Source organism: Streptomyces sp. NPDC031340 (genome assembly GCF_055569945.1).
Genome location: NZ_JBVIIE010000011.1, coordinates 55,283 through 110,758, shown reverse-complemented (window position 1 = coordinate 110,758; position 55,476 = coordinate 55,283). Strand labels below are relative to the sequence as shown.

The following is a 55,476-nucleotide window of genomic DNA, read 5'->3' as shown; positions in this document are numbered from 1 at the left end:
CCCCGGTCAGAGGGGCCCGCTGTGAACAAAACGTCCGCAATCCCGTCCCGCTAACGCCTACTCGGCAGTAGGTGCGACGATCGGACGGCATACAGCGTCACCCGGTGAAAGCAGAGGAAGTCGGTCATGGCAACGGCGCCCAGCGTCTCCTACTCGATGACGGTCCGGCTGGAGGTGCCCGCGAGCGGAACCGCCGTCTCGCAGCTCACCACCGCTGTGGAGTCCTCCGGAGGCTCGGTGACCGGCCTCGACGTGACCGCGTCCGGCCACGAGAAGCTGCGCATCGACGTCACCATCGCGGCCACCTCCACCGCGCACGCCGAGGAGATCGTCGAGGAGCTGCGCGGCATCGAGGGCGTCACGCTCGGCAAGGTCTCGGACCGTACCTTCCTGATGCACCTCGGCGGCAAGATCGAGATGGCGTCGAAGCACCCGATCCGCAACCGCGACGACCTCTCCATGATCTACACGCCCGGTGTGGCCCGCGTCTGCATGGCCATCGCCGAGAACCCCGAGGACGCCCGCCGCCTGACCATCAAGCGCAACTCCGTTGCGGTCGTGACCGACGGTTCGGCCGTGCTGGGCCTGGGCAACATCGGCCCGAAGGCCGCGCTGCCGGTCATGGAGGGCAAGGCCGCCCTCTTCAAGCGGTTCGCCGGCATCGACGCCTGGCCGATCTGCCTCGACACCCAGGACTCCGACGCGATCGTCGAGATAGTGAAGGCCATCGCCCCGGGCTTCGCCGGCATCAACCTCGAGGACATCTCCGCCCCGCGCTGCTTCGAGATCGAGGCCCGGCTGCGCGAGGCCCTCGACATCCCCGTCTTCCACGACGACCAGCACGGCACCGCGATCGTCGTCCTGGCCGCGCTGAAGAACGCGCTGCGCTGCACCGGCAAGGCGATCGAGGCCATCAGGGTCGTGATGTCCGGCGCCGGCGCGGCCGGCACGGCCATCCTGAAGCTGCTGCTGGCCGCGGGCGTGAAGAACGCCGTCGTCGCCGACATCCACGGTGTGGTGCACGCCGGCCGCGAGGACCTGGTCCGGGCCGCCGCCGACTCGCCGCTGCGCTGGATCGCCGACAACACCAACCCCGAGGGCCTGACCGGCACCCTGAAGGAAGCGGTGCGCGGCGCCGACGTGTTCATCGGCGTCTCCGCCCCGAACGTCCTGGACGGCGGCGACGTGGCCGCGATGGCCGACGGCGCGATCGTGTTCGCGCTCGCGAACCCGGACCCCGAGATCGACCCGGCGGTCGCCCGGCAGACCGCCGCCGTCGTGGCCACCGGCCGCTCCGACTTCCCCAACCAGATCAACAACGTGCTGGTCTTCCCCGGCGTCTTCCGCGGCCTGCTGGACGCCCAGTCCCGCACGGTCAACACGGAGATGATGCTGGCGGCGGCGACCGCGCTGGCGGAGGTGGTGACCGAGGACGAGCTGAACCCCAACTACATCATTCCGAGCGTCTTCAACGACAAGGTCGCGGGTGCCGTGGCCGGCGCGGTGCGGGAGGCGGCGAAGGCGGCGGCCGCCGTGTCGTAGGCGTGCCGCATCGGTGCCGTACGGTGCCGGGGCTGTGAGCATCGCCACCCCCGGCCCGCCCCGGCGCGTCGCGGAACCGAGCCCCGACGGCCGCACTCTAGGGTTGCGGGCACGCGCGAGCCTTTCCGTGTGACTCCCCAGGGTGGTTGCACGACTCCTACGGGTGCGCGGATTGGCTTTCCCGCCGCAGGTAGGGGCAGGATGCGTCCCTGGGCGCGAGCGCATCGGCTTTCACAGCGCCTGACATGCGGCTCCGCCGCGTGGCACGCCTCAACGGCAAGAAGAACACGGGAGTAAGAACATGAACCGCAGTGAGCTGGTGGCCGCGCTGGCCGACCGTGCCGAGGTGACCCGCAAGGACGCCGACGCCGTTCTGGCCGCGTTCGCCGAGACCGTCGGCGAGATCGTCGCCAAGGGCGACGAGAAGGTCACCATCCCCGGCTTCCTGACCTTCGAGCGCACCCACCGTGCCGCTCGCACCGCGCGCAACCCGCAGACCGGCGACCCGATCCAGATCCCGGCCGGTTACAGCGTGAAGGTGTCCGCGGGCTCCAAGCTCAAGGAAGCCGCCAAGGGCAAGTAGTCACCCCGCCGGCGTGTCCCGGGACGACGCGCCAGGCCCTGTAGACGCCAATGGGGCGGCCACCCGGTCGGGTGGCCGCCCCATCGTCCGTGTCGTCGCCCGCTTCCCTAGCCGAGCGCCTTGCCCGGCAGCTCCACCTTCGCGCCCAGCTCGACGAGCTTCTCCATGAAGTTCTCGTAGCCGCGGTTGATCAGGTCGATGCCGTGCACGCGGGAGGTGCCCTGGGCCGCGAGCGCGGCGATCAGGTACGAGAACCCGCCGCGCAGGTCGGGGATGACCAGGTCGGCGCCCTGGAGCTTGGTGGGCCCCGAGACGACCGCCGAGTGCAGGAAGTTGCGCTGCCCGAAGCGGCAGTCGGAGCCGCCCAGGCACTCGCGGTAGAGCTGGATGTGGGCGCCCATCTGGTTGAGCGCGGAGGTGAAGCCGAGCCGGGACTCGTAGACCGTCTCGTGGATGATGGACAGGCCGGTCGCCTGGGTGAGCGCCACCACCAGCGGCTGCTGCCAGTCCGTCTGGAAGCCGGGGTGCACGTCCGTCTCCAGGGCGATGGACTTCAGCTGCCCGCCCGGGTGCCAGAACCGGATGCCCTCGTCGTCGATCTCGAAGGCGCCGCCCACCTTGCGGTAGGTGTTGAGGAACGTCATCATCGAGCGCTGCTGGGCGCCGCGGACGTAGATGTCGCCCTCGGTCGCGAGCGCCGCGGACGCCCAGGAGGCGGCCTCCAGGCGGTCGGGCAGGGCGCCGTGGTTGTAGCCGCCGAGCCGGTCCACACCGGTGATGCGGATCGTGCGGTCGGTGTCCATCGCGATGATCGCGCCCATTTTCTGCAGGACGCAGATCAGGTCCTCGATCTCCGGCTCGACGGCCGCGTTCGACAGCTCCGTCACGCCCTCGGCGAGGACGGCCGTCAGCAGCACCTGCTCGGTCGTGCCGACGGACGGGTACGGCAGCCGGATCTTCGTGCCGCGCAGCCGCTGCGGCGCCTCCAGGTACTGCCCGTCGGCCCGCTTCTCGATCTTCGCGCCGAACTGGCGCAGCACGTCGAAGTGGAAGTCGATGGGCCGGCCGCCGATGTCGCAGCCGCCGAGGCCGGGGATGAACGCGTGCCCGAGCCGGTGCAGCAGCGGGCCGCAGAACAGGATCGGGATGCGGCTCGACCCCGCGTGGGCATCGATGTCGGCGACGTTCGCGCTCTCGACGTGGGTCGGATCGAGCACCAGCTCGCCCGGCTCCTCACCTGGACGGACCGTCACCCCGTGCAGCTGCAGCAGACCGCGTACGACACGCACGTCACGGATGTCCGGCACGTTGCGCAGTCGACTCGGCCCACTGCCCAGCAGGGCGGCGACCATGGCCTTCGGTACGAGGTTCTTCGCACCGCGGACACGGATCTCGCCCTCCAGCGGGGTTCCGCCGTGGACAAGCAGTACGTCGTCATTGCCGTTGACGGTCATGTATCTCGCGTTCCGATGAGTGGGGCAGGGCCAGAAGGGAAAGGGTAATCGCCGCCCACCCCCCTTCAGTAAGCCCGAGAACGACCCAGCCTTGTCATAGCTGTGTCACAACACGAACCGTTCCCCGCCGGGCACACGCGGTCACCACCCCGTTCGTGCGCCCGGCGTGCTCCGAACCGTCCTGAGGTGCACTCACCCCCTTACCCGCATTGCCTCCCCACTCCGGCGGAAGATGCGGGATCATGTCTGGCATGACCGAGGTGTCCTCGCTCACAGGGCGGCTGCTCGTGGCAACGCCCGCCCTGGCGGACCCGAACTTCGACCGTGCGGTGGTGCTCCTTCTCGACCACGACGAGGAGGGTTCCCTCGGTGTCGTCCTCAACCGTCCGACCCCGGTGGACGTGGGCGACATCCTGGAGGGCTGGGCGGACCTCGCCGGCGAACCCGGCGTCGTCTTCCAGGGCGGCCCGGTGTCGCTGGACTCGGCCCTCGGCGTGGCCGTCATCCCGGGCGGGGCGGCCGGGGAACGGGCCCCGCTGGGCTGGCGCCGGGTGCACGGCGCGATCGGCCTCGTCGACCTGGAGGCGCCGCCGGAGCTGCTCGCCTCGGCCCTCGGCTCCCTGCGGATCTTCGCCGGGTACGCCGGCTGGGGCCCGGGGCAACTGGAGGACGAGCTGGCGGAGGGCGCCTGGTACGTCGTCGAGTCCGAGCCCGGCGACGTCTCCTCGCCGTCCCCGGAGCGGCTCTGGCGCGAGGTGCTGCGCCGCCAGCGCAGCGAACTGGCGATGGTGGCCACGTACCCGGACGACCCTTCGCTCAACTGATGGGTGTGAGCTTCAGTACTCTTGGCGGCATGAGCACTCTCGAGCCCGAGCGCGGGACTGGTACGGGGACCCTCGTAGAGCCGACACCGCAGGTGTCGCACGGCGACGGCGACCACGAGCGCTTCGCCCACTACGTCCAGAAGGACAAGATCATGGCGAGCGCTCTCGACGGCACTCCCGTCGTGGCGCTGTGCGGCAAGGTGTGGGTGCCGGGCCGCGACCCGAAGAAGTACCCCGTGTGCCCCATGTGCAAGGAGATCTACGAGTCCATGGGCAGCGGCGGCGACGACAAGGGCGACGGCGGCAAGTAGCCCGTACCGCCAGACGTTCGCGAGCCCCCCGGAGCGCGGTTCCGCGCGCCCCGGGGGGTCTTCGTGTCTCCTGGCGGCGAAGTGGTCGAGACCTCTTGTGGGCGGGTTCCCGCACTCCGTAGCCTCCGTAGGGCCTCTGTGACGCGAAGCGAGTCTCGGTGGCGCGAAGCGAGCCTCCGTGGCGCGAAGCGGGCCTCGGTGGCGGTAGGCGGCACGGCGGCGACCGGTCTCCGGGCCGGTCGGAGCGGTGAAGGGCTGACGCGGTGGACCTGATTCCCGAACCCCGGCAGGCGACGGCCCACCCGGACCGCTTCCTCGAACTCGGCCCCGCCACCGCGCTGGCCGCCGGGGCCGGCACGGAGCGGACGGAACGCTGGCTGCGCGCGACGCTGGGCGCGGCCACCGGCCTGCCGCTGCCTCCCGGGGACCCGGACGCCCCCGGCACGATCCGCCTGTCCGTCCACCCGCGGGTCACCGAGGACCTCGGCGCCGAGGGCTACCGGCTCGCCGTCACGCCGGCCGGCGCGCACCTCGCGGGCGGCGGCCCCGCCGGGGTCTTCTGGGGCGCCCAGACGCTGCGGCAACTGCTGGACCCGGACGCCTTCCGGCGCGCCCCCCTGCCCGGCCGGCGGTGGCGCCTTCCCCTCACGCACATCGAGGACTCGCCCCGTTTCGGCTGGCGCGGCCTCCTGCTCGACGTCGCCCGGCACTTCATGCCCAAGGACGACGTGCTGCGCCACCTCGACCTGATGGCCGCGCACAAACTCAACGTCCTGCACTTCCACCTGACGGACGACCAGGGCTGGCGGCTCGAAATCTTGCGGTACCCGGAACTGACCCGGACCGGCTCCTGGCGGGCGCGCACGAGATTCGGCCACCGCGCCTCGCCGCTGTGGGAGCGGAAGCCGCACGGCGGTTTCTACCCGCAGGACGACATCCGGGAGATCGTCGCCTACGCGGCCGAGCGGCACATCACCGTCGTCCCCGAGATCGACGTGCCCGGCCACTCGCAGGCCGCCATCGCCGCGTACCCGGAACTCGGCAACACCGACGTCGTCGACACCGCCGCCCTCTCCGTCTGGGACGACTGGGGGATCTCCCCGAACGTACTCGCCCCCACCGACGCCACCGTCCGGTTCTACGAAGGCGTCTTCGAAGAGGTGCTCGACCTCTTCCCCTCGCGGTTCGTCCACGTCGGAGGCGACGAATGCGTCAAGGACCAGTGGCGGCGGTCCCCGGCCGCGCAGGCGCGCATCAGGGAACTCGGGCTCGCCGGCGAGGACGGGCTGCAGGCGTGGTTCATCGGGCACTTCGACGCGTGGCTGTCCGCGCGCGGGCGCCGGCTGATCGGCTGGGACGAGATCCTCCAGGGCGGCCTCGCCGAGGGCACGGCGGTGTCGTCGTGGCGCGGGTACGCGGGCGGGGTCGCCGCCGCGCGCGCCGGCCACGACGTCGTGATGTGCCCCGAGCAGTACGTGTACCTGGACTACCGTCAGGCGCCGGGCGAGGACGAGCCGGTGCCCATCGGGTACGTGCGCACCCTGGAGGACGTCTACCGCTTCGAGCCGGTCCCGCCGCAGCTCACCGAGGCGGAGGCCCGCCACGTGCTGGGCACCCAGGCCAACGTGTGGACCGAGGTGATGGAGGACCGCGCCCGCGTGGACTACCAGACGTTCCCGCGGCTCGCGGCCTTCGCCGAGGTGGCCTGGAGCCGCCTGCCGGCCCCCGGGCAGCGCGACTTCGCCGGCTTCGAGCGGCGAATGGCCGTACATTATCGGCGACTTGACGCCCTGGGGGTCGCCTATCGGCCGCCCGCCGGACCGCGGCCGTGGCAGCGGCGTCCCGGCGTTCCCGGGCGGCCGGTCGAGGGTCCGCCGCCGAACAGGTAGCCGACCTCTCGAACGGGGACGGGAAAACCGTCGCAAGCATCACCGAAGGGTGCCAACCGGATTGCTCGGGTGATGCGGTGTGAAAACGGACCATCTCCCAGGCGAGGCGGGCGAATGCCTCCTAGCGGACCCCCGTCTTCGGGCCCTGCGAAGATGTGCCAGAGTTGCCACGTCCGCCCTGTCGGCACGTACCGTACGGCGCAACAGGCGGGACCAGCTGGGACCAGGTGGGGCAGCGGGAAGGGGCAGCCGGGTTGACCATGCACGCACCGCAGGCGGCGCAGGCCGTGACGCTGCCCGCGACGCTGGACGAGGCCGTGGCGGCGCTCACCGCCATGCCGGCCGCCGTGCCCGTCGCGGGTGGTACCGATCTCATGGCCGCCGTCAACTCCGGGCAGCTCAGACCCGCCGCGCTGGTCGGCCTCGGCCGGATCAGCGAGATCCGCGGCTGGCAGTACCAGGACGGCCACGCCCTGCTCGGCGCGGGCCTCACCCACGCGCGCATGGGCCGGCCCGACTTCGCCGCGCTCATCCCGGCGCTCGCCGCCTCCGCGCGCGCGGCGGGCCCGCCGCAGATCCGCAACGCCGGCACCCTCGGGGGCAACATCGCCTCCGCCGCGCCCACCGGGGACGCGCTGCCGGTGCTGGCCGCCCTGGAGGCGACGCTGATCATCGCGGGCCCGGGCGGAGCCCGCCGGGAACTCCCGGTCTCGCACCTGCTGGCCGGCGTCGACATGCTGCGCGGCGGCGAACTCATCGGCTACGTGCGGGTGCCGCTGCTGCACGCCCCGCAGGTCTTCCTCAAGGCCACCGGGCGCACCGGCCCCGGGCGCGCCGTCGCGTCCGTCGCGCTGGTCCTCGACCCGGCCCGGCGCGGCGTCCGGTGTGCCGTCGGCGCCATAGCGCCGATGCCGCTGCGGCCGCTCGAGGCCGAGCACTGGGTCGCCCGGCTGATCGACTGGGACAACAACCGCGCGATCGTCCCGGAGGCGCTGGGCGCCTTCGGCGAGTACGTCGCCGCGGCCTGCATCCCCGACCCGGTCCCGGAGGCGGACGGCTCCGTGCCGCAGCTTCCGCCCGCCGTACTGCACCTGCGGCGCACCGTCGCCGCGCTGGCCCGACGAGCACTGGGGAGGGCGCTGTCGTGACCGACGACCAGCACGGACAGGACGCGCCCCAGGGCAGCGCGGGCCGCTGGGACCCGCTGCCCCAGGGCGACTACGACGACGGCGCCACCGCCTTCGTGAAGCTCCCCGAGGGCGGCATCGACGAGCTGCTCGCCGCCTACGACACCCCCCTCGCCGCGCCGGGCCACGGCTACGTGCCCCCGCAGATAGCGGTCGACCCCGCCCCTGGCGCCGGGTCCGACCCCGCTGCGCCCGGCGCGTGGGCGGCGCCGGCCGACGGCGCCCCGTGGCCCGACCCGAACGCCGCCGCCCAGGGCGCGCCGGACGACCGGTTCACGTACCACCCGGGTGCCACGCAGCAGTGGAACTTCGGCGACAACGCCGGCCACGAGGCCCCGCCCGCCCCGCAGCCCGTGCCCGGCCAGGACGTGACCGGGGAGTGGTCGATCCCCGTCGCCGGGGGCGACCTCCCGGACGAATCGGGCGAGTTCACCACGTCGTCGCTGGTCCAGCAGTGGGGCGGCACGCCCCCGGCCACCCTGCCCGGCGGCGCGCCCGCGCCCTGGGCGACCGAGGGCGCGGGCCAGGCGTGGGGCGCCGCAGTCGAGGGCGCCACGGACGAGCGGACGGCCCCGCACACCGATCCCCGGCAGCCGCACGACCCGTACGACCCGCACCGGCAGCCCGGTCACGCACCACCGCCGGGTGCCGGGTACGCGCAGCCGCAGGCGGACACCGGATACGCCTACGGGACGCCCGACCCGAGCCCCGACGCCGCCCAGCCGGTAGCGGACGCCCCGGCCGGGCACGCCGCCCCCACCGGGCACGCCCCCGCGGTACCGGAGCACCCCGCGCACGAGCACCCGACCGCACCCGGGGAGCAGGACCCCGGGGCGCACGCGGCGGCGGAGGCGGCGGCCCGGGCCGCCCAGGTCGCCGAGGCGGTCCAGAAAGCCGCACAGCGGGCCCAGGAGGTCGCTGGGGCCACTGAGGCGGCGGAGGCCGCACAAGGCGCTGCCGAGGCCGCTGAAGGGGCCGTGCAGCCCTTCACGGAGCCGCCCGCGGAACAGCCGGCCGAGGAACCGTCGGCCGTGGAGCAGTCGGCCGACGAGCCTTCGGCCGGGGAACCGCCGACAGGGGATCAGGCCGGGGCAGCGGACGAAACCGCCGCGACCGCGCAGGAGGCCCCGGAACCCGACGGCCCCCCGCAGGCCCCCACCGACCCCAGCCCGGCCGACTCCCCGGACCAAGCGGACGGCACGGATCACGCGGACGGCACGGATCACGCGGACGGCACGGATCACGCGGACCACGCGGACGGCACGGCCGGTCCGGCGGACGCGGCCGCCACCGACGGCGGACCGGCGCCCGTGCCCATGGGCGAGGAACACCCGCTCGCGTCCTACGTCCTTCGGGTGAACGGCGCCGAGCGCCCCGTCGCCGACGCCTGGATCGGCGAGTCGCTGCTCTACGTGCTGCGCGAACGGCTCGGTCTCGCGGGCGCCAAGGACGGCTGCTCGCAGGGCGAGTGCGGCGCGTGCAGCGTCCAGGTCGACGGACGGCTCGTCGCGTCCTGCCTGGTGCCCGCCGTGACGGCCGCCGGCAGCGAGGTCCGCACCGTCGAGGGGCTCGCCGTCGACGGGCAGCCCTCCGACGTGCAGCGGGCGCTGGCCCGGTGCGGCGCGGTGCAGTGCGGCTTCTGCGTGCCCGGCATGGCCATGACGGTGCACGACCTGCTGGAGGGCAACCCGTCACCGACCGAGCTGGAGACCCGCCAGGCGCTGTGCGGCAACCTGTGCCGCTGCTCCGGCTACCGGGGCGTCGTCGACGCGGTCCAGGAGGTCGTCGCCGAACGCGAGGCGCACGCCGCGGCCGACGACGTGCCGGACCCCCGGCCGAACACCGAGACGAACCCCGGCACGCACGCCGGGGCGCACGCCGACGAGGCGCGCATCCCGCACCAGGCGGGCCCCGGGGCCGGCGGCGTCAACCCGTCGGCGTTCGAGTCACCCGGATCACCCGGATCACCGGGATCACCCGGACCGCATGACCAGGCGTACGGACAGGACGGAGGCCAGGCGTGAGCAACGAAGCCGCCACCGCGACCACCGCCGCGGAGGCAGCACCCGCCCCGGAGCCGATCCCGCACGGCCTCGGCGCCTCCCTGCCGGCCGCCGACGCCCGGGCCAAGACCGAGGGCACGTTCCCGTACGCGGCCGACCTGTGGGCCGAGGGCCTGCTGTGGGCCGCCGTCCTGCGCTCGCCGCACGCGCACGCGCGCATCGTGTCCATCGACACCTCCCACGCGCGCGAGATGCCCGGCGTGCGGGCCGTCGTCACGCACGAGGACGTCCCCGGCGCCCCGCTGCACGGCCGCGGCAAGGCCGACCGCCCGGTCTTCGCCTCCGAGGTCGTACGCCACCACGGCGAGCCCATCGCCGCCGTCGCCGCCGACCACCCCGACACCGCGCGCATGGCCGCCGCCGCCGTCATCGTCGAGTACGAGGTGCTCGACCCGGTGACCGACCCCGAGCAGGCCTTCGAGGCGGAGCCGCTGCACCCCGACGGCAACCTGATCCGGCACATCCCGCTGCGCCACGGCGACCCGGAGGCGGTCGGCGAGGTCGTCGCCGAGGGCCTGTACCGCATCGGCCGCCAGGACCCCGCCCCGATCGGCGCCGAGGCCGGCCTCGCCGTGCCGCGCCCCGACGGCGGCGTCGAGCTGTACCTGGCCTCCACCGACCCGCACGCCGACCGCGACGCGCTCGCCGCCTGCTACGGGCTGGCACCCGAACAGGTGAAGATCGTCGTCACCGGCGTGCCCGGCGCGACGGCCGACCGCGAGGACCAGGGCTTCCAGCTCCCGCTGGGCCTGCTGGCGCTGAAGACCGGCTGCCCGGTGAAGCTGACGGCGACCCGCGAGGAGTCGTTCCTCGGCCACGTCCACCGGCACCCCACCCTGCTGCGCTACCGCCACCACGCCGACGCCGAGGGCCGGCTGGTGAAGGTCGAGGCGCAGATCCTGCTCGACGCGGGCGCGTACGCGGACACCTCGTCCGAGGCGCTGGCCGCCGCGGTCGCCTTCGCCTGCGGCCCGTACGTCGTGCCGAACGCCTTCATCGAGGGCTGGGCGGTACGCACCAACAACCCGCCCTCCGGGCATGTGCGCGGCGAGGGCGCGATGCAGGTGTGCGCCGCCTACGAGGCGCAGATGGACAAGCTGGCGAAGAAGCTCGGCGTCGACCCGGCGGAGCTGCGGCTGCGCAACGTGCTGGCCACCGGGGACGTGCTCCCCACCGGCCAGACGGTGACCTGCCCGGCCCCCGTCGCCGAACTCCTGGAGGCGGTACGGGACTTCCCGCTGCCGCCGCTGCCCAAGGACACGCCCGAGGACGAGTGGCTGCTGCCCGGCGGCCCAGAGGGCGCGGGCGAACCGGGCGCGGTGCGCCGGGGCGTGGGCTACGGCGTGGGCATGGTGCACATGCTCGGCGCGGAGGGCGCCGACGAGGTGTCCACGGCGACCGTCCGCGTCCAGGACGGCGTCGCGACCGTGCTGTGCGCGGCCGTCGAGACCGGCCAGGGCTTCACCACGCTGGCGCGGCAGATCGTGCAGGAGACCCTGGGCGTCGACGAGGTGCACGTGGCCCCGGTCGACACCGACCAGCCTCCCGCGGGCGCGGGCTGCCGCGGCCGCCACACGTGGGTGTCCGGCGGCGCGGTGGAACGCGCGGCGAAGATGGTCCGCACCCAGCTCCTGCAGCCCCTGGCGCACAAGTTCGGCATGTCCACCGAACTGCTGCAGATCACCGACGGCAAGATCACGTCGTACGACGGCGTCCTGTCGACCACCGTCACCGAGGCCCTGGACGGCAAGGAGCTGTGGGCGACCGCCCAGTGCCGCCCGCACCCCACGGAGCCGCTGGACGGCTCCGGCCAGGGCGACGCCTTCGTGGGCCTGGCGTTCTGCGCGGTCCGCGCGGTCGTCGACGTCGACGTCGAGCTGGGCTCGGTGCGGGTGGTGGAGCTGGCGCTGGCGCAGGACGTGGGCCGGGTGCTGAATCCGGCCCAGTTGCACGCGCGCATCGAGGCGGGCGTCACCCAGGGCGTGGGCATCGCGCTCACCGAGAACCTCCGCACCGGCCGGGGCCTGATCCGCCATCCCGACCTCACCGGCTACGCCCTCCCGACGGCCCTGGACGCGCCCGACATCCGCATCGTCAAACTCGTCGAGGAGCGGGACGTGGTCGCCCCGTTCGGCGCCAAGGCGGTCAGCGCGGTGCCGGTCGTCACGTCCCCGGCTGCCATCGCCTCCGCGGTCCGCGCCGCCACCGGCCGCCCGGTCAACCGCCTCCCCATCCGCCCCCAGGCGGCGGTGGTGACGGGGCAGTGAGCGGACGGAGCGGACCGGACTCGCGGCGGAGGCAACGCGCCGCGGCCGCCTGACGTCTTCCCCCGGGGGCCGGTCGGTCCGTGGGCCGTTGGCCCGTGGGGCGTAAGTCATCGGGCCGTAAGTCGGTGGGGCGTTGTCAGTGGGGCGGCGTAATGTTCTGACAGTGGGGACGGTCGCTTCCGGCGGGAGACCGGACGGCCGGCCGGGCCCCGCACGGGGACGAGCAAGCACATCCGGGGGAACCATGAGCATGACCGACACCGCCGTCGCGGAGACGGCTTCGATCGACGACCATCCGAACCCGCGGGCGTTCGATGGCCACCTGAACCCGCAGGCGTTCGACGGCTGCCTGGACCCGCTCGCGTTCGGCGGGCTGCTGCCGCCGGCGACGGGACCGCGCGGCCGACACGGCGACGCGGGCGCGTCCCGCCCGCTGACCGGGGCCGCCGGCACCCCCACCGTCTCCGGACTCGCCCTCGACCTGCCCGCCCGCCTGCTGGACCGGGAGTTCGGCCCCGGCCGACTGGTCCGCTTCGAGGACATCGACTTCCCGTCCGCGCTGACCCACCAGCCGACCCGCCACTTCCTGTGCGAGACCGGCCTGCCCGAGGACACCGCCCTCTTCCAGCTGGACACGGACATCCCGCTGCCGACGCTGGCCGAGTACTACGCGGACGACCACCGCCCCGACGCGGCCCCGTCGCCCGACCTGCTCCCGCCGCACGCGGCCCGCCTGATACGCCTCGGCGACCTGGACGAGCAGCACGCCGTGCTGCTGGACGGCGCCACGGGCACGATCCTGACCTGGCGCGGCCCCGGCACGTCCCCGCACCCGCTGTCCACGGACGTCTCCACCTTCGCCCTCACCCTCTGCCTGCTCCACCACGACGGCACCCACCCGGAGTGACGCGGACCGTCGGACGCGCTCCGGCTCCCTGCGAGACGTGCACGGGGCCCTGAGCAAGCACACGCCCGCCCAGGGCCCCTGCCCTTGTCAGAGTGCCGCGAACTCGACGAACGAGGTCCACGCCGTGGGCTCCACGGTCAGCGCGGCAAGGGCTGTGTCCTTCGAGTCGCGGACGTGGACCCTGCCGGGGGTGGCGGCGACCTCTATGCATTCGCCGCCGGCTCCACTGCTGTGACTGCTCTTGTGCCAGGCCGACTCAGGTACGGGCTGTTCGATGCTCATCTCTCTCCAAGCAACTTCTCGACGAGGGCCAGCGACTCGCGTGGAGTGAACGCTTGGGCCCGAAGGATGCCGTACTGTTCCTCGATCTCCCGGACTGACTTCCGCTCCGTGTAGAGGCGGCTGTCCTGTTGAGCCTCCACGTACGCGATCCTCCGCCCTTCCTTCGTCTCGATCAAGGTGAACGGACCAGCCAGACCAGCATGTTCGCGGCGCTCGATCGGCATCACCTGGATCTCCACGTTACGTCGCTGACCGTGGAGCAGGATTTGCTCCAACTGTCCTCGCATCACGCCCCACCCGCCCAGTGGCCTGCGCAGAACCGACTCCTCGATGACGAAGCTGATGGTGGGCAACTGCGTGCGGCAGAAGATCTCCTGTCGCGCCAGGCGCGCTGACACCCTCTGATCGACCACGTCCTCGTGCAGCAGAGGCCGCCAGTTGGTGAACACCGCCCGCGCGTACTCTTCGGTCTGCAACAGTCCGGGTACCGCCTGGTTGGCGTACACATGAAGTTCGACCGCCTCGGCCTCCAACTTGGCCGCGTCCCGGAAGAACGTCGGATACTGAGCCCGAGCCACCTCCTCCTTGCTCGCGCTCAACACCCCGCCCGCACCCAGCACTTCATCCGCCTGGTCGATGAATCTCGGCGGCGGGATGCGTCTCCCCTGCTCGAAAGACGCGATCGTCGAGGCCGAGTACCCGGTCAGCGACCCGAACGTCGCGCGGTCCATCCCCGCCCGCTCCCGGAACAGCTTCAAGTGCCGCCCGAACAGGCAGACGAGGCCCGTCCCGACCTCGTACTCCGGCTGCTGAACCTCGTCGTCCACGCCGTGGCTCCTCCCGTACGCCCCTCGCAGTCACCGGACTCCGCCCGCCCAACGCGCCGCCCGGGAACCGGTCACGCCCCGCGTCACGGACAAGCGCCTCACCTGCGCGTACAGCCCGCACCCGTCAGCGCGTCGCTCCTGGTGAACGCTACGCAGAGTCTCGGGCCGTTGACCTTATGAAGTCGGCAACTCACCCGAACGGGCATCCGCCACAGGACCCCGCACGACCGGAGGGCGGCACCCCGTATGGGTGCCGCCCTTTCGTTCTTCCTGGTCAGGCAGTGGAGGCCGTGGCGGGAATTGAACCCGCGTAACTCGCTTTGCAGGCGAGTCCCTGAACCACTCGGGCACACGGCCGTGTTGATGAGACGACCGTAGGGCGGGGCGGGGGAGGGGCTCAAGGGAATCGCGGGGGCCGCAACGGGACTGCCATACGCCGTTCATGAAAGTGCCGGAAGCGCCGGGGGGCCTACGACCAAGGTCCCGGGACCAGGGCGACCTTGGACAGGGGTCAAAGCGGGCTGTGGGCCTTACCCTGGCGACCATGGCCGTCCATGAGCCGCGTGACACCGCGCCCGCAACCGAACCCGCAGAGAGAGCAGATGGAGCAGACGGAGCAGACGGAGCAGACGGAGCAGACAGCGCCGACAGTGCCGACAGTGCCGACGAGGGCGTGCTGGGGCGGTCGCACCGGGCGCTGAGCATCGGGATCGTGTCCGTCGTCCTGTTGATCGCCTTCGAGGCCACCGCGGTGGCCACGGCGATGCCGGTCGCGGCGCGGGAACTGCACGGGGTGCCGCTGTACGCGTTCGCGTTCTCCGGGTACTTCACCACCAGCCTGTTCGGGATGGTGCTCGCCGGGCAGTGGTCCGACCGGCGGGGGCCGCTCGGGCCGCTGACGGCCGGCATCGCCGCCTTCGCCGCGGGGCTGCTGCTCGCCGGGACGGCCGGAGCGATGTGGGTGTTCGTCCTCGGGCGGGCCGTGCAGGGGTTCGGCGGCGGGCTGGTGATCGTCGCGCTGTACGTCGTCGTCGGCCGCGCCTACCCCGAGCGGCTGCGACCGGCGATCATGGCGGCGTTCGCGGCGAGTTGGGTCGTGCCGTCGGTGGTCGGCCCGCTCGCCGCCGGTGCGGTGACCGAACACCTCGGCTGGCGCTGGGTGTTCGTCGGCATCCCGGTGCTGGTGGTCTTCCCGCTGGCGCTCGCGCTGCCGCAGATACGGCGCCGGGCGTCCGGCCCGGTGGAACGGGCGGCCGAAGCCTCCCCCGACCGCCGCCGCATCCGGCTCGCCCTCGGCATCTCCCTGGGCGCGGGACTGCTCCAGTACGCCGCCCAGGACCTGCGCTGGATCTCGCTGCTGCCCGGCGCCGTCGGCGCCGCGCTGCTCGTACCGGCCGTGCTCGGGCTGCTGCCGCGCGGCACGTACCGGGCGGCGCGCGGGCTGCCGTCCGTGGTGCTGCTGCGCGGCATCGCCGCAGGGTCGTTCATCGCCGCGGAGTCGTTCGTGCCGCTGATGCTCGTCACCCAGCGGGGGCTGTCCCCGACGCTCGCCGGGCTCTCGCTCGCGGCGGGCGGCGTCACGTGGGCGCTGGGGTCATGGGTCCAGTCGCGGGCGCGCGTGGAACCGTACCGGGAGCGGCTGATGACCGTGGGGATGCTGCTGGTCGCGGCCGCCGTCGCGGCCGCGCCGAGCGTGCTGATCGACGCGGTGCCCGCCTGGACCGTGGCCGTCGCCTGGACGTTCGGCTGCTTCGGGATGGGCCTGGTGATCGCCTCCACCAGCGTGCTCCTGCTCCAGCTCTCCGCCCCCGAGGAGGCCGGTACCAACTCCGCCGCCCTGCAGATCTCCGACGGCCTGGCCAACGTGATCCTGCTCGCCGCCGGCGGAGCCGCCTTCGCGGCCCTCGGCGGCGGCTCGGTGACCCACGCGGCGACCCAGGCCACGGCGTCCCGTCCGGCCGCCTTCGCGGCGGTGTTCCTGCCGATGGCGGCGGTGGCGCTGGTGGGGGCGTGGGTGACGACGCGGTTGCGGACGCCCGCTCGTTGAGTGGTACCACTTCGACCCCACGCGGTCATACCGTTTCGGTATGGCCATGAACCTGCGTCTCCGTGACGACCAGACCGAAGCACTGAAGCTGCGAGCCGAGGAGGAGGGCACCAGCATGCACTCGATAGTGCTGAGGGCCGTGGACGACTATCTGGCCAGGACGGCGCACGAGGCCCTGGTCCGCAAGGCGGCCAAGGAGCAGACCGCCAAATGGGCCGAACTGCTGGAGCGGCTCAAGTGACGCATGTCTATCTGTCGGCCGAGGACGGACTGATCATCGCCGGGTACGCCGTCGACGACCAGAGCGTCGTCGTGCGGGACGCGGGTCTGCTCGAGTCGGCCGTGCACCGGCCGTCCGCCTCGATGTTCGGGCAGGAGGCGTACACCGACGTGTTCGACAAGGCGGCGGCGCTCCTGCAGTCACTCGCCATCAACCACCCCTTCGTCGACGGGAACAAGCGCACCGCCTGGGTGTCCTGTGTCGTCTTCCTGGCCATGAACGACGTGCAGTTGCGCCCGGACATTGATGCGGCCGAGCGCCTGGTCATCGCCGTGGCGACGGGGGACCTCGACGAGGTGAAGGGGATCTCCGAGGCATTGCGGGACCTGGCCGAGCAGCCGGTGTGACGTGAATCCCACCCGGCCGCGACCCCGGGTCGTCACCGCATGGGCACCGCCGGGCCGCCGGTAGGGTGGCCCGGTTGTCATACGTAGCCGAGCCGCCCGACCCGCAGATCCCCCGGAGACCGTGACTACCACCGCCGCTTCCTCCACGCACTCGCACCACCTGTCGCCCGCCTTCCCCGGACGCGCTCCCTGGGGCACCGCCGGCAAGCTTCGCGCCTGGCAGCAGGCGGCGATGGACAAGTACATCCAGGAGCAGCCGCGCGACTTCCTCGCCGTCGCCACACCCGGCGCCGGAAAGACGACCTTCGCGCTGACGCTGGCCTCCTGGCTGCTGCACCACCACGTCGTGCAGCAGGTGACCGTGGTCGCGCCGACCGAGCACCTGAAGAAGCAGTGGGCGGAGGCCGCCGCGCGGATAGGGATCAAGCTCGACCCCGAGTACAGCGCGGGCCCGCTCGGCAAGGAGTACGACGGCGTCGCCGTGACGTACGCGGGCGTCGGCGTGCGGCCCATGCTGCACCGCAACCGCGTCGAGCAGCGCAAGACCCTCGTCATCCTCGACGAGATCCACCACGCCGGCGACTCCAAGTCCTGGGGCGAGGCGTGTCTGGAGGCCTTCGAGCCGGCCACCCGGCGCCTCGCGCTGACCGGCACGCCGTTCCGGTCCGACACCAACCCGATCCCCTTCGTGGCGTACGAGGAGGGCCAGGACGGGATCCGCCGGTCCGCCGCCGACTACACCTACGGGTACGGCAACGCGCTCGCCGACCACGTCGTGCGGCCCGTCATCTTCCTCTCCTACAGCGGCAACATGCGCTGGCGCACCAAGGCCGGCGACGAGGTGGCCGCCCGGCTCGGCGAGCCGATGACCAAGGACGCGATCAGCCAGGCCTGGCGTACCGCGCTGGATCCGCGCGGCGACTGGATGCCCAGCGTGCTGCGCGCCGCCGACCAGCGGCTGACCGAGGTCAGGAAGGCCATCCCGGACGCGGGCGCCCTCGTCATCGCCTCCGACCAGGACTCCGCACGCGCCTACGCCAAGCTCATCCGGGAGATCACCGGCAGCAAGGCCACCCTCGTGCTGTCCGACGACACCGGCGCCTCCGGCCGGATCGACGAGTTCAGCGGCAACCAGGACCGGTGGATGGTCGCCGTCCGCATGGTGTCCGAGGGCGTCGACGTGCCCCGGCTCGCCGTCGGGGTCTACGCCACCACCATCTCCACCCCCCTCTTCTTCGCGCAGGCCGTCGGCCGCTTCGTGCGCTCCCGGCGTCGCGGCGAGACCGCCTCGGTCTTCCTGCCGACCATCCCGGACCTGCTCACCTTCGCCAACGAGATGGAGGTCGAGCGCGACCACGCCCTCGACAAGCCGAAGAAGGAGGGCGAGGAGGACCCCTACGCCGAGTCCGAGAAGGAGATGGACGAGGCGAACAAGGAGCAGGACGAGGACACCGGCGAACAGGACATGCTGCCCTTCGAGGCGCTGGAGTCCGACGCCGTCTTCGACCGGGTCCTCTACGACGGCGCCGAGTTCGGCATGCAGGCCCACCCGGGCAGCGAGGAGGAGCAGGACTACCTCGGCATCCCCGGGCTCCTGGAACCCGAGCAGGTGCAGCTGCTGCTGCAGAAGCGGCAGGCCCGGCAGATCGCGCACAGCCGCAAGAAGCCGGACGCCGAGGCCGACCTGCTGGAGCTGCCCGCCGAGCGGCGCCCCGTCGTCTCCCACAAGGAGATGATGGAGCTGCGCAAGAAGCTCAACACGATGGTCAGCGCCTACGTCCACCAGAGCGGCAAGCCGCACGGCGTGATCCACACCGAGCTGCGGCGCGTGTGCGGCGGCCCGCCGAGCGCCGAGGCCACGGCCGGGCAGCTGCGCCAGCGCATCGCCAAGGTGCAGGAGTGGGCCACCCGGATGCGGTGACGCCGGGCGCGCCCGCAGGGCCGTAGGGGCGGGCGGGCGTGCGTTTCGGCCGCCGTCCGGACGGGCGCCGCGGGCGCGTTTTTCGGGCGAGTGCGCAGCGCAGGGGTGGTGCGTGCCGGTTGCTGGCCCCCGTACGAATCCGGACATACGGAGGTGTTCCCTCTATATCGGTGCCCGGATTCTGGACGGAGCCTTCCGCTGAGCGAACCTGCTTCGCTACTGTCCCGCTACGCACACGCCCCGTGGCAGCGCCGCCGCGGAGCGCAGCCGTGAAGCGACGCGGTCCGGGACATGCCGGGCCGCCGACCGATCGGCGGCCTCTGAAGCGCGTCGCCGACGGGACTCGGTGACGCACGCCGCGAGAGGGCCGCCGACCTCACCACCTGGAGGAGTGGGCGTCGTGACCGCGGAGACCTCTCAGACGCTCGACCGGGGACTGCGCGTCCTCAAACTGCTGGCCGACACGGACCACGGGCTGACCGTCACCGAGCTGTCCAACCGACTGGGCGTGAACCGTACCGTCGTGTACCGGCTGCTCGCCACCCTCGAACAGCACGCCCTGGTACGGCGCGACCTGGGCGGACGTGCCCGGGTCGGGCTCGGCGTGCTGCGCCTGGGCCGACAGGTGCATCCCCTGGTACGGGAGGCCGCGCTGCCCGCCCTCAGGTCGCTGGCCGAGGACATCGGGGCGACCGCGCACCTGACGCTGGTCGACGGGGCGGAAGCGCTGGCGGTGGCCGTCGTCGAGCCGACCTGGACGGACTACCACGTCGCCTACCGTGCCGGGTTCCGTCACCCGCTGGACCGCGGCGCCGCCGGCAAGGCGATCCTCTCCGCCCGGCGCCAGCCGTCGAAGGACCCCGGGTACGTCCTGACGCACGGCGAACTGGAGGCGGGCGCGTGCGGAGCCGCCGCACCGCTGGTCGGTGTCACGGGGGTCGAGGGCAGCGTCGGCGTGGTCATGCTGGCCGAGGTGGTTCCGGAGCGGGTGGGTCCCCGGGTGGTGGACGCGGCCCGCGAGGTGGCGGAGGCGCTGCGCTGACGCCTGCCGGGCCCCGGTTCCCGGCCGCCACAGCCGCCTACGGCGCCACTCCGGCACCCCTCCGGCACCCCTCCGGCACCCCTCCGGCACCCCTCCGGCACCCCTCCGGCACCCCTCCGGCACCCCTCCGGTGCCCGTCAGGCAGGCCGGTCGCGCCGGTCCACCGGCATCCGGCCGGAAGTCGCCGTCCCGTAGATTGATCCCGTGCTCTCTCGCCTCACGCGTCCTCAGGCCCTCGCCGTCTGTGGCCTGCCCGCGGCCGCTCTGGTCGCCACGGCGGTCTTCGCGCCGCTGCCGTTCTCGCTCGCGCAGCCCGGGATGACGGCCGACGTGCTCGGCCAGAACAAGGGCACCGCGGTGATCACGGTCTCCGGCGCGCCCACCCGCCGGACCAGCGGACAGCTGCGGATGACGACGATCGAGGCGACCAACCCGGACGCGCGCGTCTCGCTCGGCCAGGTGATCGACGCGTGGTTCGCCACGGACCGCGCGGTCATGCCGCGCGACTCGGTCTATCCGAGCGGCGAGAGCACCGAGGAGATCCAGAAGCACAACACCGAGCAGATGAAGCAGTCCCAGGACGCGGCGACCGAGGCCGCGCTGGACTACCTGCACCTCAGCGACAAGGGCGTCAAGGTCACCCTGCGGCTCGCCGACGTCGGCGGCCCCAGCGCCGGGCTCCTGTTCACCCTCGGCATCATCGACAAACTGAACGGCGACGGCAGCGGCGGCGACCTCACGGGCGGCCGCACCGTCGCCGGCACCGGCACCATCGCCGCCGACGGGACCGTCGGCGCGGTCGGCGGGGTCGCGCTGAAGACGCAGGCCGCGCGCCGGGACGGGGCGACGGTGTTCCTCGTCCCGAAGGCCGAGTGCGCCGACGCCCGGGCGGAGCTGCCCAAGGGGCTGCGCCTGGTCCCGGTGACCACTCTGAAGGGCGCGGTGAGCGCCCTGACCGCGCTACGCAAGGGCACGGGGGCCGTTCCCGGCTGCTGAGCGCTCCGCTGAGTGCTTCGCTGTGCGTGCCGCGTCGTGCCGCGTCGTGCCGCGTCGTGCCGTCGGTCGGCTGCGGCGCCGTCGTGGCCGGTCGCGCAGTTCCCCGCGCCCCTTCACTTCAGGGCGCTGAGGCGGTCACTCGCCCCGGGCCGCCTGCTCCACCAGGGGTATGGTCCGCAGCGGGACGGGGTTCTCCATCACGATCGCGGTCGAGGCCCGCACGATGCCGTCGAAACCGACGACCAGGTCGATCACCCGTTGCAGGTCGGCGTTGGAGCGGGCCACCAGCCGGCACAGCATGTCCCCGCTGCCGGTGGTGGTGTGCAGCTCCAGCACCTCCGGAACGGACGCCAGGTGCGCCCGTACGTCCGTCCCCTGCCCCTGGCGGATCTGGAGCGTGGCGAAGGCGGTGACCGGATAGCCGAGGGCCGCCGGATCCACCTGCGGCCCGAACCCGCGGACGACCCCGCTCGACTGGAGCCGGTCGAGGCGAGCCTGCACCGTCCCCCGGGCCACCCCCAGCCGCCGGGACATCTCCAGCACCCCGATCCGCGGCTCCCGCGCCAGCAGCACGATGATCCGTCCGTCCAACTGGTCGATCGCCATGGCAGCCTCCCGCGTCAAGTGGTCGTCCTGGTGGTCATCCTGTACAGAAAGCCCGGATGAACGAGCGTCCGACTGGGCAGATTGACCAGCGAATACGCAAACTATTGCGCACCTTGCCGTCCGCCACCAGGCTTCCGGTATGACCCAGACCACACACCACGTTCCCGACACCGCCCGGCAGGCCGACCCCTTCCCGGTCAAGGGAATGGACGCGGTCGTCTTCGCCGTGGGCAACGCCAAGCAGGCGGCGCACTTCTACTCCACCGCCTTCGGCATGCGGCTGGTCGCCTACTCCGGACCGGAGAACGGCAGCCGCGAGACCGCCAGCTACGTGCTGGAGAGCGGATCGGCGCGGTTCGTCCTCACCTCGGTGATCAAGCCCGTCACCACCTGGGGGCACTTCCTCGCCCAGCACGTGGCCGAGCACGGCGACGGCGTCGTCGACCTCGCCATCGAGGTCCCGGACGCGCGGGCCGCCCACGCCTACGCGATCGAGCACGGTGCCCGCTCCGTCGCCGAGCCGTACGAGGTGAAGGACGAGCACGGCACGGTCGTCCTCGCCGCGATCGCCACCTACGGCGAGACCCGCCACACCCTCGTCGAGCGCACCGGCTACGACGGCCCGTATCTCCCCGGCTACGTCGCCGCGAAGCCGATCGTCGAACCGCCCGCCGAGCGCACGTTCCAGGCGATCGACCACTGCGTCGGCAACGTCGAACTCGGCCGCATGAACGAGTGGGTGGAGTTCTACAACAAGGTCATGGGCTTCACGAACATGAAGGAGTTCGTGGGCGACGACATCGCCACCGAGTACAGCGCGCTGATGTCGAAGGTCGTGGCCGACGGCACCCTCAAGGTCAAGTTCCCGATCAACGAGCCCGCCGTCGCGAAGAAGAAGTCCCAGATCGACGAGTACCTGGAGTTCTACGGCGGCGCCGGCGTCCAGCACATCGCGCTCAACACGAACGACATCGTGCGGACGGTACGCACCATGCGCGCGGCCGGCGTGGAGTTCCTCGACACCCCCGACTCCTACTACGACACCCTCGGCGAGTGGGTCGGCGACACCCGCGTCCCCGTGGACACCCTGCGCGAGATGAAGATCCTCGCCGACCGCGACGAGGACGGCTACCTGCTGCAGATCTTCACCAAGCCGGTCCAGGACCGCCCGACCGTCTTCTTCGAACTCATCGAGCGGCACGGCTCGATGGGCTTCGGCAAGGGCAACTTCAAGGCGCTGTTCGAGGCGATCGAGCGGGAGCAGGCCAAGCGCGGCAACCTGTGAGCCCGATGAGCCGATGAGTCGATGAGCCGAAATCCTTGCGACCGGTGAACGGCAGTTGACACCCTCGAGTCCCGCGGGCACCGCAGGGGCGTCCGCAGGACTCGCGGGGAGCCGGTGTGGAGACACCCATCAACCTGGCCGTACCGTCCGCCGGTTGGCTGCTGCGGAAGGCGACGCTGAAGGAACCGACGGTGCTCCAGTCGTTCGCCTTCGACGACGTGCGCGGGCACCTGTACGTCCTCCAGGTCACCGCCCACGGCCACGCGGCCGGCGACCTGTGCCTGAACCGCCTCGACCACCGGGCAAGCGGCAGCCGTCCGTCTGCCCGGCGTCCGGGCGCATCGCCGTCCGCTACCGGGACCAGGCCGGCAAGCCCCGCTACCGCGTCTGGGGACCTCGACGCCTTCGTCGCCCGCGACTACGACAACCCGGTCGCGGACATCGCGCAGACCGGCGCCCACCCTGACCCGAAGGTCTCCTTCCAGGGGTACGCCCTCTACCGGGACGGCATCTACCAGCTGGCCGGCTCGCCCTACGACGAGCACACCAACCGTTCCTTGTGACTGAGCAGGAGTGATCCCAGTCAGCCGTACGCCCCGAACGGTCTTGGGCGCACTGGTCTCCGGCGTACTCAACCCCAGGGCGGCGACACGCATCCTGTGCGTTATCCGTTCCCGGGAGGCCAGTTCCCTGTACGACCTGGCCATATGGCTACAGACAGAGGCGGCGAGGAAGCCCTGAACCATCACTCCGGTGGAGCAGGGGCCTCGCACACTGGCGCCGCACCCGGCGTCCCAGATCGTGCGGACACGCTACCGCGCTTCCCACGCGGCGCCGCAACCCCGCGAGCCAACCACCACACGATCGAGCTAAACGGACCTCATACACCCGCCCCTGCCCGCGCCCCGCTCCTGCCCGCGCTCCGGGAACCCGGGCAGCCGCCGGCTGCCGGACACGGGGTTCACACCGCCGGCCGTCGGTGCGACGCTGTGATCATGAGCCGTATCGAAGCGCCCCGCGACGAGGTCACCGGCAACCTGATCGACCGGCTGCTCGGCGGCCTGCCCGCCGACGCGGTCCTCACCGACCCCGACGTCACGGCGTCCTACGCCAACGACATGGCCAGCTTCTGTCCGGCCGGCGCCCCCGCGGCCGTCGTGCTGCCGCGCACCGTCGAACAGGTCCAGCACGTCATGCGCACCGCCACCGAGCTGCGCGTCCCGGTCGTCCCGCAGGGCGCCCGCACCGGCCTGTCGGGCGCCGCCAACGCCACCGACGGCTGCATCGTGCTGTCGCTGACCAGGATGGACCGCATCCTGGAGATCAACCCGGTGGACCGCATCGCGGTGGTCGAGCCGGGCGTCGTCAACGCCGCCCTCTCCCGGGCGGTCGGCGAGCACGGCCTGCACTACCCGCCGGACCCCTCCAGCTGGGAGACGTGCACCATCGGCGGCAACATCGGCACCGCGTCGGGCGGCCTGTGCTGCGTGAAGTACGGGGTGACCGCCGAGTACGTGCTCGGCCTCGACGTCGTCCTCGCCGACGGCCGGCTGATGACCACCGGCCGCCGCACCGCGAAGGGTGTCGCCGGGTACGACCTCACCCGCCTGTTCGTCGGCTCCGAGGGCTCGCTCGGCGTCGTCGTACGGGCGGTCCTGGCGCTGCGGCCGAAGCCGCCGCAGCAGCTCGTGCTGGCGGCCGAGTTCGCCTCCGCTGCCGCCGCCTGCGACGCGGTGTGCCGGATCATGGCGGGCGGGCACGTGCCGGCGCTGCTGGAACTGATGGACCGCACCACGGTGAAAGCGGTCAACGACCTCGCGCACATGGGCCTGCCGGAGACCACCGAGGCCCTGCTGCTGGCCGCCTTCGACACCCCCGACCCGGCCGCCGACCTGGCCGCGCTCGGCGCGCTGTGCGAGGCGGCCGGCGCCACCCAGGTGGTCCCGGCCGACGACGCGGCCGAGTCGGAGCTGCTGCTGCAGGCGCGGCGGCTGTCGCTCCCCGCGCTGGACGCGGTCAGGGGCACGACCATGATCGACGACGTGTGCGTGCCCCGCTCCCGGCTCGGCGACCTGCTCGACGGAGTCGAGCGGATCGCCGCCAAGCACGGACTGACCATCGGCGTCGTCGCCCACGCCGGCGACGGCAACACCCACCCGACGGTCTGCTTCGACGCGCAGGACGCCGACGAGTGCCGGCGTGCCCGCGAGTCCTTCGACGAGATCATGGCCCTCGGCCTGGAACTGGGCGGCACGATCACCGGCGAGCACGGCGTGGGCGTGCTGAAGAAGGAGTGGCTGGCGCGCGAGATCGGCCCGGTGGGGCTGGAGATGCAGCGGCAGATCAAGCAGGTCTTCGACCCGCTGGGCATCCTCAACCCGGGCAAGCTCTTCTGACGCCGGCCGCCCGCCGCCCGTCACCTGGCGAGTAACTCGTCGAGCGCGTCGTCGAGGCCGAGCTGGTCCGCCTCCGTCCCCGGGGGCACCACCCGCAGTGTCCGCTCCAGCCAGGCGGACACCGGACCGGCCGGCGCCTGGAGCAGGGCGGCGCCGGCGGGGGAGTCCAGCGCCATCAGCACGACGCCGCGGCCGTCGGCCTTGCTCGGCCACACCCGCACGTCGCCGTGCCCGCACGGCCGGAAGACCCCCTCCACCAGCAGGTCCCGGGAGAACGTCCAGTCCACCTGGTCCTCGGATCCGATGTGAAAACTGACGTGGACGGCGTACGGGTCGTCGGTGCGGTAGCCGAGCCGGGCCGGGACCGGGATGCTGCGCTCCGGCGACAGGATCAGCCTCAGTTCGAGTTCGCGTTCCACCACGGTGTGGCGCATGGCGTGCGGTTCCTCTCTCGGGCAGGTGTACGGGGCCCGATGGGCGAGCCCGTACGGGTGAGAGGGGGGTGACAGTCATTCCTTACGCGAGTTGGGCGGATTTTTTTCCGAAACGTGCGAACCCGGTGCCTGTCATTGCCCGGAAAGTGTTGGGTCCGGCGGGACTTGGCGTGCCGGGGCGGCCGGTCTGATAGATGTGGAGCCCCCCATACCCACCCCCGAGCAGATACGGGACGACGGACATGAGCGCCCCAACCCCGGCACCCGGTGACGACAGGCCCCGCGAGGGGTATTACCCGGACCCGTCCATTCCTGGATACGTCCGGTACTGGAACGGCGCCTCCTGGGTCCCGGGCACCAGCCGTCCGGCGCCGACGGACGGCGAGCAGCTCGTCCCGCCGCCGGGCGCCGGCCCCACGCCCGCCCCGGTCGAGGAGACCGGCCCGCACTTCTTCGACGAGGACCCGCAGCCGCAGGCGTCCCCGGCCGGCGCGGGGCCCGGCGGCCGTCCCGAACCCGCCTCCGCGTGGGGCGCCGACCGCTCGCACCAGACCGGCTTCGGCGGCGACCAGGACCGACGGGTCTCCTGGGGCGCTCCGCAGGGCGCCGACCCGCGCCTGCCCGCCGGGCCCCCGTCCCGGCCGGCCGGGCTCTCCGCGTCCACGGACGGCACGGCGACGATCCCGCCGGCCGACGAGCCCCCCGGGCAGACGGCCTCGGGTGAAGTGTCCTCGGACGGCACGTTCGTCTTCCGCCGCCCGGCCGGGACGCCCCAGGGAAGCCCCCACGGGGCGGGCACGCCCGGCGGCCCCGGCGCGGGGACGACGCCTTCCGCGGGGCCCGGCGCCCCGGGCTCCGGCGGCCCCGTCGGCGACGACGGCACCATGATCTTCCGTACGCCGTCCCCGCGCGCCCAGCGGCAGGGCTCGGGCCCCGGCTTCGGCGCCGGCAAGGCCGCCGCCGAGCGGGCGGCCGCGGCACAGGCACAAGCACAAGCACAGGCGCAGGCGCGGGCAGCCGCCCCGCAGGCGGCTCCCGGGGCTCCGGCCCCGGCGGCACCCGTGGCCCCGGCCTCCATGCCCCCTGCGGCCTCCTCCGCACCGGCGCCCGTGGCACCGTCTCCGGCCGCCCCTTCCGGACCCCAGCAGGTCCCTCCGGCGGCCGTTCAGCCGCCCGCCGCTCGGCCTGCTCCGGCTCCCGCCGCACCGGTCGTTCCCGCCCCCGCGCCCGCTCCCGTGCCTGCTCCCGCCCCGGTGACCGCGGGCCCCGGAGGCGGGCAGCCGTCCTGGGCGCAGCAGGTGCACCGACTCGCCGGGGCCTCCGGCGACGAACAGCCCGTGGCGCCCTGGAAGCCGCCGGTCGAGGACGTGTTCCAGGCCGCCGCCCGGCGCCAGTCCGCCGCCCGCCCCGCGGGCCTCGGCAAGCGGCTGGCCGCCCGGCTGCTGGACACCGTCGTGGTCGCGGGCGTCACCGCCGTGGCCGCCGTACCCCTCGGGGCCAGGGCGCTCGACCACGTCGACGAGAAGATCGACGCGGCCAAGCTGTCCGGACAGACCGTCACCGTCTGGCTGCTCGACGGGACGACGTCGGCCTGCCTCGGCGCGGTCCTCGCCGTGCTGCTCCTGTCCGGCGTCCTGTACGAGGCGCTGCCCACCGCCAAGTGGGGCCGCACGCTGGGCAAGAAGCTGCTGGGCCTGGAGGTGCGCGACATCGAGGCGCACGAGCCCCCGTCCTTCGGCGCCGCGCTGCGCCGCTGGCTCGTCTACAGCGTGCCCGGCCTCCTGGTGATCGGGGTCGTGGGCGTCCTGTGGTGCCTGTTCGACCGCCCGTGGCGCCAGTGCTGGCACGACAAGGCCGCGCACACCTTCGTGGCGGGCTGAACCGTCGCAAGCTGACGGCCCACGCCGAACCGCAGCCGCCGACCGCATTCGTCGAACGAACGCCCGGATCCCGTACTCCGGACGGCCGCTCGCCGGATGCGGACGACGGGTGTTCGCGGTCGACTCGGGCCATGAGCACCGAACCGCCCCCCGGCTCCGGCCGGCAGCCGGATGACGACCAGTTCAGGAAGCAGCCCCCGCCCGGAGAGCCCGGGGCGGGCTCGGGCTCCCCGTACGACGCCCCGCACGGCGGCGGCGACCAACCGCCTCCCCCGGGCGGCGGCCCTCCCGGAGGCGGCCCGTACGGCGGTGGCCCCACCGGCGGTGGCCCGTACCCCGGCGATCCGCTGGCCGGTATGCCCCCGCTCGCCGACAGCGCCCGGCGCACGCTGGCCCGGATCATCGACATGATCCTCGTCGGCATCGTGGTCTGGCTGGTCACCTGGGGCCTCGGCACGCACCGGTACACCGTCGCGGCCGCCGAGATGCAGTCCGTCAAGGCGTTCGTGCAGTCCCTGGTCGCCGCCGTGCTCTACATGGGCTACGACACCTTCATGATCAGCAGGTCGGGCCAGACGCTCGGCAAGAAGTGGCTGAAGATGCGGGTGGCCAACCTCGCCGACGGCGCCACGCCGTCCGTGCAGACGTCCCTGCTCCGCGCGGCGGTGCTGTGGATCCCGTTCGCCTTCTGCTGCGCCTGCGTCTGGACCGTGATCGCGGGCGGCTGGAGCTTCTTCGACCGGCCCTACAAGCAGGGCCTGCACGACAAGGCGGCCAAGACGGTGGTGGTCAGTACGGCCGGCTGACGCGGATCAGGGCCCGGCTGCCGCTCTGTCGGCCGTCAGGCGGAAGCCGACCGGCCCGAGGCCGCGACCGGCACCGCCTGCCCGGCCTGCCCGCCCTGTCCAGCCCGGCCGGTGTGCCCGGCCGGCCGCTCGCCCTCCCGCTCGGCCCGCGCCGCGGGTTCGGGCGCCGCCACGGTCCTGGGCCTGGACGGCGAGACCGTCAGGGCGACGAGGAGCCCCAGAGCGAGCGCCGAGACCGCGACGACCGCGATGCCCGTGACCGAACTCGTCCCGGACAGCAGCAGCATGGCGAGCGTCGAGAAGATCACGGTGCACGAACCGTAGGCGAGTTGTGCGACGGTCGGACGAGGCATGGCAATCGTGTCCTCGGAAGTGGGGGTCCACGGGGGTGTCGGCCTGGCTTTCCGCCGTATTTCAGGGCGTTCCGCAGTCGACTCTAACCGCGTGCATGCCCGAGCGGAACGAAGAGTAAGCGTGACCTAACCAACAGTGCAGATGCACGGGGGGCGCACGGAGTCATGACGTCCACCAGGTGGACGGACTCGCGCGCCTGTCGGACGGTCGGGCGGGCGTTCGTAAAGCGAACGCCGGGTCCGCATAGTGCAGTTGACCTGTTCAAGTCAAGGTCTGTTTTTTCTTACCAACCTCTAGTCAAATGACGTCACTTGACAACACGCGTACCCCACGCGCGCGGCCCTCCCCTGTCCGGGACCACCTTCCGCGCGTGTCCCGGACGCGGGGGAGGAACTCAAGTGACCCACAGATCATGGACGTTCAGAACGGCCGCGGTCGGTGTCGCGCTCGCGGCGGCGACCGCCACGTTCTCGACGTCCGCCGTGGCGCAGGCCGACAAGGCCGCGGGCGCCACCGTCGACCGGCACGACCCGGCGGCGGCCAAGAGCATGGAGCAGCACGACCTCGACGGCCCGCTCTCCAAGACCCAGGACGCGCAGCGGCAGGAGGCCCTCGACCAGGTCATCTCCGGCAAGGCCAAGGTCAAGGACCGCAACGGTTCGCAGGTCGTCCAGCTCAAGAGCAAGAAGGGCGACAGCAAGTACGTCGAACTCGGCCGCGAGAAGACCGACAAGATCTTCACGATCCTGGTCGAGTTCGGCGACCAGATCGACAGCACCTACGGCGGCACGGCCGGCCCGGCGCACAACCGGATAGCCGCGCCCGACCGCACGAAGGACAACTCGACCGACTGGCAGGCTGATTACAACCAGCAGCACTACCAGGACCTCTACTTCGGCACCGGCGCCGGCGTCGAGTCGCTGAAGAAGTACTACGAGAAGCAGTCCTCGGGCCGCTACTCGGTCGACGGCGAGGTCACCGACTGGGTCAAGGTCCCCTACAACGAGGCCCGTTACGGCTCCAACAGCTGCGGCAACTGCGCCTGGTACGCGGTGCGCGACGGCGTCACCGCCTGGGTCGCCCAGCGCGAGGCGGCCGGCGAGACCGCCGCCCAGATCCGCGCCGAGCTGGCCGAGTTCGACCAGTGGGACCGCTACGACCACGACGGCGACGGCGACTTCAACGAGCCCGACGGCTACATCGACCACTTCCAGATCGTGCACGCCGGCGAGGACGAGTCCGCGGGCGGCGGCGCGCAGGGCGAGGACGCCATCTGGGCGCACCGCTGGTACGCCTTCGGCACCGACGCCGGCGCCACCGGCCCCGAGGACAACAAGCTCGGCGGCACGCAGGTCGGCGACACGGGCATCTGGGTCGGCGACTACACCATCCAGCCGGAGAACGGCGGCCTGGGCGTCTTCGCCCACGAGTACGGCCACGACCTCGGCCTGCCGGACGAGTACGACACCAACGGCGGCGAGAACTCCACCGGTTTCTGGACCCTGATGTCGTCCGGTTCCTGGCTCGGCACCGGCAAGAACGCCATCGGCAACCTGCCCGGCGACATGAACGCCTGGGACAAGCTCCAGCTCGGCTGGCTCGACTACGACGTGGCGCAGGCGGCCACCCGCTCCACGCACAAGCTGGGCGTCGCCGAGTACAACACCAAGAACGCGCAGGCGCTCGTCGTCGAACTGCCGCGCAAGGAGGTCACCACCGAGGTCGTCGCCCCGGCCCAGGGCGCGAGCCAGTGGTGGAGCGGCAGCGGCAACGACCTGCGGAACACGCTGACCCGTTCGGTGGACCTCACCGGCCGGACGTCGGCCGCGCTGACCCTCGACGGCTGGTACGACATCGAGGCCGACTACGACTTCCTCTACGCCGAGGTGTCGACCGACGGCGGCGCCAACTGGACGGCCCTGGACGGCACCGTGGACGGCCGGCCCGTCCCGCGCGACGGCAGCGACAAGCCGGCGCTCACCGGCTCCGTCGACGCCTACGCGAAGCTCGTGTACCCGCTGGACGCCTACGCGGGCAAGAAGATCGACCTGCGCTTCCGCTACCAGACGGACGGCGGCGTGGCGCTGAAGGGCTTCGCGGCGGACGAGATCACGGTCACCGCCGACGGCGCCGCCGTCTTCGCGGACGACGCCGAGTCCGCGGACGCGGCCTGGACGGCGAACGGCTTCTCCCGCATCGGCGCCTCCATCACGGACGACTACGCGCAGTACTACGTCGCGGAGAACCGCCAGTACGTGTCGTACGACAAGACCCTGAAGGTCGGCCCGTACAACTTCGGCTTCTCCACGACCCGTCCGGACTGGGTCGAGCACTACCCGTACCAGAACGGCCTGTTGATCTGGAAGTGGGACACCTCCCAGCCGGACAACAACACCGGCGACCACCCGGGCACCGGTCTGATCCTCCCGGTGGACGCCCACCCGGCGCCGCTGAAGTGGTCCGACGGCACGCTGATGCGCAACCGCATCCAGGCCTACGACTCGCCGTTCAGCTGGTACCGCACGGACGGCATCACGCTGCACAAGGCGGACGTCGCGGCGAAGATCCCGTCGCTGCGGGGCGTGCCGGTCTTCGACGACCACAAGCACACCTACTACGACGAGTCGAACCCGGCCGCCGGTGTCAAGATCACTGACACCAACACCAAGATCAGGATCGTCAAGGAGCCGCTGAGCGGCTCGACGATCTCGCTCGAGGTCGGCCCCGCGGTGAAGTAGTCGGTATTTCCGCAGGTCAAAAGCGTATCGGCGGTGACCCCCTGGCGGGTCGCCGCCGATCGTGTTTAGGTGCGTCCTGTGGCTACCTTATTGACACCGAATCGCACGGGGGTGTGACCGCATGGCCGCAGGAGGTTTCGCCAAGCTGCCGACCGGCAGCGTGGTGGTGGCGCTGAACCTGCCCAGCCCCACCGCCGACGGGACGGGCCCGGTCCGTGTCCTCGTCCACGCCCGCAACCGCGCACGTGCCCTGACCAGGCTGCGCAACCTCGGGATGCGGGCGGTCTACCTGCGGGGCAACGCGGCCCCGCCGACCCCCGACGAGATCACGGCGGTCCTGCACCATCCGGACGGCCTGATATGGCGCACGGCCCCTGACAACGGTGTCGCAGCGGGCCCGGTGCAGGAGCTGTGGCACCCGATCAGGGCGCTGCTGCGGCAGCCGGCAGCCGGCGGCCCGGGCCTGACGGCCTGACCGGCCGCATCCTTCCGTTCGCGGCCCGTTCGCGGCCTGTTCGCGGCTCGGGCGACTCCGTTCGCGGCGCTCAGGCGACGACCGGCTTGCCGGTCAGCTCCACGCCCGCCGCGCGCATCTCCTCGACCGCCCGCTCGGTGGTCTCCGCGGCCACTCCGGCGGTCAGGTCGAGGAGGACCTGCGTGCGGAAGCCCTCCCGCACGGCGTCCAGGGCGGTGGCCCGCACGCAGTGGTCCGTCGCGATGCCCACCACGTCCACCTCGCCGACCTCCCTGGCCCGCAGCCAGTCGGCCAGCTTCACCCCGTTCTCGTCGGTCCCCTCGAAGCCGCTGTAGGCCGCCGCGTAGGCGCCCTTGTCGAAGACGGCGTCGATGGCGCCGGAGGCGACGGCGGGCGCGAAGTTCGGGTGGAAGCCGACCCCCTCCGTACCGGCGACGCAGTGCGCGGGCCAGGAGCGGACGAAGTCGGGGTTGTCGGCGAAGTGGCCGCCGGGTGCGATGTGGTTGTCCCGGGTGGCCACCACGTGCTGGTAGCCGGAGCCGGCCGCCTGCCCGATCAGCTCGGTCACGGCGGCGGCCACGTCGGCACCCCCGGACACCGCGAGGCTGCCCCCCTCGCAGAAGTCGTTCTGCACGTCTACGACGATCAAGGCGCGGCGCATGGTGGTGTCCTTCGGCTAGGGCCTGTCGTTTGGATCAGGCCGGCTGTGAGGTGCGGCTTCTTGCGGCCGACCCGAGCGGGGTCTGGTGCGTGCAGATGCAAGGCGGAGGAGGGAGTCGACGCGGAGCGTCGGGGACCGACGACAACGCGGCAGATGCGCGTGCCAGGGCCCGCGACGCAGGGCTGATCCAAACGGCAGGGCCTGAGGGTCGGGTAGGGGTGCGGGCCCGGCCGTTGAACTTCCGAGCCTAGAGACTTCGGGGGCGGGGCGGGAGAGGGGCGTCGCGGAACGTGACCGCGGGTGCCGCCGGCCGCCCCGGCACCTCAGCGCGGATGGACGTACTCGGTCGGTATGACGGCCTCCCCGCGGGAGAGCTGGGTCGCCGACAGCGGCAGCCCGGCCCGCGCGGCCGCGTGCCGCTCGCGCACCACGTCCAGCGGCTCCCGGGCGACCACCTCGCCGCCCTTTATCAGCTCCACCAGCAGCTCCCGGCCGGCCAGCTCGGCCGGGACCGGCCCGGTGCCGACGACCTCGGCCTCGGCGACCCCGTCCGCGTCCAGCCGCCGCGCGGCCCACTTGCGGCCCCCGAGCGACGTCTTGCCGCCGCTGGACCGCTTCGCCACCGGCACCAGCGGCGCCCGGGGATCGTCGGACTCCGCGCGGGCGACGAGCTTGTAGACCATCGACGCCGTCGGGTGCCCGGACCCGGTCACCAGCTGGGTGCCGACGCCGTAGGCGTCCACCGGAGCGGCCGCCAGCGAGGCGATGGCGTACTCGTCCAGGTCCGAGGTCACGACGATCTTCGTGTCCCGGGCGCCCAGGGCGTCCAGCTGCTGCCGCACCCGGTGCGCGACCAGCAGCAGGTCGCCCGAGTCGATGCGCACCGCGCCCAGCTCGGGCCCGGCGATCTCGACGGCGGTACGGACGGCCTCGGCGACGTCGTAGGTGTCGACGAGCAGCGTCGTGCCCCGGCCCAGCGAGTCGACCTGGGCGCGGAAGGCGTCCCGCTCGCTGTCGTGCAGCAGGGTGAAGGCGTGCGCGGAGGTGCCGACGGTCGGGATGCCGTAGCGGAAGCCGGCCGCCAGGTCGGAGGTGGAGGAGAAACCGCCGACGTAGGCGGCGCGGGAGGCGGCGACGGCCGCCAGTTCGTGGGTGCGGCGGGCGCCCATCTCGATCAGCGGCCGGTCGCCCGCCGCCGAGGCCATGCGGGAGGCCGCCGCGGCGATGGCGGAGTCGTGGTTGAGGATGGACAGGATCACGGTCTCCAGCAGCACGCACTCGGCGAAGGAGCCCTCCACCCGCAGCACCGGCGAGCCCGGGAAGTACACCTCACCCTCGGGGTAGCCCCAGATGTCGCCGGAGAAGCGGTAGCCGGCCAGCCACCGCAGCGTCTCCTCGTCGACGATCCGCCGCTCCCGCAGGAAACCGAGGACGCCCGCGTCGAAGCGGAAGTTCTCGACGGCGTCCAGCACGCGTCCGGTGCCCGCCACGACGCCGTAGCGCCGCCCCTCGGGCAGCCGCCGGGTGAAGATCTCGAACACCGACCGGCGCCCGGCGGTGCCCGCCTCCAGGGCGGCCTGCAGCATCGTCAGCTCGTAGTGGTCCGTGAAGAGCGCCGTCGACGGGACGTCCACCGGCAGCCCAAGGTCCGCTGTGTTCATGGCAGGGGATGGTACCCCCATTTCGTCAGTTTGACGATTTGCGGTGGCGGCTCCGGGCCGTTTGTGCGACCACCCCCCTCGGGTGGCAGCATGGGCCTTGTGACGTCACCCGCTCCCGTAGAGATCGAACGCACCGAATCGGCGGAGGAGGCCTTCGCCGTACCCGAGCCGGACGTCCCCTGGGTCACGATCGTCCACAACGACCCGGTCAACCTCATGAGCTACGTGACGTACGTCTTCCAGACGTACTTCGGCTACAGCAAGGACAAGGCCACCAAGCTCATGCTCGACGTCCACCACAAGGGCCGGGCGGTCGTCTCCAGCGGCACGCGCGAGGAGATGGAGCGCGACGTGCAGGCCATGCACGGCTACGGCCTGTGGGCCACCCTCCAACAGGACCGGAAATGACCCGCCCCCGGGCCGCAGGACCCGAAGCGGTCCGCCCGCCGGCCGCAGGACCGGACACGACCCGCCCCCGCCCGCAGGACCGGAAGTAGCGAATCTCCTTCATGCCCGGACACTTCGAACCGCTCCCCGGCGGCGGCGCGGCCGTCGCCCTCGACGACGTCGAGATCTCCATCATCCGGTCGCTGGCCGTCCAGCTCCTGGAGCTGATCGGCCCCGGCCCCGCCGAGGACGCCAACGCCGACCCGCTCGCCGGGCTGTTCGCCGACGGCCCCAGCGAACCCCCCAAGGACCCCGTCCTCAAACGGCTGTTCCCCGACGCCTACAGCGACCCGGAGCAGGCCCCCGGCACGTCCGCCGAAGCGGAGGAACGGCGGGCGCACTCCGCCGAGTTCCGCCGCTACACCGAGAACGACCTGCGCGCCGGCAAGCGCGAGAACGCCCTCGCGGTGGTCCGCTCGCTGGACGCGCTCGAGCCCGCGGGCGACGGCGGGGCCGTGCTGAAGCTGTCGGCCGGCGAGTCCCGGCAGTGGCTCGGCGCCCTCAACGACCTGCGCCTGGCCATCGGCGCCCGGCTGGAGATCACCGACGAGGACGACACCGACGCCCTCTACGGCCTGCCCGACGACGACCCGCGCAAGCCGATGGTGATGGCGTACCTGTGGCTGGGCGGCCTCCAGGAGACCCTCGTCGCCACCCTCATGCCCTGACCGGGTGACGGTCCGGCGTTCACTCCGTTCGCTCAGAGGGCGCTCAAATCCGGATAACGATCACATCACCGCGACGGCCGGGTATGCGCCTCACGAGTGTTCTTTGTCCGGTTTTCCCTGTGGCGTGTCTCACTTTCCACGCCGATGATCAAGATTGCGGCCGTGATAAATCTTCACGACCGCCCGGCGGACACCACCCACGTCCGCCGGGTGCGCCACCGAGCCGGCGACCGCCGGCCAGGCACGAGCGGGCTGCGAAGCCCGCTCAACTCCATTCATCCGGGGGGATCGAGAGCCGGTCCGCGGCCGACGAGAGGCCGGGCTCGGCATGGAGAAAGGCGCACCGCACATGACCTCCGCCCAGGTCGACACGGAGAACACCTCCGAAGAGGGGTACGAACGCGGACTCGGCAGCCGCCAGGTCCAGATGATCGCCATCGGCGGCGCCATCGGCGTCGGACTGTTCCTGATGGCCGGAGCGAACATCGCCAAGGCCGGCCCCAGCCTCATCCTGATGTACGCCCTCGCCGGCGCCATCGTCTTCTTCATCATGCGAGCGCTCGGCGAACTGCTGCTCTACCGCCCGGTCTCGGGCTCCTTCGCCGAATACTCGCGCGAATTCCTCGGCCCGTTCTTCGGCTACTTCACCGGCTGGACCTACTGGCTGATGTGGGTCGTCACCGGTATGTCGGAGCTGACGGCCACCGCGATCTACGTCCACTACTGGTTCCCGGCCGTCCCGCAGTGGGTGACCGCCCTGGTCTTCCTGGTGATCCTCTTCGGGGTCAACCTCATCTCCGTGAAGGTCTTCGGCGAGCTCGAGTTCTGGTTCTCGATGGTCAAGGTCACCGCCCTGATCGGCATGATCGTCATCGGTCTCGGCGTGCTCACCTTCGGCGTCAGCTCGGCCGGCGACACCGCCGCCGTCTCCAACCTCTGGGCCTTCGACGGCTTCTTCCCCAACGGCATCGGCTCCTCCCTGATGACCCTGCAGGGCGTGATGTTCGCCTACCTCGCCGTCGAACTGGTCGGCGTCACCGCCGGCGAGTCGGAGAACCCCGAGAAGACCCTGCCCAAGGCCATCAACACGCTGCCCTGGCGCATCGCCCTGTTCTACGTCGGCGCCCTCGCCGTCATCCTCTGCGTGGTCAAGTGGACCGAGTTCGCGCCCGGCGTGAGCCCGTTCGTCGCCGCCTTCGCCAAGATCGGCATCCCGGCGGGCGCCGGCATCGTCAACTTCGTCGTGCTGACCGCCGCCCTGTCCTCCTGCAACTCCGGCATGTACTCCACCGGCCGCATGCTGCGCACCCTGGCCGACAACGGCGAGGCGCCCAAGGGCTTCCAGCGGCTGTCCGCCGCCAAGGCCCCGGCACTCGGCATCACCGTCTCCGTCCTCTTCATGGGCATCGGCGTGGTCCTCAACTACGTCGTCCCCGAGAAGGCGTTCGGCTACGTCACCTCGGTGGCCACCGCCGCCGGCATCTGGACCTGGCTGATGATCCTGATCAGCCACGTCCGCTACCGCCGCGCGGTCGTCGCGGGCCGGCTGCCCGCCTCCGCCTTCCCCGCCCCGGGCGGCTCGGTGTGCAGCTGGATCGCCATCGTCTTCCTGCTGTTCGTCACCGGCCTGATCGCCTACGACGCCGACTCGCGCGTCTGCCTGTACGTGATGGCCGGCTGGGCCGCCGCCCTCGGCATCGGCTGGACCGTGCTCAGGAGCCGCAACCCGCGCATCGCCGAGCGCCGCGAGCCGACGCTGGAAAAGGTGGGCTGACCCGCCAGGGCGCCCGGGCTGACCGGCCAGGGCCCCGCACCGTCCGGCATATGGGCCGCCCCGTACCACCCTCCGGTACGCGGCGGCCCTCTGCTTATCCTGGCCACCATGCTGACCATCACCCAGGCCCTGTACGACCAGATCGTCGCCCACGCGCGCGAGGACCACCCCGACGAGGCGTGCGGCGTCGTCGCCGGACCGGTGGGCAGCGGCCGCCCCGAGCGCTTCGTCCCGATGCTGAACGCGGCCCGCTCGCCCACGTTCTACGAGTTCGACTCGCACGACCTGCTGAAGCTCTACCGCGAGATGGACGACCGCGACGAGGAGCCGGTGATCATCTACCACTCCCACACCGCGACCGAGGCCTACCCCTCCCGCACCGACGTCTCCTACGCCAACGAACCCGGCGCCCACTACGTCCTGGTCTCCACCGCCGACACCGACGGCGCCGGCGACTTCCAGTTCCGCTCCTTCCGCATCGTGGAAGGCGAGATCACGGAGGAGGAAGTCAAGGTAGTGGAGGCCTACTGACCTCCCGATCTCAAACCTTGGATGAATTCCGTCCGCAATCTGAGATCACACTCGGGGTGCCCGGCGGGGAATCGATACGATGAGTTCATGGTTCCCCATGACGTGAGCGAAAAGACGCCGGGCATGCTGCTCGTGGCGCGGCTGCACGTCGACCTGTGCAGGCTCGCCAGCGCCATCTGTTGACGCTGCCCTGCCGCCGTACGGCCGTGAGCCGCGGCGCCTCACACACGCACGACCTGCTGCACAGCGCTGCCGCGCGCCCACCGACCCGAACACCATCCGACAGGAGCCCGCAACCATGGCCATCGAGGTCCGCATCCCCACCATCCTCCGCCAGTACACCGACGGTCAGAAGGCGGTGGAGGGCCAGGGAGACACCCTCGCCGAACTCTTCGCCGACCTCGAGACCCGGCACACCGGCATCCAGGCCCGGATCGTCGACGGCGGCGAGCTGCGCCGGTTCGTCAACGTCTACCTCAACGACGAGGACGTCCGCTTCCTCGACGGCATCAACACCAAGGTCGCCGACGGCGACAACGTGACGATCCTGCCGGCCGTGGCCGGCGGTATGGCCTGATCCAGATGCGCTACGACTCGCCGATCGCCGCGGTGGGCAACACGCCCCTGGTCCGCCTGCCGCGCCTGTCGCCGTCCGACGACGTCCGCATCTGGGCCAAGCTGGAGGACCGCAACCCCACCGGCTCGATCAAGGACCGCCCCGCGCTGTTCATGATCGAGCAGGCGGAGAAGGAGGGCCGGCTCACCCCCGGCTGCACCATCCTCGAGCCGACCTCCGGCAACACCGGCATCTCCCTGGCCATGGCGGCCAAGCTCAAGGGCTACCGCATGGTCTGCGTGATGCCCGAGAACACCTCGCAGGAGCGCCGGGACCTGCTCGGCATGTGGGGCGCGACGATCATCTCCTCCCCGGCGGCGGGCGGCTCCAACACCGCCGTGCGGGTCGCCAAGGAACTCGCCGCCGAGCACCCCGACTGGGTCATGCTCTACCAGTACGGCAACCCGGACAACGCGGGCGCCCACTACGCCACCACCGGCCCGGAGATCCTCGCCGACCTGCCCTCCATCACCCACTTCGTGGCCGGCCTCGGCACCACCGGCACCCTCATGGGCGTCGGCCGCTACCTGCGCGAGCACAAGCCCGACGTCAAGATCGTCGCCGCCGAGCCGCGCTACGACGACCTCGTCTACGGCCTGCGCAACCTCGACGAGGGCTTCGTACCGGAGCTGTACGACGCCTCCGTCCTCACCACCCGCTTCTCGGTCGGCTCCGCCGACGCCGTCACCCGCACCCGCGAACTCCTCCAGCAGGAGGGCATCTTCGCGGGCGTCTCCACCGGCGCCGCACTGCACGCGGCCATCGGCGTCGGCAAGAAGGCGCTGAAGGCCGGCGAGCACGCCGACATCGTCTTCGTGGTCGCCGACGGCGGCTGGAAGTACCTCTCCACCGGCGTCTACACCGCCGCCACCACCGAAGAGGCCATCGAAACCCTGCACGGCCAGCTCTGGGCCTGAGCCCTCGCCTCGGTGAGCCCTCGCCGAGGGCTCAGCCGGCCAGATGACGGACCTGGTCCCACAGGGCCGGGTCCACCACACCCACCCGGCGCCGGAAGTCCCCCACCGGCACCTCGCGCAGCCCGTCCGTCTCCAGGAAGCTCGCGCGTCCCCGGGCGTCACCCACGGCGCCCGGCGGCAGCGCGATCACCCCCGGCCGCCCGCCACGGTACCGGCTGGTGATCTTCGCGACGGTCGCCCGCTCACCGTGCACCACCAGCACCAGACACGGCCGGTCCTTCCCCCGCCCGCCGCGCCCCGCCGCCCGGCCCGCCGCCCGGCCCGCCGCACCGCGCGCCGCCCCTCGCGGCCCCGGGGCGTCCTCGAACGGGACGTTCGCCCACCAGATCTCCGCCGGCCGCGGCCGCACCCCCGGCCGCACCCCCGGCCGCCCCGGCGGGCGCGTCCGGCGTCCCCCGGGCCGCCGCCCCCGCCCCCACCCGTCGACGAGCGTCGCGACGAGCGCGAGCAGCACCACCGCGGCGAGCGCCGGCCACCAGGACGTGTCCATGCGCACGACGTTACCGGCGCGCACCCGGCGTCGCGCGCCGCCCCGCACCCCCGGTCCGCCCCTCTTCCAGCCGAACCGGTGACACCACAGGTGAGTTCGCCCACAACAGCCCTTGGCGGAGGAGCGACCGCGGGTTTTGCGCCTTACGCTCGACGGACCGCACGACCCCCGTCTACACATCCCGCCAGCGGAGGTTTCTGCTCCCATGAAGCTCACCGTCGTCGGCTGCTCGGGGTCGTTCCCGTCCGCGGAATCGGCCTGCTCGAGCTACCTCGTCGAGGCCGACGGCTTCCGGCTGCTTCTCGACATGGGCAACGGCGCCCTCGGCGAGCTGCAGCGCCACTGCGGTCTCTACGACCTCGACGCGATCTTCCTCAGCCACCTGCACGCCGACCACTGCATCGACATGTGCGCGTACTTCGTCGCGCGCTACTACCGCCACGACGGCGGCCGTTGCGAGCCGATCCCCGTCTACGGCCCCGAGGGCACCGAACACCGGCTGACCACCGCCTACGCGGACACCCCCACCGCCTCCTCGATGAGCGAGGTCTTCGACTTCCACACGGTCAAGCCCTCCACGTTCGACCTCGGCCCGTTCACCGTGCACACCGAACGCGTGGCCCACCCCGTGGAGGCGTACGGCATCCGCATCGAGCACGGCGGGAAGGTCCTGACGTACTCCGGCGACACCGGCGTCAGCCCGGCCCTCGACGAACTCGCCCGCGACAGCGACCTGTTCCTCTGCGAAGCCGCGTTCACCCACGGCAAGGAGGACATCCCGGACCTGCACCTCAACGGCCGCGAGGCCGGCGAGGCGGCGGCCCGGGCGGGCGCCCGGCGCCTGGTCCTCACCCACATCCCGCCGTGGACCGACCCGCAGATCAACCTCGCCGACGCGCGCGCGGTGTTCGACGGCCCGGTGGAACTGGCGACGCCCGGGACGACGTACCGGATCTGACGCCCGGATCCGACGAGCACGGCACGACGAAGGCCCCCGAGCGCCGAGTTCCGGTGGATCCCAGCGGCCGGGGGCCTTCGTCGTACCGGAAGGCTCACGCCTTCGTGAGGTCCTCGACCTCCCCCTCGGGCTCGCGGCCCGGCGTGGGCAGGTCGAACCTGGTGATGGCGAAGCGGAACACCGCGTAGTACACCGCCGCGAACACCAGGCCGACCGGAATGATCAGCCAGGGCTTGGTCGCCAGGCCCCAGTTGAGGAAGTAGTCGATCGCGCCGGCCGAGAAACTGAAGCCGTGGTGCACGCCCAGCGCCCAGGTCACCGCCATGGAGACCGCGGTCAGCAGCGCGTGGATCACGTACAGCAGCGGCGCGATGAACATGAACGCGAACTCGATCGGCTCGGTGATGCCGGTCACGAACGACGTCAGCGCCAGCGACAGCATCATTCCGCCGACGGCCTTGCGGCGCTCCGGACGGGCGCAGTGGGTGATCGCCAGTGCGGCGGCCGGCAGCGCGAACATCATGATCGGGAAGAAGCCGGTCATGAACTGACCCGCGGTCGGGTCACCGTGGAAGAAGCGCGGCAGGTCACCGTGCCACACGGCGCCGGAGCCGTCCTTGAACGAGCCGATCTCCTGCCAGGCCACCGTGTTGACGAACTGGTGCATGCCGACCGGCAGCAGCGCCCGGTTGATGGCGCCGAAGACGGCCGCGCCGACGGAACCGAGACCGGTCATCCACTCGCCGAAGTCCGTGATGACGCCGCCGATGGGCTCCCACACCAGACCGAACACGACGCCGACGCCCGTGCCGATGAACGCCATCAGGATCGGGACCAGACGGCGGCCGTTGAAGAAGCCCAGCCAGTCGGGCAGCTTCGTGCGGTGGAACCGCTGCCAGGTGACGGCGGCGATCAGACCCATGATGATGCCGCCCAGCACCTTGGGGTCGTTGTAGGTCGCGGCGACGTCCGCGCCCTTGGTCACCTTCGCCTCGGTGATCGGGAACGCGGTCAGCACGTTCTTGTACACCAGGAAGCCGACCAGCGCCGCCAGCGCGGTCGAGCCGTCGGACTTCTTGGCGAAGCCGATGGCGATGCCGACGCAGAACAGCAGCGGCAGGTTGCTGAAGACGGCGTCGCCGGCGGTGGCGAACACGGCCGCCACCTTGTTCCAGCCGAGGCCGTCCTTGCCGAACACGTCGTCCTGGCCGAGCCGCAGCAGGATGCCCGCCGCGGGCAGCACGGCGATCGGGAGCTGCAGGCTGCGGCCGACCTTCTGCAGGCCCTGCAACAGGCCCGATCCCCACTTCTTCGAGGGGGCCGCCGTCGGCGCGGTGGCGGTGCTCATAGACTTCCTCCATCGGGTGGTGGTCTACACCACTCAGTGGTGTAGACCTGTTGTAGCACGATGAAGGCAGAGTGAGGAACCCTCCGGAACCAGGACCGGAACACCGTGCTCCGCGCCCGGGAACCGGCTGTAGGTTACTGCGACAAACCGGTCGACAAAACGGTTCGAAACAGGGGAGAACGACATGGCCAGCAAGGCAGAGAAGATCGTCGCCGGACTCGGCGGCATCGACAACATCGAGGAGATCGAAGGCTGCATCACCCGGCTGCGCACCGAGGTGTCCGACGCCTCGCTGGTCGACGAGGCCGCCCTCAAGGCCGCCGGCGCCCACGGCGTCGTCAAGATGGGAACCGCCATCCAGGTCGTCATCGGCACCGACGCCGACCCCATCGCCGCGGAGATCGAGGACATGATGTGAACCCCGCGCTCCACTGACCGGGCCCTTCCCACCGGGAAGGGCCCTTCACGGCGGCCCCCCCCCGCACCGGTCCTCCCTGGGGGAGAGCCCCTCCCGCCCGTACGGCTAGGCTCAGCGCCATGTCTCGAATCGACGGCCGTACCCCCCGACAGCTCCGCCCGGTCACCATCGAGCGCGGCTGGAGCAAGCACGCCGAGGGCTCCGTCCTCGTCTCCTTCGGCGACACCAAGGTCCTCTGCACCGCCTCCGTCACCGAAGGCGTCCCCCGCTGGCGCAAGGGCAGCGGCGAAGGCTGGGTCACCGCCGAGTACGCCATGCTGCCCCGCGCCACCAACACCCGCGGCGACCGCGAGTCCGTCCGGGGCCGGATCGGCGGCCGCACCCACGAGATCAGCCGCCTCATCGGCCGCTCCCTGCGCGCCGTCATCGACTACAAGGCCCTCGGCGAGAACACCGTCGTCCTCGACTGCGACGTCCTCCAGGCCGACGGCGGCACCCGCACCGCCGCCATCACCGGCGCCTACGTCGCCCTCGCCGACGCCATCGCCTGGGCCCAGGGCAAGAAACTCATCAAGGGCGGCCGCCAGCCCCTCACCGGCACCGTCTCCGCCGTCTCCGTCGGCATCGTCGGCGGCGTCCCCCTCCTCGACCTCTGCTACGAGGAAGACGTCAAGGCCGACACCGACATGAACGTCGTCTGCACCGGCGACGGACGCTTCGTCGAGGTCCAGGGCACCGCCGAGGCCGAACCCTTCGCCCGCGAGGAACTCGACGCCCTGCTCGACCTCGCCGTCGCCGGCTGCACGGAACTCGCCGCCCTCCAGCGCACGACCCTCGACACCGTCCTCGACAGGTAACGGGCGCACCGGGTAAAAGGACCGGGTAAAAGGAACGCCAAGGAAAGCGGGCACCGGGGGCAACCCCCGACGCCCGCCCGCGCGTCCGTACGATTGCGGGCGCACGACACACCGTCGTGCGCCCGACCAGCACGGGGGGCCCACGGGCCTGGACACGGAGGGAAACCCAGCATGGCCGCGAGCCGACGCCGGCACAGCCGCCGCACCGCCACAGTCGCCGCCACGGCGGCGGCCGTCGCGCTGACCGCCGCACTCACCACCGGCTGCGACGCCGTCAACAAGGCCCTGGACTGCGTCCAGACCGCGGACGCCATCGCCGACAGCGTCACCGACCTCCAGCAGGCCGTCGAGAACGCCGCCGACAACCCCACCCAGCTCGACCAGTCCCTCGCCTCCATCGACAAGAACCTCGACAAGATCGGCGACAAGACCGACAACGCCGACGTCAACAAGGCCGTCGACGACCTGCAGAAGGCCGTGCAGAACGTCCGCACCGCCGTCCGCGACGGCGACAGCACCCCCGACATCAGCCCGGTCACCGACGCCGCCGGCGAACTCACCAAGGTCTGCACCTCGTAACCCGGGCGACCCGGCAACCCGGCAACCCGGCGACCCGGCAACCCGGCGAACGCACACCGCCGGGCCCGCGATACTGAGGGACATGACCCGCCTGATCCTCGCCACCCGCAACGCCGGAAAGATCGCCGAACTCAGGGCCATCCTCGCCGAAGCAGGCCTGCCCCACGACCTCATCGGCGCGGAGACCTACCCCGACGTGCCCGACGTCAAGGAAACCGGCGTCACCTTCGCCGAGAACGCCCTCCTCAAGGCCCACGCCCTCGCCCAGGCCACGGGCCTGCCCGCGGTGGCCGACGACTCGGGCCTCTGCGTCGACGTCCTCGGCGGCGCCCCCGGCATCTTCTCCGCGCGCTGGTCCGGCCGCCACGGCGACGACAAGGCCAACCTCGACCTCCTCCTCGCCCAGCTCGCCGACATCGACGAAGCCCACCGCGCCGCCCACTTCGCCTGCGCCGCCGCCCTCGCCCTCCCCGACGGCCGCGAACGCGTGGTCGAGGGCCAGCTCCGCGGCACCCTCCGCCACGCCCCCACCGGCACGAACGGCTTCGGCTACGACCCGATCCTCCAGCCCGACGGCGAAACCCGCACCTGCGCCCAGCTGACCCCGGAAGAAAAGAACGCCATCAGCCACCGCGGCAAGGCCTTCCGCGCCCTGGTACCGGTGATACGGGATCTACTGGGCTGACACAGAGAGGGGCCGCCCAGTACTGGGCGGCCCCTCTGTACGTGTGCGGCCGGTGGGACTCGAACCCACACGGGCGTGAACCCACTGGGACCTAAACCCAGCATGACTACCAATTCCATCACGGCCGCTCAAAAACGGTCATCGTGCTCAACCGGCAGCGCTCAGTGTACGGGTAGAGCGAGTCACGCGGCGAGGGGCACCCTGCCCTTCTGCCGACACCACGTATCTGTCAGCGCATGACAGTTGGGGCACAGATAGCGCAGGTTTTCCCGACGGTTGTCGCGCCAGTCCCCGTTGACGTGGTCGATCTGCAGGGTGATGGGCCGACCGAGCCACTCGCCTGTGTTGCCGCAGGTTTCGCATGCGTATGGCACCCCGATCTCGGTCAGGGCCCGGTGAAGTTGGGACCTGTTCGTGCGTCCTGATTCCGGGGGCAGGACGTTTAGCACCCGGTGGGCGATGAACTCAGGCGCGGGGCGCTCCGGACGCGCCCACGACCGGCGCTTGAAGTGGCTCGTGTCCAGGCCCAGTCGATTCGCTGCGCGCCGGACGCGCCGGTGGTTGGTGTCGTTCACGTCCAGGCCGAGGCCTCGCATCACCTCGGCGTAGCTCGTGGAGCGCTGTACGAGGTCGCGAAGCCTGTCCTCGGGAATGGGCAGGCGTTGGTGGGAGAAATGCGCCGTGTCGATGCGCTCAGCGCGCAACATACGGCTCAGAGTCGCGCGGGAGCGGCTGTCATCCGGTACGCCTAGAGCGCGAGCCACGCTTCGCACACTGGTCGCCGTTGCCGCAGCCGCCCTGAGTTCCTCGGCCGTGAAGGGCAGGTCCAGGTCGGGCCGGTTGATACCAGGGAAGTGTCTGATGTCGATACCGGCCGCGTGAATGCGGCGGCGAATGTGTGACAGGGTGCCGGTGGCCGGAGTGGCGCCCAGCTTCAGGGCGACTTCGCGCAACGAGGACGATGAGGCGGCGGCTTCGGCAATGGCAGAGTCCGGATACTTGCGCCACGGGCTGAGCCTGACGAAGTGGCTCGTGTCGAGGCCATGCGCGGCCACTTTCTCCTGCAGTACGCGTCGTTGTCCTCCGCTCGCCCTGAGCCCGAGCCGGCGCATCAGGTCGGCCCAGTTGCGAGCCTCCGCGACGGCGGGTGCGAGCTGCGTCTTGTCGTACGGGTCCAGCCGCCGTGCGCCGTGCTCGCGCGTGTTGCGCGTCGTGGATTCGGGTGTGCTCTGCACGTCTCTCGCCCCTCCTGTACCGGCCGCGTGTTCGTGGCCTCGTACGGAGTAACGAAACGGTTGTCGGAAGGTCACGCACGGTGACGTGAGAGCGGCCCGCGCCGGGAAATGCCGGCGCGGGCCGATCGGCGGCAGCCGACGGGCGTCAGATGCCCAGGTCCTTGATGATCTTGGCGACGTGGCCGGTGGCGCGGACGTTGTAGAGGGCGCGTTCCACCTTGCCCTCCTCGTCGACGACGATCGTGGAGCGGATGACGCCCAGGTAGGTCTTGCCGTAGTTCTTCTTCTCGCCGTAGGCGCCGTAGGCCTCGGTGGTGGTCTTCTCGGGGTCGGCGAGCAGGGTGACCTTCAGGTTCTCCTTCTCGCGGAAGCGGGCCAGCTTCTCCGGGGCGTCCGGTGAGATGCCGAGGACGTCGTAGCCCGCGCCGGCCAGCAGCTCCAGGTTGTCGGTGAAGTCGCAGGCCTGTTTGGTGCAGCCGGGGGTCAGGGCGGCCGGGTAGAAGTAGACGATGATCTTGCGGCCCCGGTGGTCCGACAGGGACACCTGGTTGCCGTCGGCGTCGGGCAGGGTGAAGTCGGGGGCAACGTCCCCGGGCTGGAGTCGCTCACTCATCGCGCTAGCGTAACCGGGGGTCCTGGCGGTGCGGCGGCACGTGGAGCTGACAGACTGTCTTGGACAGCATCAGCAGACTTCCGGAGGCCGTACGGTGGCGGACACGTCGGACACGTCGGACACGAGAACGCCGGCGCAGATCGAGGCGGACATCAAGCGCCGCCGCGATGTGCTGGCCGAGACCCTGGACGAGATCGGGGTGCGGGTGCACCCGAAGACGATCGTCGGGGACGCCAAGGCCCGGGTGGCCGCCAACGTCGATCACACGCTCGGACGGGCCTACGTGGAGGTCAACCGGGTCGTCAGCGACGTGCGGGCCAAGTTCGTGGATGAGGAGGGCGCCCCCCGGCTGGAGCGGATCGTGCCCGTCGCCCTGGTCGCTGTCGGGCTGGTGGGCCTGTTCGCCCTGAGCACCCGGCGGCGCAAGGGCTGACCAAGGGCTGACCAAGGGCTGACCCACCGGCGCACGGACGTGGTAGAGGCAGGTAGGTTCGAAGGCGTGAGCGTCAAGAGAAACGAGCAGAGCACCCAGCACGACAAGCTGCCCATCCGGATGCTGCACGACCGTGTGCTGGTGCGGCAGGAGACCGGTGAGGGCGAGCGGCGGTCGGGCGGGGGCATTCTGATCCCCGCCACCGCGGCGGTGGGGCGGCGGCTGGCCTGGGCCGAGGTCGTGGCCGTGGGGCAGAACGTCCGTACCGTGGAGCCGGGTGACCGGGTCCTGTTCGATCCGGAGGACCGGGCCGAGGTCGAGGTGCGGGGCGTGGCGTACGTGCTCATGCGTGAGCGTGACCTGCACGCCGTGGCCGCCGACCGTTTCGAGGGAACCGAGGACTCGACCGGGCTCTACCTCTGAGGAAGACGTAGGACAGACAACGGCGAAGGGGGCCGGTGACGGTTGTCACCGGCCCCCTTCGCCGTCTGTCGTCGTGTCACTGCCTGCGGCCTGCGGCGAGCAGGCCCGCGGTGGTTCCGCCGGTGTCGGTTCCGGTGGTGCCTCCGTTCGTGCCGCCGTTCGTGCCGCCGGTGGTGGTTCCGCCGGTCGTCGTGCCGCCGGTGGTGGTGCCGCCGGTGGTGCCGCCCGTGGTGGTCGTTCCGCCGCCGGTCGTGGTGGTGCCGCCGTTCGTGTCGCCGGTGGTGCCGCCGGTGGTGGTGCCGCCGGTCGCGGTGGGGTCGCTCGGGGTGGGCGTGCCGCCGGTGGTGCCTCCGGTGTCCTGGCCGCCGGTGTCGGTGCCCCCGGTGTCCTGGCCGCCGGTGGCCGGCTGGTCCTGGGAGGGGGAGGCGCTGGGCTGCTGGATCACGTCGGCGCCGGGCTGGAGCTGGAGGTGGAAGTCGGCGGCCGGCTTCCCCTTGAGGGCGGTCTTGGTGTACTGGGCCCAGATCTCGGCGGGCGGTCCGCCGCCGTTGACGCGGGGCAGGCCCATCGCGCCGTAGAGCGACTTGTGCTGGGCGGTGACCGGGTCCTGGCCCATGACGGCGACGACGGTGGCGAGGTCGGGGGTGTAGCCGGCGAACCAGGCGGCCCGGTCCTCCTCGGCGGTGCCGGTCTTGCCGGCGGCGGGGCGGCCGGCGGCCTGTGCGGCGGTGGCGGTGCCGTTCTGGACGACGGAGCGCAGGATCGACGTGGTGGTGTCGGCGGCTTCCCGGCTGACCGCCTGTGCGCTGGTCTTCTTCGGCAGGTCCATCACGTCCTTGCCGTCCTTGGTGATCGATTCGACGATCGTGTAGACGCCGTGCTTGCCGTGGTTGGCGAGGGTCGCGTACGCCTGGGTCATGTCGAGCACGCTGGCGGTGGCGGTGCCCAGGGCGATCGACGGGTAGGGGTTGAGGTCCTTGGTGTCGGAGGGGATGCCGAGGGCGAGCGCGGTCTGCTTGACCTTGTCGGGGCCGACGTCGACGGCCATCTGCGCGTACACCGAGTTGACGGACTTGTCGGTGGCGGTGCGGACGGTGATCTGGCCGTAGGAGACGCTGTCCTCGTTCTCGGGGGCGTAGGTGCCGCCGTTCCAGCCCTGCACGGGGCGCCTGTTGGTGCCGTCGTAGTAGGTGTTGGGCGTGATGGGGGCGCGGCCCTGGGTTTCGGACTCGTTCTGGACGGCGGAGGTGAACACGAACGGCTTGAAGGTGGAGCCGACCTGGAAGTCACCGCGGGTCGCGCCGTTGGTGTACTGCTTGACGTAGTCGATGCCGCCGTACATGGCGACGACCTTGCCGGTCTTGGGGTCGATGGAGGCGCCGCCGGCTCGGACGTAGGTGTCGACCTTGCGGTGTTTCTTGTCGAGCCGGGAGATCACCTTGTCGTTGACGGCCTTCACGAAGGCGTCCTGCTTGCTCTTCTGCAGGGTGGTGGTGATGCGGTAGCCGCCGGCTTCCAGTTCGTCCTTGTCGACGATCTTGTTCTCGGTGAGGTAGTCCTTGACGGCTTCGACGAGGTAGCCGCGCTGCCCGGACATGCCGGTGGAGACGGTCTGTTCCTTCGGCGTGGGGAACTTCAGCCCGGCGCGCGCCGATTCGCTCAGCCAGCCCTTCTTGACCATGCCGTCGAGGACGTAGTTCCAGCGGGCGACGGCGGCGGGCCGGTTCTGCGGGTGGGCGACGACGTCGTACTCGCTGGGCGCGTTGACGAGCGCGGCGAGGTAGGCGGCGTGGGCCGGGTCGAGGTCGGCGGCGTCCTGGCCGTAGTAGGCCTGGGCGGCGGCCTGGATGCCGTAGGCGTTGCGGCCGAAGTAGCTGGTGTTGAGGTAGCCCTCGAGGATGCGGTCCTTGGACTGGGTGCGGTCCAGCTTGATGGAGATGAAGAATTCCTTCACCTTGCGGGTGACGGTCTGCTCCTGGCCGAGGTAGTAGTTCTTCACGTACTGCTGGGTGATCGTCGAGCCGGACTGCTTGCCCTTGCCGGTGGCGGTGTTCCAGCCGGCCCGCAGCATCGCCTTGGGGTCGATGGCGGACTCGGTGTAGAAGTCGCGGTCCTCGGCGGCCAGGACCGCGTGCTGGGCGTCCTTGGAGACCTGGGCGAGGGTGACGTTCTCCCGGTTGATCTCGCCGTCGCGGGCGAGTTGGGAGCCGTCGGCGTACAGGTAGACGTTGGCCTGTTTGGTGGCGAGCGCGTTGGCCGGCGGGATGTTCACCATCGAGTAGCCGACGAAGAACAGGCCGACGAGCAGCAGGGCGCCGATGACGAAGGTGCCGAGCATCATGCGCCAGGTCGGGATCAGTCGGCGCAAGCCGGTGCGCCGGGGCCGCTTGGGTTTCGTCCCCCCGGCTGGTTCACCCCCCTGTTCGCTGCTCTGGTCGGCCGGCTGCTGCGCCTCGTCACTCATGTGTTGCACGGACTCCTGTTTCGCTTCGTACGTTCCCGTACGACCTCGTTCGCGTTCTGCGCCCCCTGTTGAAGACTCTCGCACCCGGCGTTCCGTTCCCGGATCCCGGCACGCGTCCGGTCGGGAAAACGCGTGGCGTGCGTCACTGTCCGCGCACTAGGCTCCTGCGCTTCGGTGCCTGTCCGGTGAGGAGGTCTGTGGCGTGGGTTCGGGCCGGTTGTATGCGGCCGTCGCGGCAGGGGGGTTCAGACGGTACGCGACGTATCGGACGGCCACGGCGGCCGGGGTGTTCACGAACACCGTCTTCGGGGTGATCCTGGTCTATACCTACCTGGCGTTGTGGGAGGTGAAGCCGCATCTGGGCGGTTACGACCGGTCGCAGGCGGTCACCTATGTGTGGCTGGGGCAGGCGATGTTCTCCACGCTGGCCATCCAGGGCGGGGGTGTGGAGCGGGAGTTGATGGACCGGATCCGTACGGGTGCGATCGCGGTCGATCTGTACCGGCCGGTGGATCTGCAACTGTGGTGGCTGGCGAGCGACATGGGGCGGGCGGTGTTCCAGTTGCTGGGGCGGGGTGTGGTGCCGTTCGCGTTCGGGGCGTTGTTCTTCCCGGTGGCGCTGCCGGGTGACGTCGGGACCTGGGCGGCGTTCGGGGTGGCGCTGGTGCTGGCGATGGCGGTGAGTTTCGGGATCCGCTACCTGGCGGCGCTGAGTGTGTTCTGGCTGCTGGACGGTGTCGGTGTCGGGCAGGCGTTGATGGTGACGGGGGTTTTCTGCTCGGGTCTGACGCTGCCGTTGAACGTCTTCCCGGGCGGGCTCGGCGATGTGGTTCGGGTGCTGCCGTGGGCGGCGCAGTTGCAGGTGCCGGCGGACGTGCTGATGGGGGAGGCCGCGCCGTTGTCGGCGTTCGCGTTCCAGGCGGTGTGGGCGGTGGTGCTGCTGGCGGCGGGGCGGCTGGTGCAGTCGGCGGCGACGCGGCGGGTGGTGGTGCAGGGTGGGTGAGGTGTCCGGGGTGACGGAGGCGGCCGCGGGGTCCGGTGCGGCGGGGCCTGGTGCGGCGGGGCCCGGCGCGGCTTCCGGGGCGGTGTCCCGGCTGGTCGACGGTCTGCGGGCGTACCGGCTGATCGCGGGGATGTGGATCCGTTCCACGATGACCTACCGGACGTCCTTCGCGCTGACGGTGGTGGGCAATGTGCTGCTGACCGGGATGGACTTCGTCGCGATCCTGCTGATGTTCTCCCGGGTGGATTCGCTGGCCGGCTGGACGCTGCCGGAGGTCGCCTTCCTGTACGGGCTGTCGGTGACGGCGTTCGGGGTCGCCGATCTGCTGCTCGGTTCGGCGGACGCGTTGGGCGTCCGGATGCGCGACGGTTCCTTCGACACGCTGCTGGTGCGGCCGGTTCCGGTGCTGGCCCAGCTGGGTGCGGACCGTTTCGCGCTGCGGCGTCTTGGCCGGATCACGCAGGGCGCGCTGGTGCTGGGGTGGGCGCTGGCTTCCGTGGACGTCGCCTGGAGCGTGGGGAAGGTGCTGCTGGTGCCGGTGACGGTGGTCAGCGGGGCGGCGGTGTTCGGGGCGGTGTTCGTGGCGGGGGCGGCGTTCCAGTTCGTGGCGCAGGACGCGGCGGAGGTGCAGAACGCGTTCACCTACGGCGGTACCACGCTGTTGCAGTATCCGCCGACGGTGTTCGGCCGGGACCTGGTGCGCGGGGTGACGTTCGTGCTGCCGCTCGCTTTCGTCAACTGGGTTCCGGCGGCTTATGTGTTGGGGCGGCCGTATCCGCTGGGTCTGCCCGGGTGGGCGGCGTTCGCGTCGCCGCTGGTGGCGGTGGTGTGCTGTGCGGTGGCGGGTCTCGCCTGGCGGGCCGGGCTGCGGTCGTATCGGAGTACGGGGAGTTGACGGTGGACGGTGCCCTGATCGAACTCGACGGTGTCGAGAAGGTCTTCGATGTGCGCAGGAAGACCGGTTTCCTGAAACGGGAGCGGCGGCGGGTGCGGGCGGTGGACGCGCTGTCGTTCACGGTGGAGCGCGGTGAGATGGTCGGCTACATCGGGCCGAACGGTGCGGGCAAGTCGACGACGATCAAGATGCTGACCGGGATCCTGACGCCGAGCGGGGGCCGGCTGCGGGTGGCGGGTCTCGATCCGTCGCGGGAGCGGACCCTGCTCGCGCACCGGATCGGGGTGGTGTTCGGGCAGCGTACGACGCTGTGGTGGGACCTGCCGTTGATCGACTCGTACCGGCTGATGCACCGCATGTACCGGATCCCGGACGCCCGTTACCGGGAGAACCTGGACCGCTGTGTGGAACTGCTTGAGCTGGGCGAGTTGTTGGACGTGCCGGTGCGGCAGCTGTCGCTGGGGCAGCGGATGCGCGGCGACATCGCGGCGGCGCTGCTGCACGATCCGGAGGTGCTGTACCTGGACGAGCCGACGATCGGTCTGGACGTGATCTCGAAGACGAAGGTGCGGGGATTCCTGCGGGAGTTGAACGCCGAGCGGGGCACGACGGTGCTGCTGACCACGCACGACCTCCAGGACATCGAGCAGCTGTGCTCCCGGGTGATGGTGATCGACCACGGCCGTCTGATGTACGACGGTCCGCTCGCCGGGCTGCACGAGGCGGGGGAGAGCGAGCGGACCCTGGTGGTGGACCTGGAGCGGGAGCTTCCGCCGGTCGAGGTGCCGGGTGCGCGGGTGGTGCGGGTGGAGGGGCCGCGGCAGTGGCTGGCGTTCCCGGCGGGGCAGTCGGCGGCGCCGCTGGTGGCGCGGATCGCGGTGGAGTACCCGCTGGTGGACCTGTCGGTGCGGGAGCCGGACATCGAGGCCGTCATCGCGCGGATGTACGCCGGGAAAGCGGTCTCGTAGGCTGCTGTCATGACCGACGACGCAGTCCCGGATCTCCGGGCGTCCGACGCTGATCGTGAGCGGGTCGCCGAGGCATTGCGGGACGCCCTCGCGGAGGGCCGCCTGGACATGACGGAGTTCGAGGAGCGGCTGGAGGCGACGTACCGGGCGCGGACGTACGGCGAACTCGCGCCGATCACCCGGGACTTGCCGGTGGCGGGCGTCACCCCGCCGGCGCCGGTCTCCTTCGCCAAGGACGGCGCCGGGGGCGGGGAGTGGGCCGGGCGGATCGTCGGCGGCGAGGGGTCGTCGACGTGGGCTGTGGCCGTGATGTCCGGCTTCCAGCGCAAGGGCCGCTGGACGGTGCCCCGGCGGTTCACCTGCTTCGCCTTCTGGGGCGGCGGCGAGCTCGACCTGCGGGAGGCGGACTTCGCCGACCGCGAGGTCGTGATCAACTGCGTCGCGATCATGGGCGGGGTGAACGTGATCGTGCCGCCCGGCGTCGAGGTCGTCGTGCGCGGGATCGGCGTCATGGGCGGGTTCGACCAGCGCGCGGAGGGGGCTCCCGGTCAGCCGGGGGCGCCGCGGGTGGTCGTGACCGGCTTCGCCTTCTGGGGCGGGGTGGGCGTGGAGCGCAAGCCGACCCGGGCGGAGCGGCGCCGGCTGAAGGAGGAGCGCCGCCAGGAACGGCTGGAGCGCGGGCAGCGGGAGCCCCTTCCGGAGGGGCGGCAGCAGGAGTCGCTGCCGGAGGGGTCGTACGGGGACCACCGCCGGATGCTCGACGACCACCACCGGATGCTCGACGCGCACCGCGAGTGGCGGCGGGAGGAGCGCGAGGAGCGCCGGGAGCGGCACCGCGAGCGGCACCAGGAGCGCCGGGAGCGGCGCGACCGGCGCCGCTCCGACGACTATTGAGCCGGCTCTACAGTTCCGCCGGCGCCGACCCGCTCAGGTCCTTCAGGTCGAGCACCTCCGCCATCCGGGCGTATCCCTTGTCGCTCGGGTGGAGGTGGTCGCCGGAGTCGTAGTCCGGGCGCAGCCTGCGCGGGTTGTACGGGTCGCGGAGCGCCTTGTCGAAGTCGACGACGGCGTCGTAGATCCGGCCGGCCCGGATCTCGGCGTTGACCTGCTGCCGTACCCCTTCGCGTGCGGGGGTGTAGCCGCGGTGGCCCTGGAAGGGCATCAGGGTGGCGCCGACGACCTTGATGCCGCGGGAGTGGGCCTGGCGGACCAGCGTGCGCAGGCCGTCGACGATCTCGTCGGGGTCGGCGAGCTGCGGGTTGCGCAGGATGTCGTTGACGCCGAGGTCGATGACGACGACCTTGACGTTGGTCCGGGCCAGCGCGTCGCGGGAGAAGCGGAGCAGGCCGCTCTGGTTGTCGGCGGGGCGGCCCAGGCCGTTCGCCAGGATCTGGTTGCCGCTGATGCCCTCGTTGACGACGCTGTAGCGGGGCACGTTCCGGCCGGCGGCGAGGGCGGTGCGCAGCCGTCCGGACAGCACGTCGGGCCAGCGGTGGTTGGCGCCCTCGGTTGAGGTGATGCCGTCGGTGAGTGAGTCGCCGAAGGCGACGACCGTGCCGTCGGACTCGTTGCTCAGCACGTCCAGCGCGGTCAGGTAGCGCCAGTACGCCACCTGTTCGGTGTACGCCGTGCCGGTGACGTCCTCGGTGGCGTCGCCGTCGGCGACGTAGGAGATCTGGCGGGCGTGCGGGTGGTAGGTGACCGGGCCGGAGGGGGTGGGCGAGTAGGTGGTGACCAGGACGTCGCTGTCGTGCGGGAGGGCGACGCGGACGGCGTCGCTGAGCACCTGGCGGCCGGCCGGGACGACGACCGCGGTGCTGCCGTTGAAGGTCAGCCGCCGCATGGTGCGGGCCGTCGCGGCCGCGGTGCCGTCTCCGGCGGCCACGGCGATCGAGGCGTGGGTGATCGTCAGCGGCGACTGGCCGTAGAGGTTGGACAGGGTGATGCGGGCGCTGGTGCCGCCCACGGAGACGTGGACGACGTTACGCACCGAGCGGTCCGCGAGGCCCTCGGTCTCGGTGCCGGGTTCGGCGCCGGCCGGGGAGGCGGCCCAGGCGCCGACCCAGATGCCGGTGGATGCGGGGGCGGCGGAGTTGTGCGGGCGGCTGCCCTTGGCCGGCGTGCTGTCGGTGGTGGCGGTGCCGTCGTCGGCGGCGACACCGACGTAGAGGGCCGTCGACAGGCCCACGATCAGGGCGATGATCGCGGAAAGCAGGGCATAACCGTGACGCCTGGTCATGCGGTGCGCGTCTCCTCGGGAGCGTGGGAGCCCGAGGCTCCGATGTGATCATCCCAATGATGAGTCATGGGATGAGGGGTAGTTGAACAGGACCCCCCATTGGGCCGCCGGAGTTCGCCGTGAATTCCCCCTCCGGACAGACGCCGGGAACTTCAGTTCCGTTCCGGGAGTCGGTCAGGAAGGGACAATGTGTGCGAGAGATCACGAACGGGTGGAGCGGGTGGAACAGGTGGAGCGCATGGAACCCACTGAACCGGACAACGCGACGGACGACGCGGTACGGCACGCCCGCCCGGACGCCGCCGCCCGGACCGTCCCCCCTGCGGCCGTACGCGCGATGACGACCTTCAGCGCCGCCGACGTGGAGAAGCAGCGCGGCGTGCGCCGGATGAAGCTCACCGCGACCGGCATGCTGCTGTTCGTCGCGCTGGTGTACGTCCTCGCCAAGTGGGCGGAGAACGCGGGCGCCGGAGCGTGGGCGGGCTACGTCGCCGCCGCCACCGAGGCCGGCATGGTCGGCGCGCTCGCCGACTGGTTCGCCGTCACCGCCCTCTTCCGCCGCCCCCTCGGCCTGCCCATCCCGCACACCGCGATCATCCCCACCAAGAAGGACCAGCTCGGCGTCTCCCTCGGCGAGTTCGTCGGCGAGAACTTCCTCTCCCAGGACGTCGTACGGCAGCGGCTGCGCGCCGTCGGCATCGCCGCCCGGCTCGGCCGCTGGCTGTCCGACCCCGACCACGCCGACCGGGTCACCGCCGAACTGTCGGCCGCGCTGCGGGGGGCGCTGACG

At 71.7% G+C, this 55,476-nt stretch carries 55 protein-coding genes and 2 tRNA genes (1 of these 57 running past the window's edge); 41 read left to right on the top strand and 16 right to left on the bottom strand.

The window, feature by feature from the left end:
- Positions 1-126 precede the first annotated feature (126 nt).
- Positions 127-1,542: an NAD-dependent malic enzyme gene (locus tag ACZ5GT_RS10855; RefSeq protein ID WP_469018718.1), complete on the top strand. Its 1,416-nt coding sequence runs from the start codon at positions 127-129 to the stop codon at positions 1,540-1,542.
- Between the two features lie 301 nt (positions 1,543-1,843).
- Complete coding sequence (locus tag ACZ5GT_RS10850) at positions 1,844-2,125, top strand: HU family DNA-binding protein (RefSeq protein ID WP_007382399.1); 282 nt, start codon at positions 1,844-1,846, stop codon at positions 2,123-2,125.
- A gap of 107 nt (positions 2,126-2,232) precedes the next feature.
- Here ACZ5GT_RS10850 and murA read toward each other — a convergent pair whose 3' ends face one another.
- Entirely contained in the window at positions 2,233-3,579 is a 1,347-nt protein-coding gene (gene murA, locus ACZ5GT_RS10845; RefSeq protein WP_469018715.1) for a UDP-N-acetylglucosamine 1-carboxyvinyltransferase, read from the bottom strand.
- A gap of 251 nt (positions 3,580-3,830) precedes the next feature.
- Between murA and ACZ5GT_RS10840 the strand changes: the two genes are divergently transcribed.
- The 7 genes from ACZ5GT_RS10840 to ACZ5GT_RS10810 all read left to right on the top strand — a co-directional run bounded on the left by ACZ5GT_RS10840 (position 3,831) and on the right by ACZ5GT_RS10810 (position 13,027).
- Positions 3,831-4,403, top strand: coding sequence for a YqgE/AlgH family protein (locus tag ACZ5GT_RS10840; protein ID WP_469018712.1), 573 nt, complete (start codon positions 3,831-3,833; stop codon positions 4,401-4,403).
- 29 nt (positions 4,404-4,432) lie between these two features.
- Positions 4,433-4,714: a DUF3039 domain-containing protein gene (locus ACZ5GT_RS10835; protein ID WP_324784140.1), complete on the top strand. Its 282-nt coding sequence runs from the start codon at positions 4,433-4,435 to the stop codon at positions 4,712-4,714.
- Positions 4,715-4,977: 263 nt separating this feature from the next.
- The gene (locus ACZ5GT_RS10830; RefSeq protein WP_469018709.1) at positions 4,978-6,603 is read left to right on the top strand and encodes a beta-N-acetylhexosaminidase; all 1,626 of its coding nucleotides are present in this window, start codon (positions 4,978-4,980) and stop codon (positions 6,601-6,603) included.
- 254 nt (positions 6,604-6,857) lie between these two features.
- Positions 6,858-7,751: an FAD binding domain-containing protein gene (locus ACZ5GT_RS10825; protein ID WP_469018706.1), complete on the top strand. Its 894-nt coding sequence runs from the start codon at positions 6,858-6,860 to the stop codon at positions 7,749-7,751.
- On the top strand, positions 7,748-9,814 hold the full coding sequence (locus ACZ5GT_RS10820; RefSeq protein ID WP_469018703.1) for a (2Fe-2S)-binding protein: 2,067 nt from the start codon (positions 7,748-7,750) through the stop codon (positions 9,812-9,814). The genes ACZ5GT_RS10825 and ACZ5GT_RS10820 overlap by 4 nt, the downstream gene beginning before the upstream one ends.
- Positions 9,811-12,120 carry a xanthine dehydrogenase family protein molybdopterin-binding subunit gene (locus tag ACZ5GT_RS10815; protein WP_469018698.1) on the top strand — a complete coding sequence of 770 codons (2,310 nt, stop codon included), beginning with the start codon at positions 9,811-9,813 and terminating at the stop codon, positions 12,118-12,120. Before ACZ5GT_RS10820 ends, ACZ5GT_RS10815 begins: the two co-directional genes overlap by 4 nt.
- Positions 12,121-12,370: 250 nt before the next feature.
- Complete coding sequence (locus ACZ5GT_RS10810) at positions 12,371-13,027, top strand: SUKH-4 family immunity protein (RefSeq protein WP_469018695.1); 657 nt, start codon at positions 12,371-12,373, stop codon at positions 13,025-13,027.
- 87 nt (positions 13,028-13,114) lie between these two features.
- Here ACZ5GT_RS10810 and ACZ5GT_RS10805 read toward each other — a convergent pair whose 3' ends face one another.
- From ACZ5GT_RS10805 to ACZ5GT_RS10795, 3 genes are all read right to left on the bottom strand, one after another.
- Positions 13,115-13,309 carry a DUF397 domain-containing protein gene (locus ACZ5GT_RS10805; RefSeq protein ID WP_469018693.1) on the bottom strand — a complete coding sequence of 65 codons (195 nt, stop codon included), beginning with the start codon at positions 13,307-13,309 and terminating at the stop codon, positions 13,115-13,117.
- A complete protein-coding gene (locus ACZ5GT_RS10800; protein WP_469018690.1) occupies positions 13,306-14,136 on the bottom strand; it encodes a helix-turn-helix domain-containing protein in 831 nt (276 codons plus the stop codon). The genes ACZ5GT_RS10805 and ACZ5GT_RS10800 overlap by 4 nt, the downstream gene beginning before the upstream one ends.
- A 282-nt stretch (positions 14,137-14,418) precedes the next feature.
- Positions 14,419-14,493, bottom strand: a tRNA-Cys gene (locus ACZ5GT_RS10795).
- Positions 14,494-14,680: 187 nt separating this feature from the next.
- Between ACZ5GT_RS10795 and ACZ5GT_RS10790 the strand changes: the two genes are divergently transcribed.
- From ACZ5GT_RS10790 to ACZ5GT_RS10765, 6 genes are all read left to right on the top strand, one after another.
- Entirely contained in the window at positions 14,681-16,183 is a 1,503-nt protein-coding gene (locus tag ACZ5GT_RS10790; protein WP_469018687.1) for an MFS transporter, read from the top strand.
- Between the two features lie 40 nt (positions 16,184-16,223).
- On the top strand, positions 16,224-16,424 hold the full coding sequence (locus ACZ5GT_RS10785; protein ID WP_469018684.1) for a CopG family transcriptional regulator: 201 nt from the start codon (positions 16,224-16,226) through the stop codon (positions 16,422-16,424).
- Complete coding sequence (locus tag ACZ5GT_RS10780; RefSeq protein ID WP_469018681.1) at positions 16,421-16,810, top strand: type II toxin-antitoxin system death-on-curing family toxin; 390 nt, start codon at positions 16,421-16,423, stop codon at positions 16,808-16,810. The genes ACZ5GT_RS10785 and ACZ5GT_RS10780 overlap by 4 nt, the downstream gene beginning before the upstream one ends.
- A 121-nt stretch (positions 16,811-16,931) precedes the next feature.
- Positions 16,932-18,731 carry a DEAD/DEAH box helicase gene (locus ACZ5GT_RS10775; RefSeq protein ID WP_469018678.1) on the top strand — a complete coding sequence of 600 codons (1,800 nt, stop codon included), beginning with the start codon at positions 16,932-16,934 and terminating at the stop codon, positions 18,729-18,731.
- Between the two features lie 400 nt (positions 18,732-19,131).
- Complete coding sequence (locus tag ACZ5GT_RS10770; protein ID WP_469018673.1) at positions 19,132-19,773, top strand: IclR family transcriptional regulator; 642 nt, start codon at positions 19,132-19,134, stop codon at positions 19,771-19,773.
- A gap of 204 nt (positions 19,774-19,977) precedes the next feature.
- The gene (locus ACZ5GT_RS10765; protein ID WP_469018666.1) at positions 19,978-20,769 is read left to right on the top strand and encodes a S16 family serine protease; all 792 of its coding nucleotides are present in this window, start codon (positions 19,978-19,980) and stop codon (positions 20,767-20,769) included.
- A gap of 135 nt (positions 20,770-20,904) precedes the next feature.
- Here the strand turns inward: ACZ5GT_RS10765 and ACZ5GT_RS10760 are convergent, their stop codons facing one another.
- Entirely contained in the window at positions 20,905-21,375 is a 471-nt protein-coding gene (locus ACZ5GT_RS10760; protein WP_469018663.1) for an Lrp/AsnC family transcriptional regulator, read from the bottom strand.
- 139 nt (positions 21,376-21,514) lie between these two features.
- On the opposite strand from ACZ5GT_RS10760, the gene hppD reads away from it, so the two are divergent.
- The 3 genes from hppD to ACZ5GT_RS10745 all read left to right on the top strand — a co-directional run bounded on the left by hppD (position 21,515) and on the right by ACZ5GT_RS10745 (position 25,056).
- Positions 21,515-22,660, top strand: a complete 1,146-nt coding sequence (gene hppD, locus ACZ5GT_RS10755; protein WP_469018660.1) for a 4-hydroxyphenylpyruvate dioxygenase — start codon at positions 21,515-21,517, stop codon at positions 22,658-22,660.
- A 116-nt stretch (positions 22,661-22,776) separates the two neighbouring features.
- The gene (locus tag ACZ5GT_RS10750; protein ID WP_469018657.1) at positions 22,777-23,223 is read left to right on the top strand and encodes a hypothetical protein; all 447 of its coding nucleotides are present in this window, start codon (positions 22,777-22,779) and stop codon (positions 23,221-23,223) included.
- 426 nt (positions 23,224-23,649) lie between these two features.
- On the top strand, positions 23,650-25,056 hold the full coding sequence (locus tag ACZ5GT_RS10745; protein WP_469018654.1) for an FAD-binding oxidoreductase: 1,407 nt from the start codon (positions 23,650-23,652) through the stop codon (positions 25,054-25,056).
- 20 nt (positions 25,057-25,076) lie between these two features.
- Here ACZ5GT_RS10745 and ACZ5GT_RS10740 read toward each other — a convergent pair whose 3' ends face one another.
- Complete coding sequence (locus tag ACZ5GT_RS10740) at positions 25,077-25,490, bottom strand: SsgA family sporulation/cell division regulator (protein WP_469018651.1); 414 nt, start codon at positions 25,488-25,490, stop codon at positions 25,077-25,079.
- Between the two features lie 242 nt (positions 25,491-25,732).
- Here ACZ5GT_RS10740 and ACZ5GT_RS10735 point away from each other — a divergent pair, with 242 nt between their 5' ends.
- Together ACZ5GT_RS10735 and ACZ5GT_RS10730 are read left to right on the top strand one after the other, a co-directional pair.
- Positions 25,733-27,370 (top strand): RDD family protein, encoded by a 1,638-nt coding sequence (locus ACZ5GT_RS10735; RefSeq protein WP_469018648.1) that lies wholly within the window; start codon positions 25,733-25,735, stop codon positions 27,368-27,370.
- A 131-nt stretch (positions 27,371-27,501) separates the two neighbouring features.
- Entirely contained in the window at positions 27,502-28,176 is a 675-nt protein-coding gene (locus tag ACZ5GT_RS10730; RefSeq protein WP_469018643.1) for an RDD family protein, read from the top strand.
- Positions 28,177-28,211: 35 nt separating this feature from the next.
- Here ACZ5GT_RS10730 and ACZ5GT_RS10725 read toward each other — a convergent pair whose 3' ends face one another.
- Positions 28,212-28,529 carry a hypothetical protein gene (locus ACZ5GT_RS10725; RefSeq protein WP_469018640.1) on the bottom strand — a complete coding sequence of 106 codons (318 nt, stop codon included), beginning with the start codon at positions 28,527-28,529 and terminating at the stop codon, positions 28,212-28,214.
- A 399-nt stretch (positions 28,530-28,928) separates the two neighbouring features.
- Here ACZ5GT_RS10725 and ACZ5GT_RS10720 point away from each other — a divergent pair, with 399 nt between their 5' ends.
- Together ACZ5GT_RS10720 and ACZ5GT_RS10715 are read left to right on the top strand one after the other, a co-directional pair.
- Complete coding sequence (locus ACZ5GT_RS10720; protein WP_469018635.1) at positions 28,929-31,268, top strand: immune inhibitor A domain-containing protein; 2,340 nt, start codon at positions 28,929-28,931, stop codon at positions 31,266-31,268.
- Positions 31,269-31,389: 121 nt separating this feature from the next.
- Positions 31,390-31,743: a hypothetical protein gene (locus tag ACZ5GT_RS10715; protein WP_469018628.1), complete on the top strand. Its 354-nt coding sequence runs from the start codon at positions 31,390-31,392 to the stop codon at positions 31,741-31,743.
- A 70-nt stretch (positions 31,744-31,813) separates the two neighbouring features.
- Here ACZ5GT_RS10715 and ACZ5GT_RS10710 read toward each other — a convergent pair whose 3' ends face one another.
- Positions 31,814-32,404: a nicotinamidase gene (locus ACZ5GT_RS10710; RefSeq protein WP_469018622.1), complete on the bottom strand. Its 591-nt coding sequence runs from the start codon at positions 32,402-32,404 to the stop codon at positions 31,814-31,816.
- A gap of 323 nt (positions 32,405-32,727) precedes the next feature.
- Complete coding sequence (locus ACZ5GT_RS10705) at positions 32,728-34,065, bottom strand: nicotinate phosphoribosyltransferase (protein WP_469018617.1); 1,338 nt, start codon at positions 34,063-34,065, stop codon at positions 32,728-32,730.
- Positions 34,066-34,155: 90 nt separating this feature from the next.
- Here ACZ5GT_RS10705 and clpS point away from each other — a divergent pair, with 90 nt between their 5' ends.
- From clpS to ACZ5GT_RS10670, 7 genes are all read left to right on the top strand, one after another.
- Positions 34,156-34,473, top strand: a complete 318-nt coding sequence (clpS, locus tag ACZ5GT_RS10700; protein ID WP_469018614.1) for an ATP-dependent Clp protease adapter ClpS — start codon at positions 34,156-34,158, stop codon at positions 34,471-34,473.
- Positions 34,474-34,574: 101 nt separating this feature from the next.
- On the top strand, positions 34,575-35,180 hold the full coding sequence (locus tag ACZ5GT_RS10695; RefSeq protein WP_469018611.1) for a DUF2017 domain-containing protein: 606 nt from the start codon (positions 34,575-34,577) through the stop codon (positions 35,178-35,180).
- A gap of 349 nt (positions 35,181-35,529) precedes the next feature.
- Positions 35,530-36,954 carry an amino acid permease gene (locus tag ACZ5GT_RS10690; protein WP_469018608.1) on the top strand — a complete coding sequence of 475 codons (1,425 nt, stop codon included), beginning with the start codon at positions 35,530-35,532 and terminating at the stop codon, positions 36,952-36,954.
- A 108-nt stretch (positions 36,955-37,062) separates the two neighbouring features.
- On the top strand, positions 37,063-37,485 hold the full coding sequence (locus tag ACZ5GT_RS10685) for a M67 family metallopeptidase (RefSeq protein WP_469018605.1): 423 nt from the start codon (positions 37,063-37,065) through the stop codon (positions 37,483-37,485).
- A gap of 87 nt (positions 37,486-37,572) precedes the next feature.
- Entirely contained in the window at positions 37,573-37,668 is a 96-nt protein-coding gene (locus tag ACZ5GT_RS10680) for a putative leader peptide (RefSeq protein ID WP_469018602.1), read from the top strand.
- A gap of 115 nt (positions 37,669-37,783) precedes the next feature.
- The gene (locus ACZ5GT_RS10675; RefSeq protein WP_324784107.1) at positions 37,784-38,062 is read left to right on the top strand and encodes a MoaD/ThiS family protein; all 279 of its coding nucleotides are present in this window, start codon (positions 37,784-37,786) and stop codon (positions 38,060-38,062) included.
- 5 nt (positions 38,063-38,067) lie between these two features.
- On the top strand, positions 38,068-39,018 hold the full coding sequence (locus tag ACZ5GT_RS10670; protein ID WP_469018598.1) for a PLP-dependent cysteine synthase family protein: 951 nt from the start codon (positions 38,068-38,070) through the stop codon (positions 39,016-39,018).
- 31 nt (positions 39,019-39,049) lie between these two features.
- Here ACZ5GT_RS10670 and ACZ5GT_RS10665 read toward each other — a convergent pair whose 3' ends face one another.
- Positions 39,050-39,568 (bottom strand): type II toxin-antitoxin system PemK/MazF family toxin, encoded by a 519-nt coding sequence (locus ACZ5GT_RS10665; protein WP_469018593.1) that lies wholly within the window; start codon positions 39,566-39,568, stop codon positions 39,050-39,052.
- Positions 39,569-39,773: 205 nt separating this feature from the next.
- Between ACZ5GT_RS10665 and ACZ5GT_RS10660 the strand changes: the two genes are divergently transcribed.
- On the top strand, positions 39,774-40,526 hold the full coding sequence (locus ACZ5GT_RS10660) for an MBL fold metallo-hydrolase (protein ID WP_469018590.1): 753 nt from the start codon (positions 39,774-39,776) through the stop codon (positions 40,524-40,526).
- A 94-nt stretch (positions 40,527-40,620) separates the two neighbouring features.
- Here ACZ5GT_RS10660 and ACZ5GT_RS10655 read toward each other — a convergent pair whose 3' ends face one another.
- Positions 40,621-41,874 carry a PTS transporter subunit EIIC gene (locus ACZ5GT_RS10655; RefSeq protein WP_469018585.1) on the bottom strand — a complete coding sequence of 418 codons (1,254 nt, stop codon included), beginning with the start codon at positions 41,872-41,874 and terminating at the stop codon, positions 40,621-40,623.
- A 184-nt stretch (positions 41,875-42,058) separates the two neighbouring features.
- On the opposite strand from ACZ5GT_RS10655, the gene ACZ5GT_RS10650 reads away from it, so the two are divergent.
- The 4 genes from ACZ5GT_RS10650 to rdgB all read left to right on the top strand — a co-directional run bounded on the left by ACZ5GT_RS10650 (position 42,059) and on the right by rdgB (position 44,413).
- Complete coding sequence (locus ACZ5GT_RS10650) at positions 42,059-42,292, top strand: PTS sugar transporter subunit IIB (protein WP_030610403.1); 234 nt, start codon at positions 42,059-42,061, stop codon at positions 42,290-42,292.
- A gap of 119 nt (positions 42,293-42,411) precedes the next feature.
- Positions 42,412-43,149, top strand: coding sequence for a ribonuclease PH (rph, locus tag ACZ5GT_RS10645; protein WP_469018580.1), 738 nt, complete (start codon positions 42,412-42,414; stop codon positions 43,147-43,149).
- 171 nt (positions 43,150-43,320) lie between these two features.
- A complete protein-coding gene (locus ACZ5GT_RS10640) occupies positions 43,321-43,728 on the top strand; it encodes a hypothetical protein (RefSeq protein WP_469018577.1) in 408 nt (135 codons plus the stop codon).
- 82 nt (positions 43,729-43,810) lie between these two features.
- Positions 43,811-44,413: an RdgB/HAM1 family non-canonical purine NTP pyrophosphatase gene (gene rdgB / locus ACZ5GT_RS10635; protein ID WP_469018574.1), complete on the top strand. Its 603-nt coding sequence runs from the start codon at positions 43,811-43,813 to the stop codon at positions 44,411-44,413.
- A 44-nt stretch (positions 44,414-44,457) separates the two neighbouring features.
- Here the strand turns inward: rdgB and ACZ5GT_RS10630 are convergent.
- The 3 genes from ACZ5GT_RS10630 to bcp form a co-directional block, all read right to left on the bottom strand.
- Positions 44,458-44,541 (bottom strand) — tRNA-Leu (locus tag ACZ5GT_RS10630).
- Positions 44,542-44,595: 54 nt separating this feature from the next.
- Entirely contained in the window at positions 44,596-45,648 is a 1,053-nt protein-coding gene (locus tag ACZ5GT_RS10625) for an HNH endonuclease (RefSeq protein WP_469018570.1), read from the bottom strand.
- Between the two features lie 145 nt (positions 45,649-45,793).
- Positions 45,794-46,261, bottom strand: a complete 468-nt coding sequence (gene bcp / locus ACZ5GT_RS10620; protein ID WP_469018567.1) for a thioredoxin-dependent thiol peroxidase — start codon at positions 46,259-46,261, stop codon at positions 45,794-45,796.
- 94 nt (positions 46,262-46,355) lie between these two features.
- Between bcp and ACZ5GT_RS10615 the strand changes: the two genes are divergently transcribed.
- Positions 46,356-46,694, top strand: coding sequence for a DUF3618 domain-containing protein (locus ACZ5GT_RS10615; protein ID WP_469018563.1), 339 nt, complete (start codon positions 46,356-46,358; stop codon positions 46,692-46,694).
- 66 nt (positions 46,695-46,760) lie between these two features.
- On the top strand, positions 46,761-47,117 hold the full coding sequence (locus tag ACZ5GT_RS10610; RefSeq protein WP_469018560.1) for a GroES family chaperonin: 357 nt from the start codon (positions 46,761-46,763) through the stop codon (positions 47,115-47,117).
- A 76-nt stretch (positions 47,118-47,193) separates the two neighbouring features.
- Here the strand turns inward: ACZ5GT_RS10610 and ACZ5GT_RS10605 are convergent, their stop codons facing one another.
- Positions 47,194-49,581: a transglycosylase domain-containing protein gene (locus tag ACZ5GT_RS10605; protein ID WP_469018555.1), complete on the bottom strand. Its 2,388-nt coding sequence runs from the start codon at positions 49,579-49,581 to the stop codon at positions 47,194-47,196.
- Positions 49,582-49,783: 202 nt separating this feature from the next.
- Between ACZ5GT_RS10605 and ACZ5GT_RS10600 the strand changes: the two genes are divergently transcribed.
- The 4 genes from ACZ5GT_RS10600 (at position 49,784) to ACZ5GT_RS10585 (ending at position 53,341) form a co-directional block, all read left to right on the top strand.
- Entirely contained in the window at positions 49,784-50,584 is an 801-nt protein-coding gene (locus ACZ5GT_RS10600) for an ABC transporter permease (RefSeq protein ID WP_469018550.1), read from the top strand.
- A 130-nt stretch (positions 50,585-50,714) separates the two neighbouring features.
- Complete coding sequence (locus ACZ5GT_RS10595; RefSeq protein WP_469019002.1) at positions 50,715-51,479, top strand: ABC transporter permease; 765 nt, start codon at positions 50,715-50,717, stop codon at positions 51,477-51,479.
- Positions 51,437-52,447 carry an ABC transporter ATP-binding protein gene (locus tag ACZ5GT_RS10590; protein ID WP_469018999.1) on the top strand — a complete coding sequence of 337 codons (1,011 nt, stop codon included), beginning with the start codon at positions 51,437-51,439 and terminating at the stop codon, positions 52,445-52,447. Before ACZ5GT_RS10595 ends, ACZ5GT_RS10590 begins: the two co-directional genes overlap by 43 nt.
- Positions 52,448-52,456: 9 nt before the next feature.
- Complete coding sequence (locus ACZ5GT_RS10585) at positions 52,457-53,341, top strand: DUF1707 SHOCT-like domain-containing protein (RefSeq protein WP_469018547.1); 885 nt, start codon at positions 52,457-52,459, stop codon at positions 53,339-53,341.
- Positions 53,342-53,348: 7 nt separating this feature from the next.
- Here ACZ5GT_RS10585 and ACZ5GT_RS10580 read toward each other — a convergent pair whose 3' ends face one another.
- Positions 53,349-54,686, bottom strand: a complete 1,338-nt coding sequence (locus ACZ5GT_RS10580) for an SGNH/GDSL hydrolase family protein (RefSeq protein WP_469018544.1) — start codon at positions 54,684-54,686, stop codon at positions 53,349-53,351.
- A 187-nt stretch (positions 54,687-54,873) separates the two neighbouring features.
- Between ACZ5GT_RS10580 and ACZ5GT_RS10575 the strand changes: the two genes are divergently transcribed.
- A protein-coding gene (locus ACZ5GT_RS10575; RefSeq protein WP_469018541.1) for a DUF445 domain-containing protein crosses the window boundary here: on the top strand, positions 54,874-55,476 show its 5' end (the start). 810 nt of this gene lie beyond the right edge of the window; the window shows 603 of its 1,413 coding nt (coding positions 1-603); its start codon is at positions 54,874-54,876; its stop codon lies off the right edge, out of view.

Excerpts from the sequence above, each read along its gene's own strand:
- ACZ5GT_RS10855 (WP_469018718.1), top strand. The coding sequence starts at position 127 with ATGGCAACGGCGCCCAGCGTCTCCTACTCGATGACGGTCCGGCTGGAG.
- ACZ5GT_RS10850 (WP_007382399.1), top strand. The coding sequence starts at position 1,844 with ATGAACCGCAGTGAGCTGGTGGCCGCGCTGGCCGACCGTGCCGAGGTG.
- murA (WP_469018715.1), bottom strand. The coding sequence starts at position 3,579 with ATGACCGTCAACGGCAATGACGACGTACTGCTTGTCCACGGCGGAACC.
- ACZ5GT_RS10840 (WP_469018712.1), top strand. The coding sequence starts at position 3,831 with ATGACCGAGGTGTCCTCGCTCACAGGGCGGCTGCTCGTGGCAACGCCC.
- ACZ5GT_RS10835 (WP_324784140.1), top strand. The coding sequence starts at position 4,433 with ATGAGCACTCTCGAGCCCGAGCGCGGGACTGGTACGGGGACCCTCGTA.
- ACZ5GT_RS10810 (WP_469018695.1), top strand. The coding sequence starts at position 12,371 with ATGACCGACACCGCCGTCGCGGAGACGGCTTCGATCGACGACCATCCG.
- ACZ5GT_RS10805 (WP_469018693.1), bottom strand. The coding sequence starts at position 13,309 with ATGAGCATCGAACAGCCCGTACCTGAGTCGGCCTGGCACAAGAGCAGT.
- ACZ5GT_RS10790 (WP_469018687.1), top strand. The coding sequence starts at position 14,681 with ATGGCCGTCCATGAGCCGCGTGACACCGCGCCCGCAACCGAACCCGCA.
- ACZ5GT_RS10785 (WP_469018684.1), top strand. The coding sequence starts at position 16,224 with ATGGCCATGAACCTGCGTCTCCGTGACGACCAGACCGAAGCACTGAAG.
- ACZ5GT_RS10760 (WP_469018663.1), bottom strand. The coding sequence starts at position 21,375 with ATGGCGATCGACCAGTTGGACGGACGGATCATCGTGCTGCTGGCGCGG.
- hppD (WP_469018660.1), top strand. The coding sequence starts at position 21,515 with ATGACCCAGACCACACACCACGTTCCCGACACCGCCCGGCAGGCCGAC.
- ACZ5GT_RS10740 (WP_469018651.1), bottom strand. The coding sequence starts at position 25,490 with ATGCGCCACACCGTGGTGGAACGCGAACTCGAACTGAGGCTGATCCTG.
- ACZ5GT_RS10735 (WP_469018648.1), top strand. The coding sequence starts at position 25,733 with ATGAGCGCCCCAACCCCGGCACCCGGTGACGACAGGCCCCGCGAGGGG.
- ACZ5GT_RS10730 (WP_469018643.1), top strand. The coding sequence starts at position 27,502 with ATGAGCACCGAACCGCCCCCCGGCTCCGGCCGGCAGCCGGATGACGAC.
- ACZ5GT_RS10725 (WP_469018640.1), bottom strand. The coding sequence starts at position 28,529 with ATGCCTCGTCCGACCGTCGCACAACTCGCCTACGGTTCGTGCACCGTG.
- ACZ5GT_RS10715 (WP_469018628.1), top strand. The coding sequence starts at position 31,390 with ATGGCCGCAGGAGGTTTCGCCAAGCTGCCGACCGGCAGCGTGGTGGTG.
- ACZ5GT_RS10710 (WP_469018622.1), bottom strand. The coding sequence starts at position 32,404 with ATGCGCCGCGCCTTGATCGTCGTAGACGTGCAGAACGACTTCTGCGAG.
- ACZ5GT_RS10705 (WP_469018617.1), bottom strand. The coding sequence starts at position 34,065 with ATGAACACAGCGGACCTTGGGCTGCCGGTGGACGTCCCGTCGACGGCG.
- clpS (WP_469018614.1), top strand. The coding sequence starts at position 34,156 with ATGGGCCTTGTGACGTCACCCGCTCCCGTAGAGATCGAACGCACCGAA.
- ACZ5GT_RS10695 (WP_469018611.1), top strand. The coding sequence starts at position 34,575 with ATGCCCGGACACTTCGAACCGCTCCCCGGCGGCGGCGCGGCCGTCGCC.
- ACZ5GT_RS10690 (WP_469018608.1), top strand. The coding sequence starts at position 35,530 with ATGACCTCCGCCCAGGTCGACACGGAGAACACCTCCGAAGAGGGGTAC.
- ACZ5GT_RS10685 (WP_469018605.1), top strand. The coding sequence starts at position 37,063 with ATGCTGACCATCACCCAGGCCCTGTACGACCAGATCGTCGCCCACGCG.
- ACZ5GT_RS10680 (WP_469018602.1), top strand. The coding sequence starts at position 37,573 with ATGGTTCCCCATGACGTGAGCGAAAAGACGCCGGGCATGCTGCTCGTG.
- ACZ5GT_RS10675 (WP_324784107.1), top strand. The coding sequence starts at position 37,784 with ATGGCCATCGAGGTCCGCATCCCCACCATCCTCCGCCAGTACACCGAC.
- ACZ5GT_RS10670 (WP_469018598.1), top strand. The coding sequence starts at position 38,068 with ATGCGCTACGACTCGCCGATCGCCGCGGTGGGCAACACGCCCCTGGTC.
- ACZ5GT_RS10665 (WP_469018593.1), bottom strand. The coding sequence starts at position 39,568 with ATGGACACGTCCTGGTGGCCGGCGCTCGCCGCGGTGGTGCTGCTCGCG.
- ACZ5GT_RS10660 (WP_469018590.1), top strand. The coding sequence starts at position 39,774 with ATGAAGCTCACCGTCGTCGGCTGCTCGGGGTCGTTCCCGTCCGCGGAA.
- ACZ5GT_RS10655 (WP_469018585.1), bottom strand. The coding sequence starts at position 41,874 with ATGAGCACCGCCACCGCGCCGACGGCGGCCCCCTCGAAGAAGTGGGGA.
- ACZ5GT_RS10650 (WP_030610403.1), top strand. The coding sequence starts at position 42,059 with ATGGCCAGCAAGGCAGAGAAGATCGTCGCCGGACTCGGCGGCATCGAC.
- rph (WP_469018580.1), top strand. The coding sequence starts at position 42,412 with ATGTCTCGAATCGACGGCCGTACCCCCCGACAGCTCCGCCCGGTCACC.
- ACZ5GT_RS10640 (WP_469018577.1), top strand. The coding sequence starts at position 43,321 with ATGGCCGCGAGCCGACGCCGGCACAGCCGCCGCACCGCCACAGTCGCC.
- rdgB (WP_469018574.1), top strand. The coding sequence starts at position 43,811 with ATGACCCGCCTGATCCTCGCCACCCGCAACGCCGGAAAGATCGCCGAA.
- bcp (WP_469018567.1), bottom strand. The coding sequence starts at position 46,261 with ATGAGTGAGCGACTCCAGCCCGGGGACGTTGCCCCCGACTTCACCCTG.
- ACZ5GT_RS10605 (WP_469018555.1), bottom strand. The coding sequence starts at position 49,581 with ATGAGTGACGAGGCGCAGCAGCCGGCCGACCAGAGCAGCGAACAGGGG.
- ACZ5GT_RS10595 (WP_469019002.1), top strand. The coding sequence starts at position 50,715 with ATGTGGATCCGTTCCACGATGACCTACCGGACGTCCTTCGCGCTGACG.
- ACZ5GT_RS10585 (WP_469018547.1), top strand. The coding sequence starts at position 52,457 with ATGACCGACGACGCAGTCCCGGATCTCCGGGCGTCCGACGCTGATCGT.
- ACZ5GT_RS10580 (WP_469018544.1), bottom strand. The coding sequence starts at position 54,686 with ATGACCAGGCGTCACGGTTATGCCCTGCTTTCCGCGATCATCGCCCTG.